The 41,266-nt window shown below is 59.9% G+C and carries 37 protein-coding genes and 2 riboswitches; of the genes, 29 read left to right on the top strand and 8 right to left on the bottom strand.

Annotation, left to right across the window (positions count from 1 at the left end; translation table 11 throughout):
* Positions 1–1,130 (top strand): GGDEF domain-containing protein (locus RSF91_RS16530; protein WP_332569452.1); only part of this gene is annotated, 1,130 nt, incomplete at its 5' end.
* A gap of 106 nt (positions 1,131–1,236) precedes the next feature.
* Here RSF91_RS16530 and RSF91_RS16525 read toward each other — a convergent pair.
* Positions 1,237–1,485 carry a hypothetical protein gene (locus tag RSF91_RS16525; RefSeq protein WP_332569451.1) on the bottom strand — a complete coding sequence of 83 codons (249 nt, stop codon included), beginning with the start codon at positions 1,483–1,485 and terminating at the stop codon, positions 1,237–1,239.
* Between the two features lie 144 nt (positions 1,486–1,629).
* On the opposite strand from RSF91_RS16525, the gene RSF91_RS16520 reads away from it, so the two are divergent.
* From RSF91_RS16520 to RSF91_RS16430, 19 genes are all read left to right on the top strand, one after another.
* The gene (locus RSF91_RS16520; RefSeq protein ID WP_332569450.1) at positions 1,630–2,100 is read left to right on the top strand and encodes a CopD family protein; all 471 of its coding nucleotides are present in this window, start codon (positions 1,630–1,632) and stop codon (positions 2,098–2,100) included.
* Between the two features lie 237 nt (positions 2,101–2,337).
* Positions 2,338–2,871: a MarR family winged helix-turn-helix transcriptional regulator gene (locus RSF91_RS16515; RefSeq protein WP_332569449.1), complete on the top strand. Its 534-nt coding sequence runs from the start codon at positions 2,338–2,340 to the stop codon at positions 2,869–2,871.
* 85 nt (positions 2,872–2,956) lie between these two features.
* Complete coding sequence (locus RSF91_RS16510; RefSeq protein ID WP_332569448.1) at positions 2,957–4,417, top strand: efflux transporter outer membrane subunit; 1,461 nt, start codon at positions 2,957–2,959, stop codon at positions 4,415–4,417.
* An 86-nt stretch (positions 4,418–4,503) separates the two neighbouring features.
* On the top strand, positions 4,504–5,853 hold the full coding sequence (locus RSF91_RS16505) for an HlyD family secretion protein (protein ID WP_332569447.1): 1,350 nt from the start codon (positions 4,504–4,506) through the stop codon (positions 5,851–5,853).
* 16 nt (positions 5,854–5,869) lie between these two features.
* Complete coding sequence (locus tag RSF91_RS16500; RefSeq protein ID WP_332569446.1) at positions 5,870–7,498, top strand: DHA2 family efflux MFS transporter permease subunit; 1,629 nt, start codon at positions 5,870–5,872, stop codon at positions 7,496–7,498.
* 138 nt (positions 7,499–7,636) lie between these two features.
* On the top strand, positions 7,637–8,122 hold the full coding sequence (locus tag RSF91_RS16495; RefSeq protein WP_332569445.1) for a hypothetical protein: 486 nt from the start codon (positions 7,637–7,639) through the stop codon (positions 8,120–8,122).
* A 218-nt stretch (positions 8,123–8,340) separates the two neighbouring features.
* The gene (locus RSF91_RS16490) at positions 8,341–9,414 is read left to right on the top strand and encodes an MBL fold metallo-hydrolase (RefSeq protein WP_442878876.1); all 1,074 of its coding nucleotides are present in this window, start codon (positions 8,341–8,343) and stop codon (positions 9,412–9,414) included.
* A 51-nt stretch (positions 9,415–9,465) separates the two neighbouring features.
* A riboswitch (glycine riboswitch) is annotated at positions 9,466–9,576 on the top strand.
* 18 nt (positions 9,577–9,594) lie between these two features.
* A riboswitch (glycine riboswitch) is annotated at positions 9,595–9,722 on the top strand.
* 66 nt (positions 9,723–9,788) lie between these two features.
* Positions 9,789–10,925 carry a glycine cleavage system aminomethyltransferase GcvT gene (gcvT, locus tag RSF91_RS16485; RefSeq protein WP_332569444.1) on the top strand — a complete coding sequence of 379 codons (1,137 nt, stop codon included), beginning with the start codon at positions 9,789–9,791 and terminating at the stop codon, positions 10,923–10,925.
* 118 nt (positions 10,926–11,043) lie between these two features.
* Positions 11,044–11,418, top strand: a complete 375-nt coding sequence (gcvH, locus tag RSF91_RS16480) for a glycine cleavage system protein GcvH (RefSeq protein ID WP_169107104.1) — start codon at positions 11,044–11,046, stop codon at positions 11,416–11,418.
* A gap of 105 nt (positions 11,419–11,523) precedes the next feature.
* On the top strand, positions 11,524–14,427 hold the full coding sequence (gene gcvP / locus RSF91_RS16475) for an aminomethyl-transferring glycine dehydrogenase (RefSeq protein WP_332569443.1): 2,904 nt from the start codon (positions 11,524–11,526) through the stop codon (positions 14,425–14,427).
* Between the two features lie 242 nt (positions 14,428–14,669).
* Positions 14,670–16,844, top strand: coding sequence for a PAS domain-containing hybrid sensor histidine kinase/response regulator (locus RSF91_RS16470; RefSeq protein WP_332569442.1), 2,175 nt, complete (start codon positions 14,670–14,672; stop codon positions 16,842–16,844).
* Positions 16,845–16,860: 16 nt separating this feature from the next.
* Positions 16,861–17,523 carry a pseudouridine synthase gene (locus RSF91_RS16465; protein ID WP_332569441.1) on the top strand — a complete coding sequence of 221 codons (663 nt, stop codon included), beginning with the start codon at positions 16,861–16,863 and terminating at the stop codon, positions 17,521–17,523.
* A 354-nt stretch (positions 17,524–17,877) separates the two neighbouring features.
* The gene (locus tag RSF91_RS16460; RefSeq protein WP_332569440.1) at positions 17,878–18,999 is read left to right on the top strand and encodes a high-affinity branched-chain amino acid ABC transporter substrate-binding protein; all 1,122 of its coding nucleotides are present in this window, start codon (positions 17,878–17,880) and stop codon (positions 18,997–18,999) included.
* A 94-nt stretch (positions 19,000–19,093) separates the two neighbouring features.
* On the top strand, positions 19,094–20,017 hold the full coding sequence (gene livH / locus RSF91_RS16455) for a high-affinity branched-chain amino acid ABC transporter permease LivH (RefSeq protein ID WP_332569439.1): 924 nt from the start codon (positions 19,094–19,096) through the stop codon (positions 20,015–20,017).
* Complete coding sequence (locus RSF91_RS16450; RefSeq protein WP_332569438.1) at positions 20,017–21,255, top strand: high-affinity branched-chain amino acid ABC transporter permease LivM; 1,239 nt, start codon at positions 20,017–20,019, stop codon at positions 21,253–21,255. Before livH ends, RSF91_RS16450 begins: the two co-directional genes overlap by 1 nt.
* A gap of 55 nt (positions 21,256–21,310) precedes the next feature.
* Complete coding sequence (livG, locus tag RSF91_RS16445) at positions 21,311–22,078, top strand: high-affinity branched-chain amino acid ABC transporter ATP-binding protein LivG (protein ID WP_332569437.1); 768 nt, start codon at positions 21,311–21,313, stop codon at positions 22,076–22,078.
* Complete coding sequence (locus RSF91_RS16440) at positions 22,078–22,791, top strand: ABC transporter ATP-binding protein (protein WP_332569436.1); 714 nt, start codon at positions 22,078–22,080, stop codon at positions 22,789–22,791. The genes livG and RSF91_RS16440 overlap by 1 nt, the downstream gene beginning before the upstream one ends.
* Positions 22,792–22,892: 101 nt before the next feature.
* Complete coding sequence (locus RSF91_RS16435) at positions 22,893–23,657, top strand: SDR family NAD(P)-dependent oxidoreductase (protein WP_332569435.1); 765 nt, start codon at positions 22,893–22,895, stop codon at positions 23,655–23,657.
* 500 nt (positions 23,658–24,157) lie between these two features.
* Positions 24,158–25,141 carry a Bug family tripartite tricarboxylate transporter substrate binding protein gene (locus RSF91_RS16430; protein ID WP_332569434.1) on the top strand — a complete coding sequence of 328 codons (984 nt, stop codon included), beginning with the start codon at positions 24,158–24,160 and terminating at the stop codon, positions 25,139–25,141.
* 74 nt (positions 25,142–25,215) lie between these two features.
* Here RSF91_RS16430 and RSF91_RS16425 read toward each other — a convergent pair whose 3' ends face one another.
* From RSF91_RS16425 to pobA, 4 genes are all read right to left on the bottom strand, one after another.
* Complete coding sequence (locus RSF91_RS16425) at positions 25,216–25,653, bottom strand: universal stress protein (protein ID WP_332569453.1); 438 nt, start codon at positions 25,651–25,653, stop codon at positions 25,216–25,218.
* 149 nt (positions 25,654–25,802) lie between these two features.
* Positions 25,803–26,273 (bottom strand): hypothetical protein, encoded by a 471-nt coding sequence (locus tag RSF91_RS16420; protein ID WP_332569433.1) that lies wholly within the window; start codon positions 26,271–26,273, stop codon positions 25,803–25,805.
* 189 nt (positions 26,274–26,462) lie between these two features.
* Entirely contained in the window at positions 26,463–27,233 is a 771-nt protein-coding gene (locus RSF91_RS16415; RefSeq protein ID WP_332569432.1) for a 2OG-Fe dioxygenase family protein, read from the bottom strand.
* A 200-nt stretch (positions 27,234–27,433) separates the two neighbouring features.
* On the bottom strand, positions 27,434–28,609 hold the full coding sequence (gene pobA / locus RSF91_RS16410) for a 4-hydroxybenzoate 3-monooxygenase (protein ID WP_332569431.1): 1,176 nt from the start codon (positions 28,607–28,609) through the stop codon (positions 27,434–27,436).
* A gap of 180 nt (positions 28,610–28,789) precedes the next feature.
* Between pobA and RSF91_RS16405 the strand changes: the two genes are divergently transcribed.
* Positions 28,790–29,578 carry an IclR family transcriptional regulator domain-containing protein gene (locus RSF91_RS16405; RefSeq protein ID WP_332569430.1) on the top strand — a complete coding sequence of 263 codons (789 nt, stop codon included), beginning with the start codon at positions 28,790–28,792 and terminating at the stop codon, positions 29,576–29,578.
* A 65-nt stretch (positions 29,579–29,643) separates the two neighbouring features.
* On the opposite strand, the gene RSF91_RS16400 is transcribed toward RSF91_RS16405, so the two are convergent.
* Entirely contained in the window at positions 29,644–30,555 is a 912-nt protein-coding gene (locus RSF91_RS16400) for a LysR family transcriptional regulator (protein WP_332569429.1), read from the bottom strand.
* Between the two features lie 193 nt (positions 30,556–30,748).
* On the opposite strand from RSF91_RS16400, the gene RSF91_RS16395 reads away from it, so the two are divergent.
* Entirely contained in the window at positions 30,749–31,747 is a 999-nt protein-coding gene (locus tag RSF91_RS16395; protein ID WP_099737092.1) for a Bug family tripartite tricarboxylate transporter substrate binding protein, read from the top strand.
* A gap of 135 nt (positions 31,748–31,882) precedes the next feature.
* Here RSF91_RS16395 and RSF91_RS16390 read toward each other — a convergent pair whose 3' ends face one another.
* Complete coding sequence (locus RSF91_RS16390) at positions 31,883–33,223, bottom strand: MFS transporter (RefSeq protein ID WP_332569428.1); 1,341 nt, start codon at positions 33,221–33,223, stop codon at positions 31,883–31,885.
* A gap of 339 nt (positions 33,224–33,562) precedes the next feature.
* Here RSF91_RS16390 and cyoA point away from each other — a divergent pair, with 339 nt between their 5' ends.
* The 7 genes from cyoA (at position 33,563) to RSF91_RS16355 (ending at position 40,525) form a co-directional block, all read left to right on the top strand.
* Positions 33,563–34,618: a ubiquinol oxidase subunit II gene (cyoA, locus tag RSF91_RS16385; RefSeq protein WP_332569427.1), complete on the top strand. Its 1,056-nt coding sequence runs from the start codon at positions 33,563–33,565 to the stop codon at positions 34,616–34,618.
* A gap of 61 nt (positions 34,619–34,679) precedes the next feature.
* Positions 34,680–36,686: a cytochrome o ubiquinol oxidase subunit I gene (gene cyoB, locus RSF91_RS16380; protein WP_332569426.1), complete on the top strand. Its 2,007-nt coding sequence runs from the start codon at positions 34,680–34,682 to the stop codon at positions 36,684–36,686.
* Positions 36,679–37,311 (top strand): cytochrome o ubiquinol oxidase subunit III, encoded by a 633-nt coding sequence (gene cyoC, locus RSF91_RS16375; RefSeq protein ID WP_332569425.1) that lies wholly within the window; start codon positions 36,679–36,681, stop codon positions 37,309–37,311. The genes cyoB and cyoC overlap by 8 nt, the downstream gene beginning before the upstream one ends.
* The gene (gene cyoD / locus RSF91_RS16370) at positions 37,312–37,737 is read left to right on the top strand and encodes a cytochrome o ubiquinol oxidase subunit IV (RefSeq protein ID WP_332569424.1); all 426 of its coding nucleotides are present in this window, start codon (positions 37,312–37,314) and stop codon (positions 37,735–37,737) included. It begins immediately after the preceding gene.
* Between the two features lie 8 nt (positions 37,738–37,745).
* Positions 37,746–38,537, top strand: coding sequence for an SURF1 family protein (locus RSF91_RS16365; RefSeq protein ID WP_332569423.1), 792 nt, complete (start codon positions 37,746–37,748; stop codon positions 38,535–38,537).
* A gap of 134 nt (positions 38,538–38,671) precedes the next feature.
* Entirely contained in the window at positions 38,672–39,973 is a 1,302-nt protein-coding gene (locus RSF91_RS16360; protein ID WP_332569422.1) for an ATP-binding protein, read from the top strand.
* Between the two features lie 15 nt (positions 39,974–39,988).
* Positions 39,989–40,525, top strand: coding sequence for a response regulator transcription factor (locus RSF91_RS16355; protein ID WP_099737100.1), 537 nt, complete (start codon positions 39,989–39,991; stop codon positions 40,523–40,525).
* Between the two features lie 190 nt (positions 40,526–40,715).
* On the opposite strand, the gene RSF91_RS16350 is transcribed toward RSF91_RS16355, so the two are convergent.
* A partial coding sequence (locus RSF91_RS16350; protein ID WP_332569421.1) for an AAA family ATPase occupies positions 40,716–41,266 on the bottom strand: 551 nt, incomplete at its 5' end.

Below are 41,266 nucleotides of genomic sequence, written 5' to 3'. Positions count from 1 at the left end.
TTCTATGCTGGGTTTTTCAGCGCCAGCAACGTTTCCTGCTCTGGCAATGCTGCGCCTACGCACTCACCGCCCTGCCCTTCGCCTTTCAAAGCACCGCGCCCACAGAGATGCTGCATCGCTACGCAGCCATCAGCTGCACGCTTTATCTGCTGGGCGGCTGGTTTATGGCCAAGTGCTGGGCTGACCACTGGCGTGTCCCTACCCAGGCCAGTGTCAGTCTTGCGATCGCCCTGGTCACCCTCATCAACATCATTTACTACAACGACAACCTTTTAGCGCGCGTGCATATCTCAAGCGCAGGCATCGGCCTCATCATGCTGCTGCCCGTGCTGTCAGCACTGCGGCACAGGCATTCACCAGACTGGCTGGACAAGGTTTTGCTCACCAGCGCCTTTGTATATGCCGTGATGACCATCACCCGGCCTATGATCATTACGGTGCTGGGCCATTCAGAGTTCGAGAAATTTTCAGACTCGGTCTACTGGTTCGGTAGTGCGATGAGTACTTTGTTTTTTGCCATTTTCTTCACCGTCTTGATGGCCGCCACCGCCATCCGCGCCACCATTCGCCAGTTGCGCAACGAACGAGATCAGGATTCATTGACCCAGATTCTCAATCGCCGGGCTTTTTATGAACTGGCACACTGCCGGCTCGCAGACAAGCGCCTGTACCCCATGGCCATACTGGCGGGCGATATTGATCACTTCAAACGCATCAACGATACCTGGGGCCATAGCCGCGGCGACGAGGTGCTGCAACTGATCTCTGCCACCATGCAGCGCAATGTGCGCGGCCTTGACCTGGTTGCCCGATTTGGCGGTGAAGAATTTGTACTGCTGCTGACACGCATTGACCTGAAAGAGGCCGAGCAGGTCGCCCAGCGCATACGGTTTGAGCTTCGCTCCGACCATTCCGTGCTGCCCCAAAATGCCATCCTGACCATGAGCTTTGGCGTTGCTCCCATCGAAAACGCCAAGCAGCTTGAAAGTGCACTCAAAGAAGCTGATGACCTGCTATACGCCGCCAAGCACGCGGGGCGCGATCAAGTCCATGTCTCGGGCAACAACTACCCGGACATCTGCTTTGAGCACACCATGCCCAACCCTGAAGTCAGCGCATCGCATATCTGAGGGGAGCTATAGATTCGGTACAGAAGAGCTGCCAGCGCTTATAGATGAAGCGCTGGCAGCTCTTTTTTTGATAGTGGCAGTCGTTTTGAAGCCTTAGCTCTCCAAGTCACATTTCCCGATCAATGGCTTCCTGCGAAAGATCCCAACCCAGTACAAAGACTTCAAACTGGTTCTGGCCACTTTCATCGCTCCAGACTTCGGGGCCAAACTCACTCATATTGCCCTGCAGACTCAGGCCTTCACGCAAAGGACTGGCGTCGGTCTGCTCGGCCAGCACAAAGCGGCCATTACCGGTACGCAGTGCAACACGTCCCGAAGACTGCTTGAAGGCGACGACGGTAGCGAGATCTGACATAACAGCTCCTGTTCTCTGTTCGTTGAAGCTCAGTTTAATCAGCCTTGAACACGCTGAGAGTCATGCTTTTTCAGTCACTGCGTTCCATAGGCAGGACGATCTCCGTTAGGCTTGCAGCGTTCTCCCACTCAAGCCCCACAGTCCATGCTTTTTATTCTGCTCAAACTTCTGCACCTTCTGGCCGTACTCATCTGGGTAGGCGGCATGTTTTTTGCCCATTTCTTTCTGCGCCCCTCCCTGCAAGTGCTGCAGCCCCCAGAGCGCGTCAAACTGATGCACGGCGTGCTCCAGCGCTTTTTTACCTGGGTGCTGGTACTGGTCGTCGTGGTTCTGGCCTCGGGCATCGGCATGATTGGCAGCATTCATGCCATGGCAGCCAAGGCGGGCGGGCAGTTCAATATGCCCGTCAGCTGGATTGTGATGAGCATTCTCGGCGTGGTGATGATGGCCGTGTTCGGCCACATCCGCTTTGCGCTGTTCAAGCGCCTTGATGCTGCCGTTCAGGCCAAAGACTGGCCCGCAGGCGGCAAGGCGCTCGACAGCATTCGCAAATTAGTGTCCCTCAACCTAGCCATCGGCCTGGTGATCGTCGTGGTGCTGCGCGTGCCGCTGTAACCCGCACCCTGACCTTTGCCTACCCAAGCCCGGCCGGTTCATGGCTGGGCTTTTTTTTGACTAAAACCAGCACCAATCACTTACCTATCAAGCGCAAGCAGCTTCTATTTCAATAGCAAATAGATTGCCCGAGCCTCTGCCTCACGCTGCACAGGCAAAAAATCCTGCTGACATTTTTTTGCGCTTGCACAATAATTGCCAACTCAATCATTGATCAAACAAATATTGGTGGTGCAAGTGCAAACCCCATCCGACACCCTCATCGACCCGCAAGACGAATCCAGCTTTTTCTACAGAGCTGGCGTTTATTCGCCAGACAAAAGCATTGGCTTTCTGATGCGCCGCGTACTCAGCTCCATCCTGCAACAAGCCGATGCGCAACTGGCCGAGCATGGACTGACCTATGTTCAATGGCTGCCGCTGTACAAACTGCTGCTGTGCGCCGACACCAATAGCAGCGACCTGGCCAAGGCGCTGGGCATGGACCCGGCCTCTGTGACCCGCGCGCTGGACCGCATTGAAGCCAAGGGCCTGCTGCGCCGCGAACGCTCCACCACCGACCGCCGCGTGGTGCACCTCGTGCTGACCGACGAAGGCCGCAGCGTGGCCACACAGGTGCCCAAGGTGCTGACCCAGGTGCTCAACGGCCACCTCAGCGGCTTCAGCCATGGGGAATGCACGCTGATGCTCTCCATGCTGCAGCGCATGCTGGCCAATGGAGATGCCCTGCGAGAAGCGCTGCAGCACGCGCCGCCAGACCCCATCAAATAAACCGGCTCGGGCTTGCATCACCCCAGCAGGCCTGAAACGACTGACCTCACTGCCCCATTTCAATAAAAACCACTGGCACTTTTTCATGACCCAACGCACTCAACGCAACACCGCCGCGCTCGCGGCCCTGGTCGCCGCAATGGCACTGGCTGGCTGCGCCTCCCAAGGCCCGGCCCACACACCGCTGGCGCAGATCACAGCGGCAGATACCGGTCTGACGGGCACCTCGCCTATCAACGCCTCAGACGCCACAGCACTCAGCGCCCCCCAGTGGTGGACAGGGCTGGGCGATACCCAGCTCAACCAGCTCATCACTCAGGCGCTGACTGGCAGCCCCAGCCTTGCCGCCAGCAACGCGCGCTTTGAAAAAGCCGCCGCCTTGGCCACCGCCAGCAGCACAGCCAGCGACATTCGCGGCACGCTGAGTGCGGATGCCACCCGCCAGCGCTACACAGCCAACGGCATGATTCCCGCACCCATCGCCGGCAATATCTACAACAGCAGCAATGTGCAGGCTGGCCTGTCCTGGGCGCCTGACTTTTTTGGCAAGCACTCGGCAGAGCTGCAATCGGCCCTGGGCCAGGCCCGCGCGGCCAAGGCCGATTCAGCCGCAGCCGCGACTCAGCTGGCCGCGCAAGTGGCCCGCAGCTATGTCGCTCTGGCCCGCTTGATTGCACAGCGAGAAGTGGCCGAGCGCACGCTGGGCCAGCGCCAGTCGCTCTTAAGTTTGAGTGAGCAGCGCACCAAAGCCGGACTGGACAGTCAGGTCGAACTGACGCAGGCACAGGCCGGCATGCCTGAGGCCCGCACGCAGATTGAAATGCTCAATGAGCAAATCACGCTGACGCGCCGCACCATTGCCGTGCTGTGCGCGCAGGCACCCGATGCACAAAACGCGCTGTCGCCCCAACTGGCCGCTCTGCGCCTTCAGAACGTGCCCCAGACTCTGGGTGCAGACCTGCTGGGCCGCCGCCCCGATGTCGTGGCCGCGCGCTGGCGCGTGGAAGCTGCGACGCAGGGCATTGATGCCGCGAAGGCCGACTTTTACCCCGATGTAAACCTGACCGCCTTTGTGGGCCTGAACGCGCTGGGGCTCGACAACCTGTTTCAAGGCAGCTCGCGCCAGCTGGGCATTACGCCTGCACTGCGCCTGCCCATTTTTGATGGCAAGCGCCTGCGCGCCCAATTGCGCGGCAAGCAGGCCGATCTGGATACCGCCATTGCCCAGTACAACGGCGCGGTGCTGGATGCCGTCAAGCAGGCCGGGGACTCCATCGCCTCGGTGCAGTCGCTACAGCGCCAGCAATCGCTGCAGACCGAATCGCTATCCAAAGCCGAGCGCGCGTATGACTTTGCCGTGCAGCGCTACCGCGCCGGACTTGGCAACCAGATCACGGTGCTGAACACCGAAACCCAGCTCATCACTCAGCGCCGCCTCGCCGTGGACCTGCGGGCCCGCGAGCTGGACACCCGCGTGGCGCTGGCCGCCGCACTGGGTGGCGGCTGGAGCAACGACACGCAGGCCGTGCAGGTCAGCGGCCACTGAGCCCATCACTTTTTCACTGGGCGCCGCCTTTAAAGGCGTGCCCTGGCAGCAAAACCACTCATACAGATAACAAAGCGCCAAATATCATGACCGACAACACCAAGCCACAAAACACGGCGCCCAACGCAGCCCCTCAAGCCCCCGCTTCCGCCTCGCCCACCGCCAACCCCACGGGTCGCCGCAAGGGCCTGACCATCGTGGCCGCCGCCGTGGTCGTAGGTGCCGTTGCCTGGGGCGGCTGGCACTGGATGGTGGCCCGCAACTACCAATCCACAGACAACGCCTATGTCGCTGGCAATGTGGTGCAAATCACGCCTCAGGTGGGCGGCACCGTCATCAGCATTGGCGCGGACGATACCGATTACGTCAAAGCCGGTCAGGTGCTAGTGCAACTGGACCCTGCCGACTATCTTGTGCAGCTGGCGCAGGCCGAAGCCCAGCTGTCGCAAACCGCGCGCCAGACCCGCACCTTGTATGCCAACAACGCCCCGCTGGCCGCACAAGTCGCCCAGCGCGAAGCCGACCTGATGCGCCTGAAGGCCGATGCAGCCAAGGCCAGCGACGATGTGGAGCGTCGCCGCCCCCTGACAGCCACCGGTGCCGTAGGCAAGGAAGAGTTTGACCACGCCAAGGCCGTAGCCACAGCCGCCAGCAATGCCGTGGTTGCCGCCGATGCCGCTGTGCGCGCCGCCAAGGCCCAGCTGGCTGCGGCTGAAGCTCAGACCAAGGGCACGACGGCAGAAGATTTCCCCGCCGTGATGGCCGCCGCCGCCAAGGTTCGCGAGGCTTACCTGTCGCTGCAGCGCACACGCCTGATCTCGCCCGTGGATGGCTATGTCGCCAAGCGCGGCGTGCAACTGGGCCAGCGTGTGGCGGCAGGCGCACCCATGATGACGGTCGTGGACCTGCACAACCTCTGGGTCGATGCCAACTTCAAGGAAAGCCAGCTGGCCGACCTGCGCATGGGCCAGAAGGTGGAGCTGACCGCCGATGTGTATGGCGACAAGACCCCCTATGAAGGCAAGGTCGTGGGCCTGGGCGCTGGCACTGGTGCAGCGTTCTCGCTGCTGCCCGCGCAGAACGCCACTGGCAACTGGATCAAGGTGGTGCAACGCGTGCCCGTGCGCGTGAGCCTGGAGCCCGAAGCCCTCAAGCAGCACCCCCTGCGCGTGGGCCTGTCCATGGATGTGAAGGTCGATATCCGCGACAAGGATGGCCTGGCGCTGGCCAACGCTCCGCGCACCAAGCCCGTGGCGCAGACCGCTGTGTATGACGGCACGCTGGCGCAGGCCGAAGAGCGCATTCAGCACATCATTTCAGGCGACAAACTGCCCGCGCTGACATCGCTGAGCAAGCTGCCTGCCGCGCAGCCCGCGGCAGCGGCCACACCGACCAATGCCGAGCCCGCCAAGCAAGAGCAGCAGCCTGCCCAATAAGACGCGGAAATCAGCCATGACTTCCTCCTCATCCGCCTCCCCCGAGGACACCGGAGCCACTGCCCCCGGCAAGGCACCGCCGCTGCCCCCCATGGCCATGCCTGCTATTCCGCCTCTCAAGGGTGCACCACTGGTGCTGGGTACGCTGGCCCTGTCACTGGCTACCTTCATGAACGTGCTGGATTCTTCCATCGCCAACGTGGCCATTCCGGCCATCTCGGGCGATGTGGGCGTCAGCCCCAGCCAGGGCACCTGGGTCATCACCAGCTTTGGTGTGGCCAATGCCATCTCCGTGCCGCTGACCGGCTGGCTCACGCAGCGCTTTGGCGCCGTGCGCCTGTTCACCATGAGCGTGCTGCTGTTTGTGCTGACCTCCTGGCTCTGCGGCTTTGCCCACTCGCTAGAGATGCTGGTGTTCTTCCGCGTGCTGCAAGGCCTGGTCGCCGGGCCCATGATTCCACTGTCGCAAACCCTGCTTTTAGCCAGCTACCCCCCGGCCATGGCGGGGGTGGCGCTATCACTTTGGGGGGTGACCACGCTGGTGGCTCCCGTGGTAGGGCCGCTTTTGGGCGGCTGGATCACAGACAACATTTCCTGGCCGTGGATTTTCTACATCAACGTGCCCGTGGGCCTTCTCTCGGCTGTCATGACCTGGAGCCTATACCGCAGCCGCGAGACACCGACACGCAAGCTGCCCATCGACACCGTGGGCCTGAGCCTGCTGGTGCTCTGGGTCGCCGCGCTGCAGCTGATGCTGGACAAGGGCAAGGAGCTGGACTGGTTTGCCTCCAATGAAATCATTGCTTTTGCCGTGATTGCCGTCGTCGCCTTTGCCGTGTTTGTGGTCTGGGAGCTGACCGATGCCCACCCGGTGGTCGATCTGCGCCTGTTCAAGCGGCGCAACTTTGCGGCAGGCTCGATTTCGCTGTCGATTGCCTACGGCCTGTTCTTCGGCAACGTGGTGCTGCTGCCCCTGTGGCTGCAGCAGTGGATGGGTTACACCTCCACCTCAGCCGGTCTGGCGCTGGCGCCCGTAGGGATACTGGCGATTATTCTGACCCCCATCGTCGGCCGCAAAGTCGCCGTGTGGGACCCGCGCAAAATGGCGACTGCCGCCTTCATGGTGTTTGCGCTGGTGCTGTGGATGCGCTCGAAGTTCACCGTAGAGACGGACTTTGGCCATATCCTGATTCCCACGCTGATTCAGGGCGGCGCCATGGCCTTCTTCTTCATTCCGCTGACTACCATCACGCTCAGCGGGCTGACGCCAGATCGCATTCCAGCGGCCGCAGGTCTGTCCAATTTTGTGCGGATTACGGCGGGCGCCATGGGTACCTCCATTGCCACGACCCTCTGGGAAAACCGGGCCTCCATGCACCACGCTCACCTCACCGAGTTGCTGGTGCAAGGCCAGGGCACGTTTGCCATCACCGTCAAGCAATTGCAGGCGGCTGGCATGAGTGCAGAGCAGGCCTATGCGCAGATCAACCGGCTGATTGACCAGCAGGCCTTCACCCGCGCGGCGGACGATATCTTTCTGGCATCGTCCTTTCTGTTCCTGAGCCTGATCGTGCTGATCTGGTTCACCAAGCGCCCTGCCCCACAGGCCGGTGGTGGGGCAGACGCAGCCGCTGGCGCGCATTGAAAAACGCAGAGTAAGAGCGCAGAGTAGTAACGCCAAACTTCAAGCCAAAATAGCTGCCAGCGCTTTATCCATCAGCGCTGGCAGCTATTTTTTTGAGAGAAAAAAGGCATTTTCTGGAACTTGGGCAAGAATACTTTCATGCCTGTTTCAAACTTCTCCCGCCCTGCCGCCATCGGCGCCATCACCCTCGCAACCTTGGTGCTTGGTGCCTGCACCACGGTTGCACCGGATAAGCCCAGCAATACGGAGAGCGCGCAAGCCACGGAGAGCCAGCCATCATGGCCAGAGTGGACACGCACAGAATGCGTTCCTATGTCCCAGCTGGATCAGCAACCCCAGATGCGCCGCCAGACAAGCCCGATCATCCAGTCCAGCTGGTTTCCCAAAGGGCTCCACACCACCGTGACCTTCTTGCTTGAAGTCACTCCTCAAGGCGAGCTGGGCCGCGTGCTCTGGAAACCAGCCAAGACCGACCCGCGCATCGTGAAAACCATACAGAATTCGCTTACACGCTGGAAGTTCAAGCCCGGCATGCGCCAGGGCCAGCCCGTCACCACCTGCTTCGAGCAACCTTATGAGTTGATCTTTCCGCCCATCAATGAACCGATGGCGAATACGCCTTAGAGCGGCAACACAACCCTTGATACGTCGTTGCTTCGCCTTGTCTTCTGTACTGTCTGCAGCTTCGCGCCTTGTCTCAAACGCAAACCTCCGGTTTGCTGGGTAGCGTTAGCCGCTCTTAATCCGAACCTTTCACTCAGATACGGCTGCTTGCAAGTTTGTGCTTGCAGTGCACAAGCCCAGCCTCAACTATTCACTCTGACTGACTTCAGGCGCTGCACTTGATTCGCTTTTCATCTCCAATCGCTGACTATCAGGCATCGCCCCAGAACCGGGACGGGCGCTTTCACAACGTCCACCCGCGCCCAGCCAACGGCCCCAAGCCGGATGCCAGAACGCTGTGGAAATTTCTGTTCAACAAGCCCCCCAACACCGAGCCCGGCAGCGCCCTTCCCCTGCAAAAACTCAGCCGCGCCGCGCTGGATGCCGCGCCTGAGCGCAGCCTGTACCGCATAGGCCACTCCACCGTATTGATTAAGCTGCGCGGCGGCTGGTGGCTGACGGACCCCGTGTTCTCTCAACGCGCATCGCCGTTTTCCTTTGCAGGGCCCAAGCGTTTTCATGCACCGCCAGTTGCGCTGCATGAACTGCCCCCGCTGCACGGCGTCATCCTCTCGCACGATCATTACGACCATCTGGACCGTGCCACCATCCGTGCGCTGGCACCCAAAGTGGGCGTATTCCTCTGCACGCTTGGCGTGGGTGACCGACTCATGGACTGGGGCGTTCCCGCCGCCAAAATCCGCCAGCACGACTGGTGGCAGAGCAGCGAAGTCAATGGCCTGCGCATGACAGCCACACCCGCCCAGCACTTTTCAGGCCGTGCGCTTGGCGACGGAAACCGTACGCTATGGGCATCGTGGGTGATTGAAGATTTGCAAAGCCCATCCCCGCTGCGCGTTTTCTTCAGTGGCGATGGCGGCTACTTTGACGGTTTTAAAGAGATAGGCCAGCGCTTTGGTCCCTTTGATCTAACGCTGATGGAAACCGGCGCCTATGACGAGCACTGGCCCTATGTCCACATGCACCCGCAGCAAACGCTGCAAGCCCATCAGGACCTTCAGGGCCGCTGGCTGCTGCCGATTCACAACGGCACCTTCAATCTGGCCATGCACGCGTGGTGGGACCCCTTCGAGCAGATTTTGCATCTGGGCCAGCAGCAAGGCATCCCCGTCGCCACACCCATGATGGGCGAGCGTATTGACCTGAACCAGCCCCACGCCTGCAGCCCTTGGTGGCGGGCCTGCATGCCGCAAAACGCATTTACTACGGCCCCTGCGCCAGAGCTATCGTAAACCCCAGCCTGCCAGAAACTATTCAGGGCAGGCCGGGCAGTTCCACTAGAATTGCCATCGTCAGGAGAGAGTGCTCACAGCTTCATGCTGCAACGCACCGCCGAAGGCGCAGACACCCCACCCGGTGCCCAAACGCTCAGGCAAAAGGACTGACAAGCGCTGCCGCGCTGAATGCAGGCAGCGTTCCTTGCTGGAGAGAGATGCTGCACTGCGCAATTGCGCCAGGCGATGGCATCCACCGAAGGAGCAAACCGCCAGCCTTCACTGCGGCGGCGAATCTCTCAGGTAAAGCGGACAGCAGGGCAAGCCCGCTACGCATGGCAGCCGCCGTGTATAGCCACTCATCTTGGTTTGAATGACCGGAGCGCTTGCCTGTGACTGTTGCCGATATTTCCTCCGACCTGCGCACCACGCCGCTGTTCGCCCTGCACCAGAGACTGGGCGCCCGCATGGTGCCGTTTGCCGGCTACTCCATGCCGGTTCAGTACCCGCAGGGACTGATGGCCGAGCATCTTCACACCCGCAAAGCCGCAGGCCTGTTCGATGTTTCGCACATGGGTCAGCTGCTGCTGCGCGGCCCTGATGCGGCGGCTGCGCTTGAGTTGTTGATGCCCGTTGACGTCATAGGCCTTGGTCTGCACAAGCAGCGCTACGGCCTGCTGCTCAACGAGCAAGGCGGCATTCTGGACGACCTGATGTTCGTCAACCGGGGCGACGACCTGTTCCTCATCGTCAACGGTGCCTGCAAGGCGGCCGATATTGCACATATCCAAAAACACATAGGCCAGCGCTGCGAAGTCGTGCCCCTGCCCAACTGCGGCCTGCTGGCACTGCAAGGCCCACAGGCCGTCACTGCGCTGGCTCGCCTGATCCCCGGCGTGAGCGATCTGGTCTTCATGACTGGCAACCACTTTGACTGGCAAGGCCACGCGCTCTACATCACGCGCAGCGGCTATACGGGCGAGGACGGTTTTGAAATTTCCGTGCCCAGCAACGCCGCCGAGGCTCTGGCCGAAGCATTGCTGGCCCAGCCCGAAGTCGCGCCCATTGGTCTGGGCGCGCGCAACTCTTTGCGTTTGGAAGCGGGTCTGTGCCTGTACGGCAACGATATCGACACCACCACCACCCCGGTGGAAGGCGCGCTGAACTGGGCCATTCAAAAGGTGCGCCGCACCGGCGGTGAACGCGAAGGCGGCTTTCCCGGCGCGGCCATTGTGCTTGCGCAGCTGCAAAACCCGCAGCAGCTCAAGCGCAAGCGTGTGGGGCTTGTGGCCCTTGAGCGCATTCCTGTGCGTGAGCCTGCGGTACTGGAGAACATGGACGGCCAGCATATCGGCCACATCACCAGCGGACTGCTCAGCCCCACGCTGAACCAGCCTGTGGCGCTGGCCTATGTGCAGCCCGACTATGCGGCGGTTGATACCGAAATTTTCGCCATGGTGCGCGGCAAGCCCGTGCGCATGAAGGTGGCGGCCACGCCGTTTGTGCCTACCCATTACTACCGCGGCTAAGGCTGCCACCGCAGAACAGTCAGGCCAGTTCGCCAAACAGGGCGCAGAACGCCGCTAAAGTGCGCGCTGGACCTTTCTCAAACATCTGATTCCCCGAATCCCCCATCTGGAGCCTTCCATGAGCATCAAGTATTCCAAAGAACACGAATGGATCAACGTCGCTGACACCAATGCCGCCATCGTCGGCATCACCGTCCACGCGCAAGACGCGCTGGGCGATGTGGTGTTTGTGGACCTGCCCGCAGTCGGCTCCACCTTCAAGGCTGGCGATGTCGCTGGCGTGGTCGAGTCCGTCAAGGCCGCCGCTGATGTCTACATGCCCGTGACCGGCGAAATCATCGAAGTCAACGAAGCCCTGCGCGACGACCCGGCACTGGCCAACAGCGACCCGCTGAACACTGGCTGGTTCTTCAAGGTCAAGATGAGCGATGTGAGCGAGCTCGAAGGTCTGATGGAAGAAACCGCTTACAACGACTTCGCCAAGGACAATTAATTGGCACACGGCCTTCGCAAACGCGAAGGCCGTTTTTTTATGGCAAACGTCCGATACCACTTGCCGGTGCTTGCCAGTCACAGCTTTCGAGAATAGGTCCCTCCCATGCTGATGTCGCCCCCCGCCCCCGTTGCTTCGCTGGAGTCGCTGGAAAACTCCCGCGAGTTCCTCCCCCGCCATATCGGCCCGGATACCGACGAACAGCAAAAAATGCTGGACGTCATCGGCAAGCCCACGCTGAATGCGCTGATTCGCGACGTGGTGCCCGCGTCCATCGCCCGCCCCAAGTCCATGGACTTGCCCCCGCCTGTGACTGAAGCGGCAGCGCTGGCTGAGCTCAAAGCCATTGCCAGCAAGAATCAGGTGCTGAAAAGCTTTATTGGTCAGGGCTACTACGGCACACACACGCCGGGCGTCATCCTGCGCAATATTCTGGAAAATCCCGCCTGGTACACGGCCTACACGCCGTATCAGGCCGAAATCTCGCAAGGCCGCATGGAGGCACTGGTCAACTTTCAGACCATGGTGACTGACCTGACCGGCATGCCGATTGCCAATGCATCCATGCTGGACGAAGCCACGGCCGCTGCCGAGGCGATGACACTGGCCAAGCGCTCGGTCAAATCCAAAAGCAACCGCATCGTGCTGGCCGGTGATCTACACCCGCAGACCATTGAAGTCATTCAGACCCGTGCCCAGCCCATTGGCATCGAAGTGCTGGTGGCCAACAGCAAGCAGGAATGGGAAGCCGCGCTGGCGGGCGATCTGTTTGCCGCCGTCATCCAGTACCCGGCCTCCAGCGGCTGGATAGTGGACTGGAAGGCCGATGTAGACGCCATCCACGCCAAGCAAGCTGCCGCCATCGTCGCCACCGACCTGCTGGCCCTGACCCTGCTGACGCCGCCCGGCGAATGGGGGACCGACATTGTCGTGGGCAACAGCCAGCGCTTTGGCATGCCCATGGGTGCCGGTGGCCCGCACGCCGCCTTCATGGCTTGCCGTGACGAGTACAAGCGCTCGCTGCCCGGCCGTCTGGTCGGCGTCAGCGTCGATGTGCATGGCAAGCCCGCCTACCGCCTAGCGCTTCAAACACGCGAGCAGCATATTCGCCGCGAAAAAGCCACGTCCAATATCTGTACGGCGCAGGTGCTGCCTGCGGTCATCGCCAGCATGTACGCCGTCTATCACGGCCCCCAAGGCCTCAAGCGTATCGCCCAGCGCGTGGCACGCTTTACCGCCATTCTGAGCCGTGGTCTGGCGCAACTGGGATTCAGCGCCCACCACCATGACACAGCCTTCGATACGCTAAGCCTGCACACCCAAGCCGCTACGGATTCCATAGCTTCTCGCGCTGTATCCAAGGGCGTAAACCTGCGAAAAGCCTTTAATGACTATCTGTGCATCAGCCTGGACGAAACCACGACCCGCGCCGATGTTGAGCTGATCTGGAGCATCTTCGCCAAAGACGGCCAAGCCCTGCCCACGATTGAAGCCATGGACGAAGGTGCGCCCTCGCTCATTCCCGAGGCTCTGCAGCGCAACAGCGCTTTCCTGACCCACCCGGTCTTCAACACCCACCATTCTGAAACCGCCATGCTGCGCTACATCCGCAGCCTGAGCGATAAGGACTTGGCGCTGGACCGCAGCATGATCCCTCTGGGCAGTTGCACCATGAAGCTCAACGCCACCAGCGAGATGATCCCCATCACCTGGCCAGAGTTCGCCAACATCCACCCGTTCGCCCCCGCCAGCCAGTTGCAAGGCTATGCGGAACTGGACGAGCTGCTGCGCGGCTGGCTGTGCCAGGCCACGGGCTACGCTGGCATCAGCCTGCAGCCCAATGCAGGCTCGCAAGGTGAATACGCCGGCCTGCTGGCCATCAAGGCCTTCCACGAATCCAGGGGCGACGCGCACCGCAATATCTGCCTGATTCCCAGCAGCGCCCACGGCACCAACCCTGCCAGCGCACAAATGGTGGGCCTTCAAGTCGTGGTCACCAAGTGCGACGACAACGGCAATGTGGACATGGACGACCTGAAGGTGCATTGCGAAAAGCACAGCGCCAACCTGGCCTGCATCATGATCACCTACCCGAGCACGCATGGCGTGTTTGAGACGCAGGTCAAGGAGCTGTGCCAGCTGGTGCACAGCCACGGCGGCCGCGTGTATGTGGATGGTGCCAACATGAACGCACTGGTCGGCCTTGCCGCGCCCGGCAAGTTTGGCGGCGATGTCAGCCACCTGAACCTGCACAAGACCTTCTGCATTCCCCACGGCGGTGGCGGCCCCGGCGTGGGCCCCGTCTGCGTGGTGGAAGACCTTGTGCCCTTTCTGCCCGGCCATGCCACGGGCGGAGATACTCGCAAAGTAGGAGCAGTCAGCGCAGCTCCCTTGGGCAATGCAGCCGTTTTACCCATTAGCTGGATGTACATCCGCATGATGGGCGAGCCGGGTTTGAAGCTGGCGACCGAAACCGCCATCCTCAACGCCAACTACATCAGCGCGCGCCTGCAAGAGCATTTCCCCACGCTGTACGCGGGCGAGCACGGCCATGTGGCGCACGAATGCATTCTGGACCTGCGCCAGTTCAAGGAAAGCTGTGGCGTGATGGCAGAAGACGTCGCCAAGCGCCTGATTGACTACGGCTTTCACGCGCCCACGCTGTCCTTCCCCGTGCCCAACACGTTGATGGTGGAGCCGACCGAGAGCGAGAACCTGTACGAGCTGGACCGCTTTATCGACGCCATGATTGCCATCCGCGCCGAGATTGCCGAGATCGAAGCGGGCAAGCTGCCCCAGGACGACAACCCGCTCAAAAACGCACCGCACACGGCCGAGACTCTGCTGACCACCGAGTGGAACCACAGCTACAGCCGCGAGACTGCCGCCTACCCCATGCCCGCCCTGCGCCGTGCCAAGTACTGGAGCCCTGTGGGCCGGGTGGACAACGTCTACGGCGACCGCAACCTGTTCTGCAGCTGCGTGCCCATGGATGCTTACGACGACTGATCGTTAAGAGCGTGCTGAAGCTCAAAAGCCAGTGTGTTTTAGCGCACTGGCTTTTTTTGTCAAAAACACCTCTATCGCTCATCTATCAAGCGCAACAAGCTATGAATCAATGAGCAAATAATGCGCCACCGCTTGGGTCCGAGCAAGGACCAAGAGACTTTTGGCAGGCCGCAAGCAGCGCCCCCGCTTACACTGCCGGTGACTTACTCGCTAACCGGCACCTGCCGCCCATGTGCCTGCCCATGAGCTCTTCTGAACGCCCTCTCTCGCCTCCACCTTCCGCCATTGACGATGGTCTGCCCCTGCATGCCCTGCTGTCGCCGGGGGCCGCGCCCTTGGGCTTGAGCGCAGACACCCTTCCGCTAGTGCCCGAGGATGAAGACCCACTGCAGGCGCTAGTGGCCGAGCTGCGCAACTACCAGCATGAGCTGGAGCTGCAAAACGAAGTGCTCAACTACAGCCAGGCGGTAGCAGAAAGCGCTTCAGAGCGCTTCGAGACCCTGTTTGCCAGCATTCCGCTGCCCCTGCTGGTGCTCGATGAGTTCGACATGGTGGTACAGGCCAATGCCATGGCCCACCGCGCCTTTCAGCCCACCGAGAAAGACCGGCTGCTGGTCAACTTCAAACCCTTTGTGCACGAGAGCGACGCCCAGCGCGTGGCCATGGCGTTTGAGCAAGCCAAGGCCACGGGCCGCGCTGAAGTGCATGAGGTGCTGTTTCAGATCAACGACGAGTACGAGCTTTGCGGTGACCTGCATATTTCTGGCGTGGCCGTGCACCAGCAAAACGGGCCGGCCTCTTGGCAGTATCTGTGCGCCGTGGTCAACCAGGGCCCGCTGCTAGCCGAGCGCAAGACGCTGCAAGAGCGCAACCAGCAGTTGCACACCAGCGAGCGGCGGCTGGAGTCTGTCATCAACTCCTCGCTGGATGCCATCATCTGCGTCGATCAGCGCCAGCGCATCACCGTCTTTAACCCCACGGCGGCCGCACTGTTTCTGTGCTCTCCGCAGGATGCACTGGGCAGCCCGCTGGACCGCTTTCTGCCAGACGCCACCCAAGCGCTGGCATTTGCCTCGCTGACAACGCAGGCCGTGCTGGGGGAAATGACGGGCATGACCGTCAGCGGGCGCGAGATTCCGGTCGAGGTCAGCGTCTCCTTCGAGCACCATAGCAGCGGCGACACCACCACGATTTTTGCGCGCGACCTGACCAGCCGCAAACGCGCGGATGCCCAGCGCAACGCGCTGGAAACGCAGCTGCGCGAGTCTCACAAAATGCAGGCGGTGGGCACCATGGCTGGCGGCATTGCCCACGACTTCAACAATATTGTGGGCGCCATTCTGGGCAATGTGGAACTGGCCAAGGCCGACAGCGCGGACAACCCCGCCGCCATGGAAAGCCTGCGCGAGATTGAAAAAGCCGGTCGCCGCGCCCGCGATCTGGTGCGCCAGATTTTGACCTTCAGCCGCAACGACAAACCCGAGCGCCGCCCCGTTCAGGTGCAGGAAGTCATGTCCGACACGGCCCGCCTGCTGCGCGTGACCTTGCCGCCCTTCATCGGACTGCAACTGCTTGAATCCAACGATCTGCCACCTTTGATGGCCGACCCCACGCAGGTGGAGCAAGCCCTTTTCAACCTGTGCAACAACGCCATGCAGGCGATTGGCAACCAGCGCGGCATCATCCAGATGCAGGCCATGCGCATTGCGCCAGACAGTTATCAATGCGAACGTCTGGGCCTGCCCGTGGCCGAATACCTAGCCTTCATCGTGCAAGATTCCGGCCCCGGCATGGATGCCGTCACCCAGCGGCGCATCTTCGAGCCATTTTTCACGACCAAGCCCGTCGGTCAGGGCACGGGGCTGGGCCTGTCGGTGGTGCATGGCGTGATGCGTACGCATGGCGGCGCCGTCGATGTGCACAGTGAGCTGGGCCAGGGCAGCTGCTTTACGCTGTACTTCCCCTTGAGCGACACGCACGACGCTGATTTCGCTGAACCCATCGCCGCCAAACCGGTGGCCCTGCCTGCCGAGCCGCCCGAGCCCAGCGGCTCCCGCCATGTGATGTATGTGGATGACGATCAAGCGCTGGTCTTTCTCTTTCAGCGCCTGCTGCGCCGCCGGGGCTATCAGGTCTCGGGCTTTACCGATCCGCACGAGGCCATGGAAGCGCTGCAGGGCGCGCCCAGTCGTTATGACCTGATCGTGACCGACTACAACATGCCCGGTTTCAGCGGCGTAGACCTGCTCAAGCAGGCGCTGCAGATCAACCCTCAGTTGCCGATTGCACTGGCATCGGGCTATGTCACCGCCGAAATTGAGCAGGCCGCCATTGCCGCAGGTGCCAAGGCGCTGATCCACAAGCCCAATGATGTGCAAGACTTCTGCACCACCGTGCATGAGCTGCTAAACCCTTGAATTTCTGATGACGTTGATGAGTGAACTGAACTGCGTGTATGAGGACGAGCACCTGCTGGTGCTGAACAAGCCCTCCGGCCTGCTGTGCGTGCCCGGCCGCGGCCCCGACAAGCAGGACTGCCTGAGCCTGCGCGCCCTGCAGCATTTTGGCAATGCGCTGGTGGTGCATCGTCTCGATCAGGCCACCTCCGGTCTGGTCATCATGGCGCGCAACCTGCCCGTGCAGCGCCAGCTCAGTCAGGCTTTTGCCGAGAGGCAAGTCCAAAAGCGCTATGTGGCGGTGGTCGCTGGCGAGCTGCTATCTGACCCCGTTATCGCCGATGAGGAAGGCTGGCAACTGATTGACCTGCCCATTGCCGCCGACTGGGAGCGCCGCCCGCTGCGCATCATCAACCATGAAACAGGCAAAAGCAGCCAGACACTTTGGAAGGTGCTGGAACCTGTCAACCACTACGGCCTGCCCGCCAGCCGCGTGCTGCTAAGCCCGCTGACAGGCCGCACCCACCAACTGCGCCTGCACATGGCCGCCACGGGCCACGCCATTCTGGGCGATGCGCTTTATGCCAGCGGGGAGGCTCTGGCCGCCAGCCCTCGTCTTTTGCTGCATGCAGCAGCACTGGAGCTGACACACCCCGTCACGGGGACTCTGCTACAAATAGAAAGCGCTCCTGACTTTTAAGCGCCCCTTGCGCAGGCAAATACCATGGCCTTGCCTGATTGCACAAAAATTCATCAAATCAAAAAATCAGCGAAACAGCTGTACACAGCGCCACAAAAACACCAAGAAGGCCACTGAGGCCACCCTCTCACGCAAAATTCCAGCGCGCACCATACTTCAGCAGTTCAAATGAAGGCAGAGCTATATCCATAGCGCACTAGCTGCTATGCCCGACATAGCAAAAACCGCCCGCCTGCACCACCCCCTGCATACCCTGTTGCCTTCAGCAACCACTCGATTAACCTGAGCTTCTTTGCGCAAGCTGCATGTGCAGTTTTTGCGTTTCACGAACATCTAGTTTCGAAGGAAGTCCTCATGAGCATTCCGTTCCGCATGCAAGCCGTTGTTGCCGCTCTGGGTCTGGCTGGCGCCGCTCTGGTATCCACGGCTGCACACGCCCAGATCAAGATCGCCTTGGTCATCCCCACCACCGGCGCTCTGACTCAGTACGGCGACATGGTCAAGGAAGGCGCAACCACCGCTGTCGAAATGGCCAACGCGGCTGGCGGTATCGGCGGTAAGAAGGTTGAACTGGTGCCCGTGGATGACGCGTGCGAGCCCAAGCAAGGCCCTGTGGCCGCCAACCGCGTGGTCAACAGCAAGATCGGCTATGTGGTCGGCCCCGTCTGCTCGGGCGCATCGATTGCCGCTGCCCCCATCTACAACAACGAAGGCGTGGTGGTGGTAACTCCCTCCGCAACATCGCCTGCGCTGACGGATGGCAAGAACTACCACTTCATCTTCCGCACCATCGGCCGCGATGACCAGCAAGGCCCAGCCGCTGCCAAGTTCATCGTCAACACCATCAAGCCCAAGAAGGTTGCCGTGCTGCACGACAAGCAGTCGTACGGTCAGGGCATTGCCTCTTCCGTGCGTGACGACCTGAAGAAGGCCAACGTGGCCGTGGCTCTGTTTGAAGGCATCAACGCCGGCGACAGCGACTACTCCGCCGTCATCACCAAGCTCAAGGGCGCTGGTGTGGACTTTGTCTACTACGGCGGCTACCACCCCGAAATGGGCCTGCTGCTGCGCCAGGCTGCTGAGCAAGGCCTAAAGGTCAAGATGATGGGCCCTGAAGGTGTGGGCAATCCTGAAGTCAACGCCATTGCCGGCCCTGCCGTCGAAGGCATGCTGGTCACTCTGCCCGCAGACTTTGCTGCCAACCCCAAGAACGCCGCCGTTGTGAAGGCTTTTGCAGACAAGAAGCGCAATGCTTCGGGTGCCTTCCAGCTGACCTCGTTTGCCGCCACCCAGTCTCTGCTGGCTGCTATCAAGGCTGCGGGCGACAACCCCGCCAAGGTCGCTGACTGGATGCACAAGTCCACGGTGGACACCGTGCTGGGCCCCGTGTCCTGGAACAAGCAAGGCGATCTGAACTCCTTCGACTTCCAGGTCTTCCAGTGGCACAAGGATGGCAGCAAGTCGTTGGCCAAGTAATTCCACCGCGATCTCCGGGGCAATGGCGAGGGCCATACCCCGGATGTTTGATATCTGGCCCTCGGGCCTTTTCCTGTTTCAAGGGTGGCGTTACATGTCAGATTTTCTTCCTCAGCTGATACAACAGCTATTCAACGGGCTCTCACTCGGAGCCATTTACGCCCTGATCGCCATTGGCTACACCATGGTCTACGGCATCATCGGCATGATCAATTTCGCCCACGGTGACATCTACATGCTCGGGGCCTATATCGGCCTCGTCACGCTTTCGGCTGTGGGCACGCAAAGCGGCCTGCCTATCTGGGCCATCATCGGCCTGATGCTGGTGGTCTCGGTCTTCGTCACCGGCGTCTATGGCCTGGTGGTCGAACAGGTGGCCTACAAGCCTGTGCGTCAGAGCCCGCGCCTCGTGGCTCTGATCTCGGCCATCGGCATGTCCATCTTCTTGCAGAACTGGGTGGCTCTGGGCCAGGGCGCGCGCGACATGGCCGTGCCATCTCTGCTGCCCGGGGCCATCAACTTTCACATGGGCAATTTCGAGGTCTTCATCCCCTACACCCGCGTACTCATCATCGTGGTGACCGTGCTGCTGATGATTGCCCTGACCATGTATATCAAGCATTCCCGCATGGGCCGCGCCTCGCGCGCCTGCGCGCAGGATATGCACATGGCCAATCTGCTGGGCATTGACACCAACAAGGTGATTTCGTTCACCTTTGTGCTGGGCGCCGTACTGGCCGCCGTGGGCGGTGTGCTGATTGCACTGGCCGTGGGCAAGCTCAACCCCTTCATCGGCTTTCTGGCGGGCATCAAGGCCTTTACGGCTGCGGTGCTGGGCGGCATTGGCTCCATTCCCGGCGCCATGCTGGGCGGCGTGATTCTGGGTGTAGCCGAGACCTTTGCTGCGGCCTATATCTCGTCGGAGTACAAGGACATCGTGGCCTTTGGCCTGCTGGTCACCATCTTGATGTTCCGCCCCTCCGGCCTGCTGGGCAAACCTGAAGTGGAGAAAGTCTGATGAAGTACAGCTTTTCCGCTTCCTTTCGCGATGCGCTGATCGCCACTGTGATGACGGCCATCGTCGTCACCCCCGTCTTCAGCCTGCATCTTGAGCGCGCAGGCATGCGCACCGAGATCGCCCCCGACTGGCGCTGGACGATCTGGGCCTGCGTCATTGTGTTCATCGGCCAGATGCTCAAGCCTCTGCTCACCGGCAAGATGCCCAAGGTCAACCTGCCGGCCATGCCGAAAATGAAGTCGGGCACGCGCAATGTCGTCATCTTTGTGGTGCTGATGATGGCGGCCTCCTGGCCGTTCTTCGCGGGCCGCAACGCGGTGGACATTGCGACTCTGGCCATGATTTACGTCATGCTCGGCCTGGGCCTGAACGTGGTCGTGGGCTTTGCCGGCCTGCTGGATCTGGGCTTTGTGGGCTTCTACGCCGTAGGTGCCTACACCTACGCACTGCTGTTCCACTGGGCTGGCTGGTCGTTCTGGCAAGCCCTGCCGCTGGCTGGCGCCGCTTCAGCCCTCTTTGGCTTTGTGCTGGGCTTTCCGGTTCTGCGCCTGCGCGGTGACTATCTGGCCATTGTGACGCTGGGCTTTGGCGAAATCATCCGCCTGCTGCTGACCAATATGACCAGCATCACGGGCGGGCCTGACGGCATCTCCAGCATTCCCAAGCCCACGGTATTTGGCCTGCCCATGACACGCAATCCCGTGACTGAGGGCGGCACGACCTTTCACCAGTTCTTCGGGCTGGAGTTCAACTCCATGCACATGGTGATTGCGCTGTACCTGATGGCGCTGATGCTGGCCATGGTGACGCTGTTCATCAGCAACCGCCTGATCCGCATGCCCATTGGCCGCTCGTGGGAAGCGCTGCGCGAAGACGAAATTGCCTGCCGCTCTCTGGGCATGAACCCCATGAAGATCAAGCTCTCGGCCTTCACACTGGGTGCCATGTTTGCGGGTTTTGGCGGTGCTTTTTTTGCGGCGCGCCAAGGCATTGTGAACCCCGAGTCCTTTACCTTTATTGAGTCAGCGCTGATTCTGGCCATCGTCGTGCTGGGCGGCATGGGTTCGCAGCTGGGCGTGATTCTGGCAGCCATCATCCTGACGGTGCTGCCCGAGCTGGCGCGCGAGTTCTCTGAATACCGCATGCTGATCTTTGGTCTGGTCATGATCTTGATGATGATCTGGCGTCCTCAAGGTCTGCTGCCCATGAAGCGCCATCAGGTGGAGATCAAAGCATGACTCTGCCCATCAACGCTATCACTTTTATAACTACAACCACAGGCAGGAAAAGCGCATGAGCGAGTATTTGCTAGAAGTCAAAGACCTGTGCATGCGCTTCGGCGGCCTGCTGGCCGTGGACAGCGTGGGCTTCAACGTGCGCCCGCAGGAAGTGTTTGCCATCATCGGCCCCAACGGGGCGGGCAAGACCACCGTATTCAACTGCATCAGCGGTTTTTACCAGCCCTCGGGGGGCGCGGTAGTGCTCAATGGGCAAAGCATTGCCGGGCAAAGCAGCCATCAGGTGGCCAATCACGGCGTGGTGCGCACCTTCCAGAACGTGCGCCTGTTCAAGAGCATGACCGCGCTGGAAAACCTGCTGGTCGCCCAGCACAGCACGGGCCGGGTCAACCTGCTCAGCGGCCTGTTCAACACGCCCGCTTACCGCCGAGCCGAAGAAGAAAAGGTGGAAAACGCCCTGCAATGGCTGGACGTCATGGGCCTGCGCCAGTTTGCCAACCGTGAGGCGGGCAATCTGGCCTACGGCCACCAGCGCCGTCTTGAAATTGCGCGCTGCATGATCACCAAGCCTCGCGTGCTGATGCTGGACGAGCCCGCCGCCGGTCTGAATCCGCAGGAGAAGAAAGACCTGCAGCAGCTCATAGACCAGTTGCGCACGCTGTATGGTGTGACCGTGCTGCTGATCGAGCATGATATGGGCCTGGTCATGGGAGTGTCCGAGCGCATTCTGGTCATGGAATACGGCAAGCCCATCGCCATGGGCCTGCCCGAAGCGATTCGCAATGATGAACGGGTCATCAAGGCCTATCTGGGAGAAGCCTGATGAGCAAACCGATGCTGGAGCTAAGCCAAGTCTCCACCCACTATGGCGCAATCTGCGCCGTCAATCAGGTCAGCCTGCATGTCAATCAGGGGGAGATCGTCACCCTGATCGGCAGCAATGGAGCGGGCAAGACATCGCTGTTGATGACGGTGTGCGGCAACCCGCGCGCCAGCAGCGGCCGGATTGTGTTCGAGGGCGAGGACATCACCCAGATGTCCACCCACCACATCATGCGCCGCGGCATCGCCATCTCGCCCGAAGGCCGCCGTGTCTTCAAAGACCTGACGGTGACCGAGAACCTGCAAATGGGCGCCTTCTTTCTGAACAAGAACGAAATTGCCGATGGCATTGAGCATGTCTTCACGCTGTTCCCGCGCCTCAAGGAACGGGCCGTGCAGCGCTCGGGCACCATGTCGGGCGGCGAGCAGCAGATGCTGGCCATTGGCCGCGCGCTGATGAGCAAGCCTCGCCTGCTGCTGCTCGATGAGCCCACGCTGGGCCTGGCTCCGCTGATCATTGCGCAGATCTTCGAGATCATCCAGACCATTCGCGCAGCGGGTGTGACGGTGTTCCTCGTCGAGCAAAACGCCAACCGCGCCCTGCAGATTGCCGACCGGGGCTATGTGCTGGAAACCGGCAAGGTGGTGCTGGAAGATACCGGTGCCAATCTGCTGACCAATGATGATGTGCGCAAGGCCTATCTGGGCCATTGATAGCGCACTGAGTCACTGAGCGCAGCGCGCATCCTGATGCACAGGCCCCGCCGGATGCAAATCCGCGGGGCCTGTTTTTTCTGTAGCCAATCAACCGTAAGATGGTCGGCATGACCAAGCATCTGACCATTCTCACCGGCGGCTCTCGTGGCATGGGCCTTGCCATGGGCCAACAACTTCTGGCGCAAGGCCACCATGTGCTGAGCATTGCCCGCAAGACCAGCGCAGAGCTGGCTGCCAGCGCCAGCAAGCTCGAGCAGCTATTGCAATGGGAGCAAGACCTGTCCCAGAGCGCAGCGGCCGCGCAGCGCCTCGCCACCTGGCTGGGCTCGCTCAAAAGCAGTGACTGGGCCAGCATCACCCTGATCAACAACGCAGGCGTCATTCCGCAGATTGCACCGCTGTCGCAAGTGCCTGCGGCCGACATGATCAACGCCATGCGCGTGGGGCTTGAGGCTCCCATGGCGCTGACCGGCGCCTTTCTTGGTGCCACCGAAGGCTGGAGCATTCCACGCAAAGTGCTCAATATTTCCTCCGGCCTGGGCCGCCGCGCCATGGCATCGCAGGCCAGTTACTGCACGGCCAAGGCCGGCATGGACCAGTTCAGCAGCTGCGTGGCGCTGGAAGAAGCGGCCAAGCCCAGCGGCGCGCGCATTGTGTCGCTGGCACCGGGTGTGATTGATACCGACATGCAGGTGCAACTGCGCAGTGCAGCCACTGGCAACTTCCCCGATGTAGAGCGCTTTGCCGGTCTGCATGCCAATGGCCAGCTGACCTCGGCAGGCGATGCCGCAGCCCGGGTTCTGGCCTGGCTTGAGCGGCCAGATTTTGGCGACCAAGTTGTCGCCGATGTGCGCCAGGCCTGAGCCACTTTCACATCAAAAACATAGCTGCTAGCGCTTTATAGATAAGCGTTAGCGGCTTTTTTACTTTGAACTAATGAACAAAGCAAAAACCTGTGCGACAAGGCACGCTAATCGCGAGGTAAGCCCTTGCAAGCCTTGCATGCGTGGCAGAATGTTTCTACTGTTCTGAAGCAGCTGCAAGGCTGCAAAGAGCCGCAATCCGCGCCCGTGGGCCACAACGGCAGCGACACCCGATCGGTACGCTGCCTCCGTGCTAGTACATGCAGCAACCCTGCCGTGCAGCGCGCGCGAATGCTGGCTTGCCATGTCCGTACCGCATGGCTCGCGCTCTCCGGTAAAGACAAATACCCATTGATGGCGGAACCACCCTCCCCGATCATCGAAAAGCCCACCTTCCGTGACGCTGGTTTCAGGCTTATCAGCCCATGACACCAGCAGCGACTGCGCCGCCCTTTTATGCGGGCCAGCGCTCCCCCGTTCGTCTCTGGAGTTTCTTTTTCATGTTTCGCCAAATCCTCATCAGCACCGCCGTGATCGCAAGCACGGGCCTGAGCTTCTCCGCCGCCGCACAAGACCCCGCCAAGGACTATCCGAACAAGCCTGTGCGCATGATCGTGCCCTTCCCACCGGGCGGCGGCACCGACATTCTTTCGCGCGTAATTGCCAGCAAACTCACCGAAGTCAGCAAATGGTCTGTCGTCCCCGACAACCGCGCCGGCGCAGGCGGCACCATTGGCATTACCGAAGCGGTGAAATCTGCCCCCACAGGCTATGACATGGTGATGGGCCAGAAAGACAATGTGGTTCTGGGCCCTTATCTGTATAAAAGCCTGCCTTGGAACCCCACCCGCGATCTGACGCCCGTAGCCCATGTGGCCTACACCCCCATCGTGATTGCCACGGCAGCCAACTCGCCTTACAAAACGCTGGCGGATGTGGTGGCGGCGGCTAAAAAGAATCCTTCCAAAATTACCTACGGATCGCCCGGCAACGGCACCAGCATTCACCTGGCCGGAGTGATGCTGGAAAAAGCCGCAGGCATTCAGCTGACTCACGTGCCCTACAAGGGCTCCAACCCCGCAATGATGGATGCACTGTCTGGCAATGTGGACCTGCTGGTGTCTTCCGTGCCCTCGGCCATCGGCCAGATCAAGGCCGGCAAGATGCGCGCCATTGCAGTCACATCTGCCGCCCGATCCACCTCCCTGCCTGAGACACCGACGCTGGCGGAGTCTGGTCTCAAGGGCTTTAACGTGAGTACCTGGTACGGCATCTTCATGCCCCGCAACACGCCCACGCCCATCGTGAACAAGGTCAACGCCGAAGTGAACAAGCTGCTGGCCATGCCTGAAGTCAAGGAAGCCATCCTGACGCAGGGCGCCGAGCCCAAGGCCATGAGCGTGCAGGCATTTGAGCAATTCTTCCAGACCGACTTCAAGGCCAACAAGGCCATCGTTGAAGCCTCTGGCGCGAGTATTCAGTAACCCGCTGAGGCGCTTGGCGCCTTGCAATGCAAAAGACCTCCAGCAGAGGTCTTTTTTTTGTATGCGGGCTACTTTTATTCGCGCACGACGAGGACGGGGACTTTGACGGCACCCAGCACGCGCTGGGTCACGCTGCCGAGCATCAGCTTTTCAAGACCACGGCGGCCTTGCGAGCCCATGACGACCAGATCAGCGCCCACGCTGACCATGGTGTTCACAATACCTTCATGCACGGCGTGCCCTTCGCCCACCAGCGTGTTCACGGTGACGCCTGCTTCTTCCATGATGGTCTTGACGGCATCCAGTGCCGTATTGGCTTCAGCCGTAGCTGCGCTCAGATACTGCGACTGGCCATAGGCAAAGTCCGCACCTACGCCGGTGAAGGGATAGGGGTCCACCACATAAACCGCCGTGACGGCACTGCCAAACACCTTGGAAAGCTCTGCCGCCTTTCGCGCAGCCAGCAAGGAGGGTTTGGAGCCATCGACCGGAACCAGAATGTGATTGAACATGGACATATGCGTCTCCTTTGGGGTTGTGGGCGGCACACGAGTCAAGCAATGCCGCCGTTTGATACGTGCAGTCTGCCTTCATCATGCCTCAGCGTGTTGACCTGAATCAACCCTGAAGTCCCACCCCAAGCCCTATCAGAAGATTCAAATCAGATGCAGACGTGAGCCGCTTCGTATTCGTAGCACTTGTCCAGCAGCTTGTCCGACTTGTCAGTAATCGTGATGCGCGTTCCATCGGGACGCAGCAGCGAGACATGCTTGAAAGCCGGTTCATCAGGCTTGCTGGGGGCATCGCGGCGCACGGTCCATTCTTCTTGCACGATACCTTCTGGCATATCCAGCATCACCACGACCTGCTCGGTGTCATCCGCCAAGCGAAGGCACTTGGCATCATTCATATTGACCACAGCGCCCGCCGGTGCGGCCAGGCCATAGGGACACGCTTCTACGCCATGAATGGGCACAACGTTCTCGCCAACCTGAATCTCAAGACCATTACGAAAGTAAATGGTGGGCTCTTTGATATGAGCCTGCAGAGGAGGGTTTTCAGTGGGCGAGCAAGCCACTATCGTTACAAGAGCAGTCAGCGTAGACAGGCTAAGGGCGTAAAGGCGATTCATAACAAAAAACCACGCCTTGTGGGGCGTGGTGTTGGCCAGTTGATTTTTAATTTGTTGGATGGCTTGGTGAAGTTGTCTCTTCTCTCTTCACCCTCGGACGCGCATCATGCAGCGTCACGATCGTCACTTTAATGACCTGAATACGTTACAGTTTTGCTCAATTTTTTTGATCCCATCTGACTGAGTCAATCAAGAAGCCGACTCCTGCAAGTCCGCGCCCTGAAAATTGCCACGGCGGTAGGTCAACACCAGCGTATCGCGCACGCCGCCGGGCTCTGCTGGTTGAATTGGCGTGGTTTCATGAATCATGCGCGCATCATCGAGCAGCATGATGGACCAGGGCTCTGTCAGAGTAAAACGCTGGCCATTGGGGCCAGTGGCTTCAAACACGCGGGTCTCGCCCCCCTTCACGCCTTTGCGGTTCACCAGCAGCACTGCCACCAGATCTACGCCATCACGGTGCGCGCCTTCAGGTGTGGGGCGGCCAATGCCGTCGGTGGTGTCGATGCGAAACTGGTGCGCCTCCACAAACCAGCGCTCATGCAAGTCATCGGCGCAAAAGACCTGATCGGCCAGCTGCCCCAGCGCATTGATCATCGCCAGCCATGCAGGGCTGTGCGTGGTGGCATCCAGCATGGGGTCGAACATGCGCTGCATGCCGCCGTGCAGCGCGTTGTATTCCACAGGCTGCCAGTGGGCGCGGTGCGGCACCTGCTGCACATGATCGCCATCGCTCACAAAGCAGGAATGGCGACGGCGGCGGTAGCGGCCACCGTCTTTGAGAAACGCATCGGGTGGCAGTCCCTGCCAGTCGGCATCCATGGCCTGCAGATCATTCACACTCAAACCCATCCACTGGGCAAAATCCTCGGGCTGCAGCACGGCATAACCGTGCGTGCGCAAGGACTGGGCCGCCTGAGCTGGCGGGATATAGGGAGGGGAGAAAATGATGTGCGCCATAAGGTGGGCAAGCTTACTCCTCGAAGCGCGCGCTGACATCTTGTTCAGCGTCGATATTTACGCAAGGCTGCAGCAACCAAATTGCATGGATGAAAAAACTGCCTGCATCACTCGCAGCAACGCAGGCAATCAAAGCCCGGTGCCTGTTCAGGCACCTGGGCACTCATCAGAGCAGTGACGAGAGCAATTCGCTCACAGGCTTACACCAGTGGCAGGCCCACGTAGTTTTCGGCCAGCGAGGTAGAACCGGCGACAGAGTTGACGATGTAGTCCAGCTCGGCCTCCTGCACCTTGGTGTTGAACTCGCCCTCATTAGGGAAGTTGTGCAGCATGGAAGTCATCCACCACGAGAAGCGCTCAGCCTTCCAGACACGGCGCAGGCATTGCTCGGAGTAACGGTCAATACCGGCTTCGGAGTTGTCCTTGTAGTACTCGGTAAAGGCTTGCGACAGGTAGCCCACGTCGGAAGCGGCCAGATTCAGGCCCTTGGCACCGGTGGGAGGAACAATGTGCGCCGCATCGCCAGCCAGGAACATGCGGCCAAAGCGCATGGGCTCGGTCACAAAACTGCGCAGGGGCGCAATACTTTTTTCCAGCGAGGGGCCGGTCACCAGATTGGCACGGGCTTCGGGGTCCAGACGCTTTTTGAGTTCTTCCCAGAAGGCCTCGTCGCTCCAGTCTTCGACCTTATCGGTCAGCGGCACTTGCAGGTAGTAGCGGCTGCGGGTGGCGCTGCGCTGGCTGCACAGGGCAAAGCCGCGCTCGGTGTTCGCGTAGATCAGTTCGTGCGACACGGGAGGCGTATCGGACAGCAGGCCCAGCCAGCCAAACGGGTACACCTTTTCAAAGGTCTTGATCTTGTCCTGAGGGGCGCTTGCGCGGCAAATACCGTGAAAGCCGTCGCAACCAGCGATGAAATCGCATTCGATCTCATGCACCTGGCCGTCTTTTTCGTAGCGGACCTTGGGCTTGGCGCTCTCAAAATCGACAGGCTGCACGTTGCTGGCTTCATAAACCGTCGTCAGACCTTCTTCGGCGCGCACGGCCATCAGGTCACGCGTCACTTCGGTCTGGCCGTAGACCATCACGCGCTTGCCGCCGGTCAGGTCATGCAGGTTGATGCGATGGCGCTGGCCCTTGAATAGCAGCTCAATACCGTCGTGCGGCAGACCTTCTTCATTCATGCGCTTGTCTGCACCTGCCTGCTTGAGCAGATCAACCGTCACCTGCTCCAGCACACCGGCGCGAATACGGCCCAGCACATAGTCGGCGCTGCGCTGCTCGATGATGATGTTGTCGATACCTGCCTTATAGAGCAGCTGACCGAGCAAAAGGCCTGCGGGACCGGCACCGATAATGGCGACTTGTGTACGCATGATGTGTGACTCCTTGTTATGGCTCAAATACTTTTCAAGCAGCCCGCAGTGCGGTGCTGATTGAGTACGGCCACAAGACTAAGTTTTGTGCTGCATCAAGACAAAGCTCAGAAGCGTTGTTTGCGCGATAATCGCACAACAAGAACGACAATCGCACAAAAACAGATTTGAAGCACATTCATGAGTGAGCCCAGCCCCACATCCATTGCCCCTGCCGACTTTATTGCGGGCCTTGCCAAAGGTCTGGCCGTGCTGGAGAGCTTTGACACCGAGCGCCAGCGCCTGAATGCCACTATGGCCGCCAATCGCGCGGGTATTACTCGCGCCGCAGCACGCAGGCATTTACTGACCCTCGCCTATTTGGGCTACCTTGAAACCGACGGTAGCTACTACTGGCTGGCGCCCAAGGTGCTGCGACTGTCTGGCAGCTATCTCGCATCAGCCCAGTTGCCGCGCATCGTGCAGCCCGTGCTGCATAGACTTGCCGCGCAAACCGGCCTCTCCTACTCATGCGTGGTGCGCGAAGGCAGCGAAGTCGTCATCGTGGCGCGCAGCGCCGTGCATGAAAAGGGCGAGCGGCTGATGGCCCACGGCCTGCACCTTGGCACGCGCCTGCCCGCCCATGCGACATCGACCGGCCGTGTGCTGCTGGCATCGCTCTCGCCTGCCGAACTGGAGGACTGGCTGGCCACCTATGACCTGCCCAAACTCACCGCCCATACGGTGTCTGATACGGCGGACTTGAAGACAGTGCTGAGCGAGGTGTGCCGCCTCGACTACTGCCTGGCGCTTGAAGAGCATGAACTGGCCATTCAGGCCGTGGCCGTGCCGCTGCGCAATATGCAGGGGCGCACCATCGCGGCGCTGAACGTGGTCACATCCGCCAAACGCATGAGCCCGCAAGTCATGCAGCAAGAGATTCTGCCGCTGCTGCAGGAGGCCGCCAGAACCCTGCGCCCCTTGTTTTGATCACTATGCTTTTTATAGCTTCTAACGCTTTCAATTAAAGGGCTAGAGGCATATTTGACTCAAAATCAGATATGCCCACTCTCCACCGAGCAAACCTGAACGCTCAGCCTGCGCAGCAACTCAGCCGTGCGCCGCATCAAAGGCGTGGACTTTTTCTTGGCCGGCTGCACCAGACACAGCGTGCTGACGATATGCGGTGACTTGATAGGCACCTCGACCAGACCAGCATCTGTAGCATGGCTATGCATGGCGCTATCGGTCAGCGCCGCATAGCCATAGCCGCCACGTACCAGGTCCAGGATGGCCGGCACGCTGGAAACTTCCCACACCACATTGAGTTTGACCTGAGAGAGCGTGGCCTGCGCCTCCATCAGCTTGCGGAAAATCTGCCCATGCTGGGGCATGATGAGCGGAAACTCGTCCAGATGCGCAAACGGAATGCTGGTGCGCCCCGCCAAGGCGCTGGCCGGGCCAATCAGACACAGGCGCTCTTCCAGCACGGGCGTGACTTCGATTTGCGGGTGCGGCTCGGGCGTGTAGACCAGCCCCAGATCCATGCGCCCCGAGGTCAGCCACTCCGAGATATTCATCGAGAAGCCTTCCACCACGGCTAATCGCGCCTTGGGCATTTCCCGGCTGAAATTATCAATCAAGGGCAGAGTCAGCCGCCGCGCCAGACTGGGCGGCAAACCCACGGTGATGCGGCCCACGGGCTCATCGCGCTGACTGCTTAAATCTTCCTTGGCCAGTGCCACACGCTGCATGATGGCGTTGCCATGCTCCAGCAGGCGTCGGCCTGCATCCGTCAGCGTGACGCCGCGACCTGTGCGAATGAGCAAGGTTTCGCGCAGCTCGGTCTCAAGCGCCCGCACCTGACGGCTGAGCGCAGGCTGAGCGGTGTCCAGCAGCACTGCGGCCTTGCTGAAGCTGCCCACTTCGGCGACTCGCACAAAGGTCTCAATTTGCTGCAAATTCATGTCATCCACCTCTCAAAACAAGCTATGCCATTTTGCTATATCTGCTAGCCACAGCTAGGCCTAGGTGTTTTAAGTCACGGTGACACAATGTAATCAACTGGGCATAAATACCTAAAAATAACAGCCGACGAGATCAACAATGCGTGACAAAACACGCAGCTCATCATCGACAGTCCTTCCAAGGAGACAAAAAATGACTCAATCGCTCAATATGAGCCGTCGCAAAGCCGCATTCGCGCTGGGCGCGATTGCCGCTGCCGTGGCATCCCCCAGCTTTGCGCAAAGCGCCAAGTGGCCCACCAAGTCCTCGCGCATCATCAACCCTTTCCCCGTGGGTGGTGGTCCTGACGGCCTGTCCCGCCTCGTGGCCGACAAGCTGGGCCGCGCCTGGGGCCAGCCTGTGGTGGTGGAAAACCGCCCCGGTGGCAACGGCTTCATCGCCATCAGCGAATTCAAGCGTGGCGCCACAGACGGCACGGACATGATCCAGCTGGACAACGTCCACATCGCCGCCTACCCCCACCTGTTCAAGAAGCTGCCTTACGACTTGAACAAGGACTTCGAAATTCTGCTGCCGCTGTTCCGCAACTTCTTCTTTGTTTGCGTTCCCGTCAACAGCCCCTACAAGACCATTGGCGACCTGATTGCTGACGCCAAGGCCAACCCCGGCAAGCTGAACTACGGATCCTGGTCTGTGGGCAACCCCGTGCACCTGGGATCGGCTCTGCTGGAAAACCAGACCGGCACCAAGATGGAGCACGTGATCTACAAGGAAACCAGCCAGCTGTATCAAGGCGTTGCCAATGGCGAGCTGACCTTTGCGCTGGGCTCTCTGGGCACTGCAGGCCCTCTGGTGCGTGGCGGCAAGCTGCGCTTCCTGGCTGTCGCCGGCCCCAAGCGTATTGCTGGTTTCGAGAACGTGCCTACTGTGTCCGAATCGGGTGGCCCTAAGGACTACGCCGTGATCGGCTGGAACGCCCTGGCCGTGCGCCCCGGCACACCGGCTGCCGTGATCGAGAAGATTCAAGCCGATACGCGTCTGGCTCTGACCGGTCAAGACGTCAAGGACAAGTTCACCGCCTTCGGTTACGAATCCTTCAACCCCACGCCCGCTGAATTCAAGGCCTTCATGGCCGCTGAAAGCAAGCGCTTTGGCGAAGTCATCAAGAAGGCGGGTCTGGCTCTGGATTAATTGCCCAGCCATCCACCGTGTAAAAAAGCCGCCTCTTGAAGGCGGTTTTTTCTTGCCTGAATGTTGAGGCATTCATCCCAAACAAAACGCCCGGAACCAGCCGGGCGTTTTGCAATAAGCGCTTAGCGCCATGACTTACTGATCACGGGTCTCCAGCGCGCGGTTGATACCCAGAGCCACCAAGGTGCACAGCGCACCCGACAGCAGATAGATACCCAGCGCCACCAGACCAAACCTGGCCGACACGCCCAGCGCCACCAGCGGTGCAAAGGCCGCACCAACCAGCCAGGCCATATCCGTGGTCAGTGCTGCGCCGGTGTAGCGATAGCGCGAGGAGAAGTTGGAAGTCACCGTGCCCGATGCCTGACCGTAGGACAGGCCCAGCAAAACAAAGCCCACAATGATGAACACATTGTTGCCCGTAGTACCGCTACCCAGCAGCCAGGGAGCCAGAAAACTGAAGATACCAATCAGGCAGGCCATGGCACCCAGCGTGTTACGGCGCCCCACCCGGTCTGCCAGCCAGCCCGACACCATGATGGCCACACCCGCCAGCAGCGCACCAATAATCTGCACAACCAGCACCGAGATGACCGACTGGTCGGAGTACATCGAGATCCAGGACAGCGGGAACACCGTCACCAGATGGAACAGCGCAAAGCTGGCCAGCGCGGCAAAAGCACCAATCAGTACATTGCTGCCTTCATTACTGAGAAGGCGTGTCACGCTGACGGGCTCCAGCTCGCGCTCTTGCAGCAGCTGTGTATAGGATTGGCCTACAACCAAACGCAGACGGGCGAAGAGCGCTACAACATTCACAGCAAAAGCCACGCAGAAGGGGTAGCGCCAGCCATAGCTCAGAAACTCATCAGCCGTCAGGCTTGAGTACAGAAAGGCAAACAGTGCGGCAGCAAGGACAAAGCCCAGCGGCGCACCCAGCTGCCCAATCATGGAATACCAGCCGCGCTTGTTCTGCGGAGCCGACATGGCCAGCAGCGAAGGCAGACCATCCCATGAGCCGCCCATCGCCAGGCCCTGGCCGATACGCAGCACGACCAGCGCCCAGACAGCCTTCATGCCCACATCTGCATAGCTGGGCAAAAACGTCATGCTCACCGTGCACACACCCAGCAGCAGCAGCGCCAGTGTCAGCTTAGTGGCGCGACCCCAGCGGCGCTGCACGGCCATGGATATTGCCGTACCGATGGGGCGGGCAATGAAGGCCAGCGAGAAGATGGCAAACGCGGCCAGCGTGCCATCAAGCTTGGACATATAAGGGAATAGCAGTGTGGGGAACACCAGCACGCAGGCAATGCCGAACACAAAGAAATCAAAATACTCGGAAGAGCGCCCAATGATGACGCCCACCGCAATTTCACCGGGGGTCACATCTTCATCGGTATCCGCATAGGCCAGGGTTTCCGAGTTCTCATAGTCTTGCTGAGTAAGACCAATGGACGGGTTCATGCTTGTCATAGAGGGTCTACTCCTTGTCTTGCTGTTCAGTCCCGGGGACGCTTTCCGTTCTACGCCCAAGAATGTGCAGCTGCAATAGAGTTTTCGCCCTCAGTACTGTCAGCCAACCGACGCTCGGATGACCTTTTGAGGGCTGATTTGACAATTACAAGCCCTACTTGGCCATCTTTTCTGGCCCGTCAAATCCCCGCTAACTCATTGTCACATAGCGCATTTTTAAAACCGCTACATTGACCTGAGACAAAATGTCCAATAGACAAATGACACCCAGGTATTACATTTGCGGAGATCCAGTAATCCGCGTTTACACCTAAGCGCGACTTTGTCACGCCTAAAGCAATGTTAAAAATCAAGGAAATCCGTGGGCCCGCGTGGCTCGCAGCGGCTGCTTTGACTGCGACCCTCACAGGTTGCAGCAAGCTCGTCGTGCTCAACCCAGCTGGCGATATTGCCAAGCAACAGGGCGATCTGGTCGTTACGGCCACCTTGCTGATGCTGCTCATCATCGTCCCCGTCATCTTTTTGACGCTGCTGTTCGCCTGGAAATACCGCCAGTCCAACACAGAAGCCACGTACGACCCCGAATGGCACCACTCCACAGCGCTGGAACTGGTGATCTGGACCGTTCCTCTGCTCATCGTTATTGCTCTGGGTGCCATCACCTGGATCAGTACCCACAAGCTGGATCCTTACCGTCCTCTGGACCGCGTCTCCTCCACCAAGGCCCTGTCTGCTGACGTCAAGCCTCTGGAAGTGCAAGTCGTTTCCCTGGACTGGAAGTGGCTGTTCTTCTACCCCGAGCAAGGTATTGCATCGGTAAATGAACTGGCCGCTCCTGTGGATCGCCCCATTCATTTCAAGCTGACAGCGTCCAACACCATGAGCGCTTTCTACGTGCCTGATCTGGCCGGCATGATCTACACCATGCCCGGCATGCAGACAGAGCTGAACGCTGTGGTCAACAAGCCTGGCGTGTACAAGGGCATGGCCTCGCACTACAGCGGCGCAGGCTTTGCTGGCATGAACTTCAAGTTCCATGGCGTGAGCAATGAAGAGTTTGACCAGTGGGTGGCAAAGGCCAAGACTGAAGGCAAGACTCTGACTCGCGATGCCTACCTCGACCTGGTCAAGCCCAGCGAGCGCAACCCTGTCGAACGCTTCGCCGCCGTGGATGAAGGCCTGTACACCAAGGTCCTGAACCGCTGCGTGGAAGACGGCAAAAAGTGCATGAACGAAATCATGGCCATTGATGCTGCCGGCGGTGGCGGCCATGCCTCGCACGGCAAGACCTCCAGCGTGAGCCTGCCCCTGGACGTTTGCACATCCAAGGACGCTGACCGCGTTGTGGCTCTGCTCGACGAAGTCGCAGCCTCCGGAGCTGTCGCACAGCAATAAGTAGCTTACGGAGCGGATGAGCTTCAGCCCCGCCGCTCCAATACGACAAAAGTGACTCAACATGTCTGAAACAACAACCCCGGCCGCACACTGGCTGCTGGGCCGCATCACATGGGATCAGATTCCCATGACGCATGAGCCCATCGTGCTCATGACCTTTATTGCCGTGGTGCTTGGCGGACTCGTCGTAGTCGGCGGCATCACCAAGTTCCGCCTCTGGGCTCCGCTCTGGAACGACTGGATGACCTCGATCGACCACAAGAAGATCGGCATCATGTACATGATCCTCGGTCTGGTCATGTTCCTGCGCGGCTTTGCCGATGCGGTGATGATGCGTATCCAGCAGTCCATGGCCTTCGGTGAAAACCTCGGCTACCTGCCTCCTCACCACTACGACCAGATCTTCACAGCCCACGGCGTGATCATGATCTTCTTCGTGGCGATGCCTTTCGTGACCGGCCTGATGAACTATCTGGTTCCTCTGCAGATCGGCGCACGTGACGTGTCCTTCCCGTTCCTGAACAACTTCAGCTTCTGGATGACCACCGGCGGCGCCGTGCTGGTGATGATCTCCCTGTTCCTGGGCGAGTTCTCCACCTCCGGCTGGCTGGCTCTGTCCAATCTGGGGCACCAGAGCGGAAGTACGGGTCTTGACTACTACATCTGGGGCCTGCAGGTCGCCGGTGTCGGTACGACGCTTTCGGGTATTAACCTAATCGTGACCATCATCAAGATGCGCGCTCCTGGCATGAACCTGATGAAGATGCCCGTCTTCACATGGACTGCCCTGTGCACCAACGCCCTGATCGTGGCTTCTTTCCCCGTGCTGACTGCCGCTCTGGTGCTGATGTCGCTGGACCGCTACATGGGTACGCACTTCTTCTCGAACGACTTCGGCGGCAACCCGATGTTGTACGTGAACCTGATCTGGATCTGGGGTCACCCTGAGGTTTACATCCTGATCCTGCCCTGCTTCGGTGTGTTCTCCGAAATCGTGGCAACGTTCAGCCGCAAGCGTCTGTTTGGCTACACCTCGATGGTTTACGCCACGGTGTGTATCACCATCCTGTCCTACCTGGTGTGGCTGCACCACTTCTTCACCATGGGCTCGGGTGCCAGCGTGAATACCTTCTTCGGTATCACCACGATGATTATCTCGATCCCCACGGGCGCGAAGATCTTCAACTGGCTGTTCACCATGTACAAGGGCCGCATCCGCTTCACAGTGCCTATGCTGTGGACGGTGGGCTTCATGGTCACCTTCGCCATTGGCGGTATGACCGGCGTGCTGCTGGCCGTGCCTCCCGCAGACTTTGTGCTGCACAACTCGCTGTTCCTGATCGCCCACTTCCACAACGTGATCATTGGCGGCGTGGTGTTTGCCGTGTTTGCCGGTATCAACTACTGGTTCCCCAAGGCTTTCGGCTTCAAGCTCAACGAGTTCTGGGGCAAGGCTTCGTTCTGGTTCTGGCTGGTCGGCTTCTGGGTTGCCTTCACTCCCCTGTACATCCTGGGTCTGATGGGCGTGACTCGTCGTGCCAACCACTTTGACGATCCTTCGCTGCAAATCTGGTTCATCATCGCCGCCTTCGGCGCTGCCCTGATTGCTGCCGGTATCGGCTGCTTCTTCATCCAGCTGGCCGTGTCCATCTGGAAGCGTGACGAACTGCGCGACGTGACTGGCGACCCATGGGAAGGCCGTACGCTGGAGTGGGCAACTTCCTCGCCTCCTCCCCAGTACAACTTTGCCTTCACCCCCGTGGTGCATGACATCGACGCCTGGCACGACATGAAGAAGCACGGCTATGAGCGCAAGCTGTCCGGTTTCGAGCCCGTCCACATGCCTGCCAATACTGGCGCTGGCGTGGTGATTGCTGGCCTGTCCACCGTTCTGGGCTTTGCTCTGATCTGGCACATGTGGCCCCTGACGATCGCTTCGTTCATCGCGACCGTGCTGGCTTCGATCATCCATACCTTCAACTACAAGCGTGACTACTACATCCCCGCAGCCGTTGTGGCAGCGACGGAAGAAGCACGCACCAAGCAGCTTGCAGCAGCCCATGTCTAATACACATATCCACGCTGGCGGCGCTGCCGCCCTGGCCAAGCGCGAGTACCACCTCGCGCATGAGCCCCACCCAGAAAACGGCACCTCGCTGGGCTTCTGGCTCTACCTGATGAGCGACTGCTTGATTTTTGCCGCGCTGTTCGCCACCTACGGCGTGCTGGGCCGCAACTACGCTGGCGGCCCCAGCGGCAAGGATCTGTTTGATCTGAGCCTGGTGGCCGTCAACACGGCCTTCCTGCTGATGTCGTCCATCACCTTCGGCTTTGCCATGCTGCAAAAGCAGAAGAAGAACGTCAACGGCACTCTGCTGTGGCTGGCCATCACCGGCCTGCTGGGCGCTGCCTTCCTGGCAGTGGAACTCTATGAGTTTCACCACCTGATCCATCAGGGTGCTACACCCCAGACCAGCGCCTTCCTGTCGTCCTTCTTCACGCTGGTGGGTACCCACGGTATCCACGTCACCTTCGGTCTGATCTGGCTCATCACCCTGATGATTCAAATCAAGAAGCACGGCCTGATCAACGAGAACGTGCGCCGTATTAACTGCCTGTCCATGTTCTGGCACTTCTTGGACGTGGTCTGGATCGGTGTGTTCACCTTTGTGTATCTGATGGGGGTGCTGTAAATGAGCGCACACGATATCCACGCTGGCCACGACGATCACCACGATCACGATGACCTGCACGTCACCATGGGTGACTATGTAAAGGGTTTCATCCTGGCCGTCATCCTGACAGCCATCCCCTTCTATCTGGTCATGAATGGCGTCATCACCGACCGCGCCACCGCTGTCGGCGTGCTGGGCCTGTTCGCCATCATTCAGGTGCTGGTGCACATGGTGTACTTCCTGCACATGAACGGCAAGATCCAGGGTGGCTGGACCATGCTGTCCACCATCTTCACGGTCATCTTCCTGTCCATCGCGATTGCCGGCACCTTGTGGGTCATGTTCCACATGAACGCCAACATGATGCCCGGCCATGAGATGCACCAGGCAGCAGGCCATGCAGATCACGCAGGTCACACGGCTCCTGCCGCTGTCACCCCTTGACTGACCACATGAAGAACCAGAGCGCTGCGCGTCAGCGCTCTCCCTTCACCAAGGCGATGCTCGCGATAGTGGGCATCGCCTTGTTTTTAGGGTTCATGACGCTGGGCACCTGGCAGGTGCAGCGCCGTGCATGGAAGCTTGACCTCATCGAGCGCGTAGACCAGCGCGTGCACAGCGCCCCGGTGGCCGCCCCCGACCAAAGCCTGTGGCCCAAGATCAATGCTGCCAACTACGAATACCTGCCCGTGCAGGCTCAAGGCGTATGGCTGGACAGGCAAAGCGTGCTGACTAAGGCACTGACCGAGGACGGCGCAGGCTTCTGGGTGATGACCCCGCTGCAGCGCGACGATGGCTCGCAGATTCTGGTCAACCGCGGCTTCACGCCTGAAAAAATGCGTGCCAGCTGGCTCAAGCAGATCAGCGAAGCCGGACCATCGACCGAAACCGTCACCGTGATCGGCTTGATGCGCATGAGCGAGCCCGGCGGTGGTTTTTTGCGCAAGAACGATGCGGCCAACGGCCAGTGGTTCTCTCGCGATGTAGCGGCCATTGCGCAAGCTCAGGGCTTGAGCAATGCAGCGCCTTACTTCATCGACCTGGGCGTGCCCGCCAGCAACCCCGCCTTCGCGCAGTCCCAGCAGAGTCCCATGTTTGATGCGGTGCTCAAGTCAGGCATGACTGTCATCAAGTTCCCCAACAGCCATCTGGTCTACGCCCTTACCTGGTATGGGCTGGCAGCTATGGTTTTAGGGGCGGCCTGGCTGGTGCGCAAGCACGACAAGGCCAGCGCCGGTCGCTGAACCAGTCGCTGAGCCTCACCACTCACCAAACGCCCTTCGGGGCGTTTTTTATTGGGCAATTTGACGCCCCTCATACATCAGAACGGCATAGCCCCAATCAGTCCACGGAAGGCCTGCTCAGTGACAATTGCGCTGTGAGCCAAAATTCTGATTCCCTGTTCCGCGTACAACGCCTGACCGAGCGGCAAAACATGCAGCTGCTGATTCAGCTGCGCTGGATTGCCGTGGTGGGCCAGGTCATCACCATCTCGCTGGTGCACTATGGTTTTCATATCACCCTGCCCTTGCTGCCAATGGCCTTGGTGCTGGTTGCACTGGTAGCGACCAACCTCGCCTATATCTACTGGAGTCAGGGCCTGCACCGCCCCGTCACCTCGCGCAGCGTCTTCTACGCGCTGCTGGCCGATGTGCTGGCTCTCACCATTCAGCTGTACCTGAGCGGCGGCGCCAGCAACCCCTTTATCTACCTCTACCTGCTGCAAGGCATTCTGAGTGCGGTGCTGCTGCAGTCTCACTACACATGGGTGGTGGTGGCCGCATCCTTTGTGGGCGTGACGGGGCTGACCATCTTCAACCAGCCGCTGCACGTCAAATTCGCCTCCCAGCAAGGACTGCCCAGCCTCTACGTGGTGGGCGTGCTCATCAGCTTTGCACTGACCAGCATTCTGACCATCGTTTTTCTAACCCGCATTGTGGAGAATATGCGCCGCCGCGATAGCCGCATTTCCAATATGCGCCAGCGCGCCAGCGAGGAAGAACACATCGTGCGACTGGGTCTGCTGGCCACCGGTGCCGCCCACGAGCTGGGCACGCCCATGGCCACCATGTCGGTCATTCTGGGCGACTGGCAGCACATGCCTGCCCTCATGCAAGACCCAGACCTGCGCGAAGACCTGCAGGAAATGCAGCGCCAGCTGCTGCGCTGCAAATCCATCGTCTCTGGCGTGTTGCTTTCGGCAGGTGAAACCCGTGCCGAAGGCACGGAAAGCACCACCTTTGTGAGTTTTGTGGAAGGCGTGGTCAGCCACTGGCAAAGCCACAACAGCCTGCAGCACTTTGCCCTGCGCAACGAAGGCGCGGCGGACTTTGCCATGCTCTCAGATACTGCACTGCAGCAGATGATATGTAATTTACTGGACAATGCACTCGAAGCCTCCCCCCGCTGGATAGAGCTGAGTCTGTCCAGCGACAAGGAGCAGGTACACATCCAGGTGCGCGACCACGGCCCCGGCTTTGATGCCGCCGTGCTGCAGCAACTGGGCCAGTGCCATGTCTCCACCAAACAGGAGCGCCCGGGCCGTGGCCTGGGTCTGTTCCTCGTCACTAACGTGGCTCGCGCCCTGGGCGGCCGGGTTCAGGCCAGCAATCTACCCGCCCAGCAAGGCGGCGGTGCGCTGGTTGAAGTTAGCCTGCCCCAGTCTGCCCTCGCGATTTGAAGCATTGTTGATTGCATGGAAGAAGACCGATTACTGCTGCTGGTTGAAGATGATGCAGCCTTTGCTCGCACCCTCAAACGCTCCTTCGAGCGCAGGGGCTACCGCGTGCTGCATGCGGCCAGCGGCGAAGAAGTGCAGGCACTGCTGACCGGGCAGCTGCCGCAATATGCGGTCATGGACCTGAAGCTGGCCGGCAACGCCTCGGGCCTGAACTGCGTGCAGATGCTGCACCAGCTGAACCCAGAAGCGCTCATCGTCGTACTCACCGGCTACGCCAGCATTGCCACCGCGGTAGAAGCCGTCAAACTGGGCGCCTGCCACTATCTCGCCAAGCCCTCCAATACCGACGACATAGAAGCCGCCTTTGGCCGCGTCGAGGGTCGCACCGATGTCGAGGTCAGCAACCACACCACCTCTATCAAGACGCTGGAGTGGGAGCATATTCACGAGACGCTGGCCGAATCCGGCTTCAACATCTCCGAAGCCGCCCGCCGCCTGGGCATGCACCGCCGAACACTGGCACGCAAGCTAGAAAAACGGCAGGTCAAATAGGCAGCTCCAGCAGCTGCGCCTCTCAATCACGCAATGATTTTGATAGCTACTACCGCCTTATTTCATTAGATTTCAAGCATCAATAAGCCTGAAGCCGAGTCAAAACAAGCGTTAACAGCTATCAATAAAAAATTGAGCACAAAAAAAAGCCGACAGCTTTAACACTGTCGGCTTTTTTTAGCGGTGCTGCTTATTCAGCGACTGCGTTCTCAGGCTCGGCCTTTGAGGGATCCTCTTTGGGCAGCTCGGTAATGGTGAGCTTGATATCACCCTTGCCTTCGTTGCCCGCATCGTCCCAGTCCACTTCCAGACGACCACCGTTGGTCAAACGACCGAACAGCAGCTCATCAGCCAGAGAGCGGCGGATGGTGTCCTGAATCAGGCGCTGCATCGGACGTGCACCCATCAGCGGGTCAAAGCCCTTCTTGGCCAGATGCTTACGCAGCTCGTCGGTAAAGGTCACTTCCACCTTCTTCTCGGCCAGTTGCTGCTCCAGTTGCAGCAGGAACTTGTCCACAACGCGCAGAATGATCTGCTCGTCGAGTGCCTTGAAGCTGACTGTGGAGTCCAGACGGTTGCGGAACTCAGGCGTGAACAGGCGCTTGATATCGGCCATCTCGTCACCGGCCTCTCGCGCATTGGTAAAGCCAATGCTGGCCTTGTTCATGGTCTCGGCACCCGCGTTCGTGGTCATGATGATGATCACGTTGCGGAAGTCGGCCTTGCGTCCGTTGTTGTCCG

This window comes from Comamonas sp., from assembly GCF_036643215.1.
In the GTDB taxonomy this organism is placed as follows: Bacteria; Pseudomonadota; Gammaproteobacteria; order Burkholderiales; family Burkholderiaceae_C; genus Comamonas.
The sequence above is the reverse complement of the archived record's forward strand: the minus strand, read 5'-3'. Positions and strand labels throughout refer to the sequence as shown.

Coding starts and splice junctions, on each gene's coding strand:
- RSF91_RS16525 (WP_332569451.1), bottom strand. CDS start 1,485: ATGTCAGATCTCGCTACCGTCGTCGCCTTCAAGCAGTCTTCGGGACGT.
- RSF91_RS16520 (WP_332569450.1), top strand. CDS start 1,630: ATGCTTTTTATTCTGCTCAAACTTCTGCACCTTCTGGCCGTACTCATC.
- RSF91_RS16510 (WP_332569448.1), top strand. CDS start 2,957: ATGACCCAACGCACTCAACGCAACACCGCCGCGCTCGCGGCCCTGGTC.
- RSF91_RS16505 (WP_332569447.1), top strand. CDS start 4,504: ATGACCGACAACACCAAGCCACAAAACACGGCGCCCAACGCAGCCCCT.
- RSF91_RS16500 (WP_332569446.1), top strand. CDS start 5,870: ATGACTTCCTCCTCATCCGCCTCCCCCGAGGACACCGGAGCCACTGCC.
- RSF91_RS16495 (WP_332569445.1), top strand. CDS start 7,637: ATGCCTGTTTCAAACTTCTCCCGCCCTGCCGCCATCGGCGCCATCACC.
- gcvH (WP_169107104.1), top strand. CDS start 11,044: ATGAGCATCAAGTATTCCAAAGAACACGAATGGATCAACGTCGCTGAC.
- gcvP (WP_332569443.1), top strand. CDS start 11,524: ATGCTGATGTCGCCCCCCGCCCCCGTTGCTTCGCTGGAGTCGCTGGAA.
- RSF91_RS16470 (WP_332569442.1), top strand. CDS start 14,670: ATGAGCTCTTCTGAACGCCCTCTCTCGCCTCCACCTTCCGCCATTGAC.
- RSF91_RS16465 (WP_332569441.1), top strand. CDS start 16,861: ATGAGTGAACTGAACTGCGTGTATGAGGACGAGCACCTGCTGGTGCTG.
- RSF91_RS16460 (WP_332569440.1), top strand. CDS start 17,878: ATGAGCATTCCGTTCCGCATGCAAGCCGTTGTTGCCGCTCTGGGTCTG.
- livH (WP_332569439.1), top strand. CDS start 19,094: ATGTCAGATTTTCTTCCTCAGCTGATACAACAGCTATTCAACGGGCTC.
- RSF91_RS16450 (WP_332569438.1), top strand. CDS start 20,017: ATGAAGTACAGCTTTTCCGCTTCCTTTCGCGATGCGCTGATCGCCACT.
- livG (WP_332569437.1), top strand. CDS start 21,311: ATGAGCGAGTATTTGCTAGAAGTCAAAGACCTGTGCATGCGCTTCGGC.
- RSF91_RS16440 (WP_332569436.1), top strand. CDS start 22,078: ATGAGCAAACCGATGCTGGAGCTAAGCCAAGTCTCCACCCACTATGGC.
- RSF91_RS16435 (WP_332569435.1), top strand. CDS start 22,893: ATGGTCGGCATGACCAAGCATCTGACCATTCTCACCGGCGGCTCTCGT.
- RSF91_RS16430 (WP_332569434.1), top strand. CDS start 24,158: ATGTTTCGCCAAATCCTCATCAGCACCGCCGTGATCGCAAGCACGGGC.
- RSF91_RS16425 (WP_332569453.1), bottom strand. CDS start 25,653: ATGTTCAATCACATTCTGGTTCCGGTCGATGGCTCCAAACCCTCCTTG.
- RSF91_RS16420 (WP_332569433.1), bottom strand. CDS start 26,273: ATGAATCGCCTTTACGCCCTTAGCCTGTCTACGCTGACTGCTCTTGTA.
- RSF91_RS16415 (WP_332569432.1), bottom strand. CDS start 27,233: ATGGCGCACATCATTTTCTCCCCTCCCTATATCCCGCCAGCTCAGGCG.
- pobA (WP_332569431.1), bottom strand. CDS start 28,609: ATGCGTACACAAGTCGCCATTATCGGTGCCGGTCCCGCAGGCCTTTTG.
- RSF91_RS16405 (WP_332569430.1), top strand. CDS start 28,790: ATGAGTGAGCCCAGCCCCACATCCATTGCCCCTGCCGACTTTATTGCG.
- RSF91_RS16400 (WP_332569429.1), bottom strand. CDS start 30,555: ATGAATTTGCAGCAAATTGAGACCTTTGTGCGAGTCGCCGAAGTGGGC.
- RSF91_RS16395 (WP_099737092.1), top strand. CDS start 30,749: ATGACTCAATCGCTCAATATGAGCCGTCGCAAAGCCGCATTCGCGCTG.
- RSF91_RS16390 (WP_332569428.1), bottom strand. CDS start 33,223: ATGACAAGCATGAACCCGTCCATTGGTCTTACTCAGCAAGACTATGAG.
- cyoA (WP_332569427.1), top strand. CDS start 33,563: ATGTTAAAAATCAAGGAAATCCGTGGGCCCGCGTGGCTCGCAGCGGCT.
- cyoB (WP_332569426.1), top strand. CDS start 34,680: ATGTCTGAAACAACAACCCCGGCCGCACACTGGCTGCTGGGCCGCATC.
- cyoC (WP_332569425.1), top strand. CDS start 36,679: ATGTCTAATACACATATCCACGCTGGCGGCGCTGCCGCCCTGGCCAAG.
- cyoD (WP_332569424.1), top strand. CDS start 37,312: ATGAGCGCACACGATATCCACGCTGGCCACGACGATCACCACGATCAC.
- RSF91_RS16365 (WP_332569423.1), top strand. CDS start 37,746: ATGAAGAACCAGAGCGCTGCGCGTCAGCGCTCTCCCTTCACCAAGGCG.
- RSF91_RS16355 (WP_099737100.1), top strand. CDS start 39,989: ATGGAAGAAGACCGATTACTGCTGCTGGTTGAAGATGATGCAGCCTTT.